This window comes from Mucilaginibacter sp. P4_C11 (assembly GCF_056402115.1).
The window spans coordinates 1-57223 of record NZ_JBFUIA010000040.1 but is presented as its reverse complement, the minus strand read 5'-3'; the positions used below and the strand labels follow the sequence as shown (position 1 = coordinate 57223).

Here is a 57223-nt window from a genome sequence, read left to right as displayed (position 1 = left end):
CCTCAAAGCAACCCTCCGTTTGGGTCTGCAAAGGTAGTAAACCTTTTTACTTTTCCAAAACTTATTTTTTCTTTTTTTTATCTCTCGATCTCTAAAGAATCTCCTCCGTTTTGTTCGCCTACCCCTCTCTCTTTTCTCCCTCCGTGGCGGGGTGCAAAAGTAGTAAACTTTTTCGCTTTCCGAAATTTTATCTGAAGTTTTTTTGAACCTTCGTTTTATTCCCTCTCTCCTATCCCTGCTTCAAAAAAACCCTTCAGTAACCTTTCTAAGAACAATCCCGCTTCCTTATTTGCGGGCTGCAAAGGTACACGCTTTTAACACTTATCCAAACTGTTTTTAACATTTACTTTACAATAAACGATAACTCGCTATCGATCAGAGAATAAAAATAAAGCGAGTACCTATTATTAGCGAATTATTGAGGGATATGCAGCGGCTAACTTAACTCAGGCGCACTCCATCTTATCCTTGGCCGTTAAAAAACAGTTTCCCTCCTGGCGATTTAACCTTTTACCTCGGTTTGAAGATAACAAAAAAGCCCCGGTGCGCTGTGCAACCGGGACGTTCATTATTATATATATAGATTTTTGAGGTAAATTCCGTTAAAAAACGTAGAAAATACTGGCCTGGATACTATTATTCTTGAAGTCGCCTAAAATAGCAGAAGGCGTTTCCTGTACTTTTTGTAATCCATAAACGTACCTGGCACCGATCCCCAAACCAATTTTAGACTGATAGCCAAGACCACCGGCCATGCCAAAATCAATCTTTTTAGCAAATTTCGCATCGGTTATACCGCCAAGGTCTTCTTTTACCTTAAAACTGGCCTGTGGGCCTGCCTCAACAAAGAAACCTGAGTTAGTACGGTATTTAAAAAGGATTGGGACAGAAGCATAGGAAAGTTTTATATCCTGTGTGCCAAGCGTGCCACCCTTAACTTTGGCGCCCTGCAGGGAGTATAAAAACTCCTCCTGCACCATAAAGTTATCTGTAAACTTATAGGCAACCGTAAGTCCGGCATGGAAGCCAGGTAATGGATCTGTAGGAAAATTGGCGCTTGTAAAATTACTATAGTTCCCTCCTGCAGTAATGCCGAATTCTAATTTTTTCATCAGCTTTTGACCGAAACTCTGACTCTCGGAAGTTGTTTGACTGAAACCTTTGATTGATATCGCAACCAAAACGACTAACATTGATAATAGCTTTTTCATAAATTGTTCTTTTGTTTTGACCTTTTTTAAGTGCCGCCTACTGGCTGGCTGCTTCATTTAGATCAAAGGTGAGCAATAAAGGGGCGGCATTACAGCAAAATCTGAACGAAGCGGGCAAAGTTGGGCCGGAAGCGGGATATAAAAGATTCAACTAAAAGCCTTGATATCTTTTTTAAGGTGAATTTGTACGTTACGTGGTAAGCCGCAACCGAGTACTTGATGCAATTACAGACTTCAATTTGAGTTAGTAGACTCTCATTCTTTATGATACAAGTTACCACAATATGTAAGTGACTAATCATTGTAGTATCCGGGCGGATGTTTCTACATGGTCAAAATTAGCCTTAGGTTAAATCATCGGTCTTTTTGATAGATGGCTATACCGAGCGGGTAGACTTCTCAATATCGTCCCACATTTCGGGAGGTATCATTTCAAGTGCGCTGAACTGGCCGGCGCCCTGCAGCCATTCGCCGCCATCTATGGTGATTACCTCACCATTGATATAACCCGAAAAATCGGATACCAGGAAAGCGGCCAGGTTGGCCAGTTCCTGGTGCTCGCCTACCCGCTTGAGGGGCACCCTATTTTTAAAATCGAATTTTTGCGCCATGTCCCCCGGAAGTAATCGTTCCCAGGCTCCCTTGGTTGGAAACGGGCCGGGTGCTATGGCGTTTGTTCTGATGCCGTGGCGACCCCACTCAACCGCTAACGATCTGGTCATAGCCAGCACGCCGCCCTTGGCACAGGCCGAGGGTACTACATAAGCCGACCCTGTAAAGGCATAGGTGGTAATAATATTCAGTATGTTACCTGGTATTTTTTCGCTGATCCAGTATTTGCCCAACGCCAATGAACAATTGGCCGAGCCTTTTAACACGATATCAATGATAGCCGAGAATGCGTTTGCCGACAGGCGCTCGGTTGGCGAAATAAAATTACCGGCCGCATTGTTCAACAATACATCTACCCGGCCAAAAGTTGCAATGGCTTGTTGCAGCATCTTTTCAACTTCGTCATACTTTCGTACATCGCAGGCTATTGGTAATACCTTACCGCCGGTTGCAGATTCCATTTCGGCAGCAGTTTGCTGCAGCACATCCAGTTTGCGGCTGGTGATAACCAGGTTGGCGCCCAGTTGCAAAAAATAAGTGCCCATGGCTTTACCCAAACCGGTGCCGCCACCTGTTATAATGATGGTTTTACCTTTTAAGGCATCGTCCTTTAGCATACCACCGGCAATTGCGGGATTGGGGCCTTTAGCATTATCGGGAGTTGAAGGATCTGTCATCATCAATTAGTTTGCAGTTGTACTTTTTGTTTTTAAATTCTGGATCATCATTTGCAGGCCTTGCCTGGTTGCCGGAGCCCACCACTGTTCCAGCATGTTATTTAAGGTTTCGGTCTGATCGGCTTTTAACTTACCTATCAGCTCTTTACGTAAATTCAGTTTACTCTCGCTCCAGGTAACAGGGTTAAGCTTCATATAGGCGGTTACCTTTGCTACAGCGGCCTTCATTAAACTATCCGGCTCAGCAATTTCATCAATCAGGCCCGCGACCAGTGCTTCGTCCACCTTTAGCAGTTTGCCCTCCAATAAATATTGATAGGCTTTGCGCCGACCGAGCCAGAATGAATACAAATTAAAAACACTATCGGGTACTATAATACCTACCGGGATTTCATTCAACCCGATAATGAATGCCCCGGCAGCCATTACCCGGTAATCGCAGCAAATGGCTAATATGCAGCCCCCGGCCGGGCTATGACCGCTTATTGCGGCAACTATCGGTTTTTTGAATGCTGCTAAAACGTTTTGTAGCGCCAAAAAATCTACCCAAAACTCGCGGCTTTGCCCCTCATCATAATCATAAGCCTCAATCAGGTCTATGCCCGACGAAAAGAATCCTTCCTTACCTGTTAAAATCACCCCGCCAACACTATCATCTTCTTCCAGTTTTTTTATACAACCGGCCAATTCATTAACCATTTGATGGTTTATGGGGTTTGAACGCCCCCTATCAAGCGTAACCACTACCAATCGGCCCTGTATTGTTGTTTGAAATGTACTCATCTGCTAAATCAATTTACAAGGGTTGGGTTATCGCTCACTTCGCTCAGATACATTTTATCTACCTGGGTTTTGTACTTTTCGGCTATCACCTTCCGTTTCATTTTCCCGGTTGGTGTAAGCTCGCCGCTATCTATCGACCATTCATCCGGAAGCAAGGTTATTTTCTTTACCTGTTCAACATGGTTAAACTCGGGATTGTATGTATTGATAATTGATTGATAAAGCTCAATCACCCTGGCATCTTTGATCAGATCCCTGTTGGATGTAAACGGGATTTCGTGTTGCTTGCACCAGGGTTTTAAATGCGTATAAGAAGGTACAATCAAGGCCGAAACAAATTTTCTTTCGGAGCCACACACCATCATCTGTTCAATAAAATAATTTTCCTTCATTTTATTTTCGATGGGTAGCGGCGCTACATACTTGCCTCCGGATGTTTTAAAGATCTCTTTTTTGCGATCTGTGATCTTCAGGAAGGAATCCTTATCCAGTTCGCCGATATCGCCGGTATGAAACCATCCGTCTTCTATCACTTCGGCCGTAAGTTCGGGGTTTTTATAATATCCGGCCATCACGTTGGGGCCTTTGCAAAGGATTTCGCCATCGGCAGCTATCTTAGCCTGCACACCGCTTAACAAGGGGCCTACAGTTCCAAATTTACGGCCGCTTTTTTCATACCGGTTAACAGCAATTACCGGCGAGGTTTCGGTAAGCCCGTACCCTTCTAAAATAACAATATTAGCAGCCGTAAAAATCCGCTCCAGTTTAATGGGGCAGGCCGAACTGCCAACCACTATGGCTTTTATATTGCCGCCGATAGCATTGCGCCATTTGCTGTATACCAGTTTATCGGCTATGGCAAGTTTAATTTTGTACCATAAGCTGGTGCCGTTAATTTCATACGCCTCGGCCAGTTTTACCGACCAAAAGAAGATAGTCCTTTTAATACCGGTAAGTTTCTGGCCCTCCACCATAATTTTTTCAAATACTTTTTCGAGCAAACGCGGAACGGCTGTAAAAAGAGAAGGCTTTACCTCTTTCATATTTGCGCCAATGGTATCCATATTCTCGGCGTAGTAAATAGAAAAATCATTGAAGAGATAAACATAAGTACACATCTTTTCGAAAATGTGGTTGAGGGGCAAAAAGCTCAAAACGCATTTTTCCTTCAACGGTATCCGGGCAAGCACCTCGCCGGAGGCTGTCGCATTACTCATGATATTTTTGTGAGTAAGCATTACTCCTTTGGGTCGGCCGGTAGTACCCGAAGTATAAATGATAGTTGCGATATCATTTTCGGTGATCTGGTCGCTTATTTGTTTTATTTGTTGCAGTTGGCCTTCCTTTAGTGGCTTAAGCAATGTACCCCAATGGGTACATTCATCTATCAGGTCGAAAGTAAAAATGGCTTTTAGCGATGGGATATTTAAATGTACCTCTTTAACCTTATCGCATAAATCTTTGCTACTTATGAATACGTATTTAACTTCGGCTTCATTTAAAATCTGCTCAATTTCTTTGGTACCTGTATTGGGGTATAACGGCACCAACACGGCACCGGTTTGCTGCACTGCCAGGTCGGTTATTACCCATTCGGGCCTGCCATTGCTGATCAATCCAATTTTATCGCGCCCTTCGGTAGTGCCATCACCGGCCGAAACGCCCAGATCCAATAAAGCGGCAGATAACTGGTAAATCATATCGTGCGCCTCTTTTGTGCTGTATGATTTCCAGGAACCATCCTGTTTTGCATTCAAAAAATTCGCCCTCGGCGCTTTGGCCTGGGTGTCTATGCAGTCAAATAATCTTGTCGCGCGTTCCATATTGCAACAATTATTTTAATAAAGGTTACCCTTTATAGTAATTCAAAAACACCCGCTGCGCCTTGCCCGGTGCCTACACACATGGTAACTATACCATATTTTTTTTCACGCCTCTTTAATTCATTAAAAAGCTGAACCGAAAGCTTGGCCCCTGTGCAGCCAAGCGGGTGGCCCAATGCTATAGCACCGCCATTTACATTTACGATGTCGGGATCAAGTTCCAGCCCATTAATAATAGCCAATGACTGTGATGCAAATGCCTCATTCAATTCAATCAAATCAATATCCTGCTGTTTCATCCCGGCCATTTTTAACACTTTGGGTATAGCTACCAATGGCCCTATTCCCATAATACGTGGCGGCACACCTGCAACAGCGTAATTAACCAGCCTTGCTATTGGCTTAAGATTGTTCGCTTTTAAAAACCTTTCGCTCACTACCATTACAAAGGCTGCACCATCGCTTGTTTGCGATGAGTTGCCGGCTGTTACCATCCCTTTGGCATCAAATACGGGTTTTAGTTTGGCCAATGCATCAATGGATGTATCGGCACGTGGCCCTTCATCCACATCTACCTTAAACTCCCTTTTCTTTTTCTTCCCACTTTCGTCAATATAGGTTTCTACTATATTTACCGGGGCTATTTCATCTTTAAATTTGCCCGCTTTGATGGCATTGATGGCTTTTTGGTGGGAGTTATAAGCAAACTGATCCTGCTCTTCGCGGCTAACATGATATTCTTTCGCCACGGCCTCGGCTGTAAGGCCCATACCCCAGTAATAATCGGGGTGCGCCAGGGCAACATCGGCATTTGGCACAATACGCCAGCCCCCCATCGGAATCAGGCTCATGCTTTCTACACCGCCGGCAATAATGCAATCGGCGATGCCGCTATGTATTTTTGCCGAGGCTATCGCGATAGTTTCCAGGCCGGATGAGCAGTAGCGATTTACTGTCATGCCCGGTACTTTATCGGTATCCAATGCCATTAACGAGATAAGCCTGGCCACGTTTAAGCCCTGCTCGGCCTCGGGGGTAGCGTTGCCCACAATCACATCGTCTATCTGCTCCTTATCAACATTAGGCACCGATGCCATTAACTGCCTGATAACATCTGCGGCAAGCGTATCCGGCCGGGTAAACCTAAATCCACCCCGGGTAGCTTTTCCAACAGCGCTGCGGCTGGCTGCCACTATGTATGCGTTCATTTTATCTAGATTTTATACTTATTAAAACTTAGTTCCTTAACACTTTTCCGCCTGTTAAAATAGATTGTATCCGCTCAAGCGTTTTCTTTTCGGCGCAAAGCGAAATAAAGGCTTCACGCTCCAGGCCAAGCAGATACTCTTCGCTTACTATCGAGGGTTGAGACAGATCACCTCCCGAAAGCACATAGGCCAGCTTCTGGGATATTTTTACGTCGTGCTCACTAATGTAGTTGCCGCTGTACATGGTATTGGCGCCCACATACCCAAGGCCAAGGGCCTGCTTGCCCAATACCCTGATATCACTACGCGGAATGGGCTGCACATATCCCTCGTTGGCCATTTGCAGGCATTGTTGCTTTGCTTCGGTAAGCAGCCTGTCGCGAGATACCACTATCACATCCCTACCCTTTTTAAGGTACCCGAATTCAAAAGCCTCATAGGCCGATGTGGATACTTTTGCCTGGCCAATGGTTAAAAACCTGTCGCGGAAATTATTCAGCTCAACATCGCCTTCCTGTAACTCATCTGAAAGCCGCAGGGCAAATTCTTTTGTTCCGCCGCCACCAGGGATCAAACCAACGCCAAACTCAACCAAACCCATATATAACTCGGCATGGGCTACTACTTTATCGGCATGCAGGCACATTTCGCAGCCACCGCCCAAAGCCATCTGGTGAGGCGCTATTACAACCGGGATAGCCGAGTAACGGATCCGCATCATCGTATTTTGGAAGGTTTTCACTACTATATTCAGCTCATCAAACTCCTGCTCAACAGCCATCATAAATATCATACCTACATTTGCCCCTGCGCTAAAATTGGCTCCCTCGTTTGATATTACCAGGCCTTTATAGCTGGTTTCGGCAAGGGTAATGGCTTTGTTAATGCCTTCAATTACCTCGCCGCCTATGGTATTCATCTTAGTATGAAACTCCAGGTTTAATATACCATCGCCAATATCGGTAATGGTGGTTCCGCTGTTTTTCCATACGGTATTTGTGGCGCGGATGGTATCCAGCAAAATAAGTCCCTCGGTTCCTGGAATTATTTTATAGTCCTTAGCCAGAATATCGTAATACAAGCGTTTTCCGTTCTCAATTTTGTAAAAGCTTTTTGCACCTGCCGCAAGCATATCATATACCCACTGGGCAGGTTTATTGCCGACTGCTTCCATGGCTTTTACGGTATCGTCAACACCCAGCGCGTCCCATTTTTCAAAAGGGCCCAGTTCCCAGCCAAAGCCGGCCTTTGTGGCTGCGTCTATTTTATAAAGCTCGTCGGCTATTTCGGGAATACGATTACTGGCGTAAGCAAATAACTCGTAAAACGTTGCCCGGTAAAAATCACCGGCTTTATCTTTTGCAGCGATTAATATTTTCAGGCGGGCCGGAAGACTGTCAACCGCCTTGGTAGTTTCCAGCGAGGCGAATTTCACTTTCTGAGAAGGCTTATATTCCAGCGTTTTTAAATCGAGCGCGTAAAACTGGTTTACGCCATCAACTTTTTCCTTTTTATAAAAACCCTGGCCTGTTTTACTGCCCAGCCAGTTGTTTTTTACCATGCCATCTACAAATGGTGGCACTTTAAATAATTCGCGTGCTTCATCATCCGGGGCGTTTTGATAAAGGCCATTGGCAACGTGTACCATGGTATCTAAGCCCACCACATCGTTAGTGCGGAACGTTGCCGATTTAGGGTGACCTATTACCGGCCCGGTTAGCTTATCAACCTCTTCCACCGTCATGCCGGTTTTCTCTACGTATTGCAGCACACTCATGATGCTGAACACCCCTATACGGTTGCCTATAAACGCAGGGGTATCTTTAGCCAAAACGGTGGTTTTGCCAAGGTACTTGCTGCCATAGTCCATCAAAAATTCAACAACACCTGCTGATGTTTCTTTTATGGGGATGATCTCCAATAATTTTAAATACCGGGGTGGGTTAAAAAAATGGCTGCCGCAAAAATGCTTTTTAAAATCACCGCTCCTGCCTTCGGCCATTAAATGTATGGGGATGCCAGATGTGTTTGAGGTAATGAGCGTGCCGGATTTCCTGTATTTTTCTACTGTTTCAAATACCTGGCGTTTAATATCAAGCCGTTCAACAACTACCTCGATAACCCAATCGCACTCGGCAATTTTGGGCATATCGTCGGTAAAATTCCCGGTAGTGATACGTTTGGCAAATGGTTTAAGGTAAATGGGCGATGGATTGGATTTTAAGGCAAAATCCAGCGCATCATTAACAATTTTATTCCGGGCCTTTTTATCGTCCGGCGGGGCATCTTTAGGTACAATATCAAGCAACAGCACCTGTACGCCGGTATTTGCGAAATGGCAGGCTATTCGGCTGCCCATCACTCCCGACCCCAGTACTGCAACTTTTTTTATAATTCGTTTAGCATCCATCAGTAAAGCTTGTTTATTAAATTTTTAATTTATTCGGCCCGCGACCAGGTAGTTGTACGCCCAAACAGCGAAATGCCTATGTAGCCGCGGATATCTAAGGTTTTACCTTTATAGGTTATTTTGCAGGAGTACGTTTTACCGTTCAGGGGATCATAAATAGTGCCGCCTGTATACTTGTCGTCGCCGTCTTTTTCAAAATCGGCCAATACAGGTAAACCCAACCGGGGCCTTGTACGCAATTTTTCGTCAACGTTCATTTCGTCAACTTTTGGTTTACCGTTTTTAAGGGGTTCTTTAAGCCACACCACCTTGCCATAAAACTTACCATTGCTCTCTTTAGTGATCTGGATTTTGGCGCTTTTTACATCATTATACCACATGCCCTCAATTCTGTCTGCCTGTGCTTTTACGCATACGCTTACCGATAACAGAGTTAGCAGGATTAGTGCAAAACGGATAGGTTGTTTTTTTGATACAGACATCGCTTCAGGTATTATTTTTTACAAAAAGACCATCTCTTTTTTTAAGGCATATCCATGCTTTTCAGATTTACAAAACAGCAATCCCGGCATCAGAAGCCGTCTCTTCAAAAGAAACAGGTAGAATTATAAAATGATTAAGATAATTTAGCCCCGCCAATTAACGGGATGGTTTATAATAACAAATATCAGCTTATGCGGCGCTTAACAAAGGTCTAAACGACGGAAACATTTGTCAATATTTCGGAAATTAAAGTTAGCCTCTTTTGTTTGATAATTGCGTTACTAAATAATATTAAGTCGGAAGTTCTAAGTCAGAAGTCCTAAGTCGGAAGTCTTAAGTGGGAAGTGTCATTTTTGACTTAGGACTTCCAACTCAAGACTATCCGCCTTTCAGGGTTGCTACTAAATTAATATAAAGCTGCATCGCAACATCGGCCGCCATACCTTGCAGTTTTAGCCAGGCGTCATATTTTGCTTTGGCCACAAAATCAAACATACCTGGGGTATTTTGGGTATTAATATCGCCTTCTGTTGCCTGTTTGTACAGGCTATATAAGCTTAACAGTGTTTCGTTATCCGGTTTCGATGACAGTTGCTTGCTTTCGGCAACCGCTTTTTCAAAGGCGTCTTTTAAATCAGTCATGGTTAAATTATTGGTTGCTGGCGGTATTGCGTTCTTCAATATAATCACTACTCCGGGGTGCATTCATAAACATCTGGCTTAGTTCTGCGGGTAATATGGCAAGCCTGCGTTTTTCCATATCTATCCAGGCACCTTCGGCATTTACTATAGCGGCTTTAACGCCATCGCCGCGGTATAACTCGTGCCTTATCGACCAGCGGGAACCATCGGGCCGCGAGCTTACAAGTTCGCAGCTTACCCGGATCAGGTCGTTAATCCCAATCTCGCGCAGGTAAATCAATTCCTCCCTGAACAGTACGGGCCCTATTTTATATTCGTAAAGTTTGGGGAGTTTTAAACCCAGGTTTTCCAGCATGGTTATACGCGCCTGCGCTGCAAAATCGGCATAAGCAGAGTGCCGCATGTGCTGGTTTGAATCTATTTGCGACCATAATACCTGGCCTTCATAAAAAAATTCCATAACCCTATTATTTTATTTGTGCTGTTGCTTAAACTTCCTGACGGCGGCCGTCAGCTTTGGTAAAATCTCCATTGCATCCCCCACAACACCGTAATTGGCTGCTTTAAAAAAAGGAGCTTCGGGATCTTTGTTAATTACGACAATGGTTTTTGAACCGTTAACACCCGCCAGGTGTTGTATAGCGCCTGAGATGCCTACCGCTATATATAAATTAGGGCGAACTGTACCGCCTGTTTGGCCAACATGCTCGTGATGTGGTCGCCAATGCGAATCGGCCACCGGACGTGAGCAGGCTGTGGCAGCCCCCAGTTCTTTTGCCAGCTCTTCCAGTATGCCCCAGTTTTCGGGGCCTTTCATGCCGCGACCGCCTGAGACAACCAGTTCGGCATCAGCAAGCGCCACCTCGCCGGTCACTTTATTTACTGCTTTCACTTTTACGCCAAAATCTTCTTCGCTAAAGCTTACATCCAATTGATCTACAACTGCTTTCCCTTCAATTTTAACCGCCTGGAAAGTATTCGGCATCAGCATAATTACCTTTACATCGCTTAAAATATTCACATAGGCGAATGCTTTGCCCGAGAATACGGCTTTTTTAATCACAAATCCTTTTTCGGTATCCGGGTACGACAATGCACCCGCCACCAAACCGGCCCCTAATTTCACGGCCACCCGGGGTGCAACCATCCTGCCACCGATATCATGAAGCGTTACAATTATTTTACTGCCTTCCTTTTGCGCTGCGGCTATCAATGCGCCGGCGTAAGCCCGTGCATGCAGTTCATCTAAACGGCTATCAGCAACATGCAATACTTTTTGAGCGCCATATTCGCCAAGGCCTTCCATTTCGGCAGCGGTAACGGTGCCTAAAACCAGGGCAGTTACCGTGGTACCCGTTTGTTTAGCTATGTGCGCGGCATAGTGTAGCGCCTCAAAATTTTTCTTTTTAATCGTTCCCCCGGTATGTTCTATCAATACAATTACAGACATTTTTTTAAGTTTTTTGGTTTGAAAAATGCCCGGTACAGGTAACCGGACAATAAAAATCAGCTATCAGATTACTTTGGCTTCGGTATGCAGCAATGCTACCAGTTCGTCCATATTATCGGGGCTTACCAGTTTAATCCCGACTTTGGCCGGCGGTAATTCATAAGCTAATATTTGGGTAAGCGGTGCTATTTTTGCAGGCACAACAACCTTTAACGGACGTGTACGCGCAGCCATTATACCACGCATATTGGGTATGCGCGCCTCGGCAACACCTTTTTGGCAGGATATTACCACGGGTAAGTTACAGGCATCGGTTTCCTCGCCGCCTTCTATTTCACGGGTTACCACTGCCGTATTACCTTCCACTTGTATACCCGTTGCAAAACCAATGTAATTGATATCCAGCAATCCGGCCAACATAGCGCCTGTAGTACCATTATTGTAATCGATAGATTCTTTGCCGCATAAAATAAGGTCGTAACCGCCCCCGGCAGCATACTCCGCTATATGACCGGCGGTTTCGTAAGGATCATTGCTATCGACATCAATGCGGACGGCTTCATCGCCACCCAATGCCAGGGCTTTCCTGATCACAGGCTCGACATTGGCAGAACCAACAGTTACAAGGTGAACCTCGGTAGCTATACCTGTTTCTTTTAGTTCAATTGCCCGGATGAGGGCATACCATTCATCGTAAGGGTTAATTACGTAAGTAACACCATCGCTGCTGATGGCGGTATCGTTATTTTTTAATACAATTTTAGTACTGGTATCCGGTACCTGGCTTATACAAACTAATACTTTCATTATTAGATTTTTATTTTTTAGCTTGATGTTGTTAAAATGGGGAGCGGGCTACCCGTGAAGTGTTAGGATTTACATGAACATTCGGTTGAACGCTGGTTACGACTCACCCCGGCTACGCTGCGCTGGCCGACCCTCTCTCCGGCTAAAGCCGCAAAGAGGGTGAAGCTCATTTTTTCTTTATTTACCCCCTCTATGCGCGAAGCGGAGAGAGGGGTGACAAGCGTAGCGATGTCGGGGTGAGTCGTCGCCGCAATGCGATAGACGTCGTTCCTCCCTCAGAATCCCAGCCTTACGAAGTTTTGAAAACTTCGTAAGGCTTTCGCCGGCTTAAAAACAATATTTATTTTCGGCTATCAGTTTTGCTGCAACATTCCTGCGTGCCTGGGTGGTATTAAAATCTTCTGTTTTGGTGAAGCGCTTAAGTCCCATCAGCATCATTCTTCTTTCATCGCCTTCGGCAAACGAGTTTAACGCCTCCCGGCCGGCTTTTGCAAGATGTTCTGCTGCATCGTTAATATATACGCGCATGATATCCAGCTGTTCTTTGCAAGCTTCTTCTCCTCTTAAACCAACCAGTTTTTCTACCCGCAGTTGCAACGATTCGCTCACGTAAAGCTCTATCAGCATATCGGCCAGGTTCATCAGCACTTCCTGCTCTTTACCCAATTGTGTCATCAGTTTTTGCACGGCCGCGCCTGCTACCATCAATATGGCCTTTTTAAAATTGGCTATGTATTTCTTTTCCTTAACAAACAGGCCGTCATCTTCAGCTGCACCAAAATCGGGGATGCTTACCAGTTCGCCTGCTACTTTTTGGGCAGGGCCCATCAGGTCAAGTTCGCCTTTCATGGCACGTTTAAGCATCATATCAACCGTTAGCAAGCGGTTAATTTCGTTAGTTCCCTCGAAAATCCGGTTGATCCTCGAATCGCGGTACGCCCTGTCCATTGGTGCCTCGGCGCTGTATCCCATCCCCCCGTAAATCTGTACGCCTTCGTCGGTTACATAATCCAAAACTTCTGATGCATGAACTTTAAGGATTGCCGCTTCTATAGCATATTGCTCTGTTCCTTTTAATTTAGCTTTGGTTTCATCAAGCCCCGATGCCATTAACATTTCAGTAGCTTCCTCCATATTCTGACAGGCCCTGTAAACAGCCGATTCTGAAGCATAGGTGCGGATGGCCTGTTGGGCCAGCTTGTATCTTATAGCCCCGTACTTTGAAATAGAGCGGCCAAATTGTTCGCGTTCATTGGCATAACGTACTGATGCGGTTATCACATCCTTGCTAGCCCCTACTGTACCGCCACCTAATTTGATACGGCCAAGGTTTAATATGTTAACCGCTATCTTAAATCCATTCTGGCGTTCGGAAAGCAGGTTCTCAACCGGTACTTTGCAATCGTTAAAAAATACCTGCCGGGTTGAGCTCCCTTTGATACCCATTTTGTGCTCTTCGGTATTCAGCGAAAGACCTTCAAAATCTTTTTCGACAATAAAGGCGCTCAGGTTTTCATCATCATCTATTTTGGCAAAAACGGTAAATACATCGGCGAAGCCCGCGTTGGTGATCCACATTTTTTGACCTGTGATGAGATAATGTTTACCATCAGCAGACAGCTTCGCCTTTGTTTTGCCCGAGTTGGCATCCGAGCCCGCAGATGGTTCGGTTAGGCAGTAAGCGCCTTTCCACTCGCCACTTGCCAGTTTAGGAACATATTTTTGTTTTTGCGCTTCGGTACCATAATATAATATAGGCATGGTGCCTATACCTGTATGTGCCGAAAACGCCACTGAAAAGGAATGCCCGGCCCCCAATTTCTCGGTAACCAGCATAGATGTTTTAAAATCTTTACCAAAGCCGCCGTATTCTTCGGGTACCGATATGCCTAATAAGCCAAGCGCGCCGGCCTCGTCCATTAAATGCCGCATTAACCCTTCCTCCTGCTCGTCAATACGTTGCAGGTTGGGGGTTACCTGCTGGGCAAGAAAATTGGTACATGTTTCGGCAATCATCAACTGCTCTTCATTCCATTCTTCAGGAATAAAAATGCTGTCTACAGCAGTTTCCCTGATCAGAAACTCGCCTCCTTTTATGGCTTTCATTGGTTCAGTGGCATTCATAAATAAGTATTTAATGGTTGTGTTTGGTCCCGTTTTAAAATTCAGCCGATTATACTAATCACTATGTTATATAAGTAATTATCAGCATGTAACAAGCGCCCCGGTTTAAAGGGCAGCAATTGGTTTTATAATCAGGAGTAAAATTAGCAGCGATGATAAACTAAAGAAAGGGCTGCAATGCGGAGATATTAGTCAAAAAGTCGGATTGGGGTGGGGTGAGTGGTTGATTGGGTTGGATTGGGTTGATTGTGAGTGTTGTGTTGCGCAGCAGTTTCATGTCTGAACCGGGATTAAACAGATTTATCAGATTTTCAGGATTTTCATTGAACTCAACTCAATAAACCCAATCCAACCCAATCAGCCAATCAACTTAATGCCCCGATACCGCCCTATAATCGGACGGCGACATGCCGGTATGTTTCTTAAAATATTTGCCAAAAGACGATTGATCTGGGAAATTTATGTCTTCGGCCACGCGGGCAACGCTAATGTCATGGTTTCTTAGTAATACCTTGGCCTCCAGTATTACTGCATCGTCTATCCATTCGCCGGCGGTTCTGCCGGTAACTTCTTTAACGGTTTCTGTTAAATGTTTAGGAGATACACAAAGTTCATCGGCGTAATACTGCACGTTGCGATGTTCTTTATAACGATGGAAAATCAGGTTCTGGAAAAGTACATTCAGTTCCTGTTTCCGGGTTTGCTTACCTTTTATGATGATGTGCTGCTTTTCGTAAATGGCCTGTATTTCATAAAGCAGGGTCATTAAAATACTCCGGGATATTTCTACATTATATGAGTGCCCCTCCCGTTCTAACTTTTTCTGGATCAACAGGTAAATTTCCAGTATCATCCTGGCATCTTCATCATCCGGGTAAATTACCGGGATAGACGCACTTTTAAAATAACTGAATGATTCCAAAAAATGGCTATTGACGCTATTTTCTGTTAAAAAGGCTTTACTGAACACAACAAAACGGCACAAAAAATCATCGCTGCTGTTATAAATTCGTAAAACATGAAAAGGGGTTGCCAAAAGCATGGCATCGGGCCGGGCATCGTATACCTGAAGGTTAACTTCAACCTTGGCCGTGCCGCGTGTGCAAATACCTATTATATAACCATCCGACCTGTATGGGTATTCGCTCAAACTTAACAGCTGTTTTTCGTCAACAACAAAAAAATCAGCGCCGGCCAGCTTGTCGGCATATAGATCGGCAAATTTTGATAAGCTTAATTGTCCAACCTTATTGCTCATGTATGTTTTAATTATAATTATTTAATTCTTCTATTTTTCAAAAAAGGCCCCAAAACGGCGAAAGTTTTACAGTATTTTTTGCCCCTTAACTTAAATATAGGCGTTATCCGACTTTTTGACTAATATCTCCGCATTATAGCCCTTTTTTTCTTTTCAATCCAAACTAATTTTATTCCCGATAGCCGCCAATTGTAATCTACATGCAATTGCCTATTGTAACCAATTATATTTTTATGAGAAAAGTTTTACTTCTGATGCTTTTTATAGCACCGTTAACGGCTTTTTCCCAGGGTTTCCAGGTGAACCTGGAAGGGCAAAAGCAAATAGGTATGGGCCATACCGGGGTGGGTACCCTTCAGGATGGCGCATCTGTATTTTTTAACCCCGGTGCAGTAGCCATGCTGCCAGAAAACTACATACAGGGCGGCATAAGCCCATTATTTTTCAAATCTGATTTTAATCCGGCCGGCACATCAACTCAAAACAGAACCTTGAATAAAGTTGCAACACCATTTGAGTTTTATGCTGTTTGGGGTCCTAAGTCGTCTTTTTGGAAATTAGGGCTTGGCGTTTATACACCCTTTGGCGGTTTAACCGATTGGGGCAATACCTGGCAGGGTAAATACGTGCTGGAAAGCCTTAATCTGAAAGCTATTTATTTTCAACCTACACTAAGCATTAAACTGGCCGATTTCCTGAGTATTGGCGGTGGTTTTGTTTATAACCACGGCAGTGTTGACCTTACGCGTGCTATTCCCCTGGCAAACAGCTCCGGTGAACCAGGCCAGGCCGAATTAAAAGGCAGCGGAAAAGGCTACGGATGGAATGCCGGTATATATATCAAAACAGAATCGGGTATTACCGTGGGGATAACTCACCGTTCGCAGGTGAATACCACCATTCCCAATGGTAATGCCATTTTTAAAGTACCTACATCAATACAAAGCAGTTTCCCGCAGCCAAATACGTTTACTGCAACCATTCCGTTACCGGCCACCAATTCTATCGGCTTTGGGTTTTATCCCAGTAATAAGTGGATCCTGGCGCTTGATGTTAACCTGGTTGCCTGGGATGCCTATAAAACATTATCATTTGATTATAAAACCAATACAGCGGCTTTGCAAGACACCCACTCGGCCAGGAATTATCAACAGGCTGTTAGTTTGCGTGGCGGCGCACAATACAAAGCTACAGATAAGCTTGCCCTGCGTTTCGGCGGAGGCTACGCCAGCACAGCTGTTGCAGATGGCTATGTAACGCCCGAAGCACCTGATGCCAACCGCGTTTATGGCACACTGGGCTTAGGTTATACATTAGCCAAACACCTGGATATAGATATCTCGTTTGAGTATGAACACCTGATGCAGCGTACCCAAACCAATATCGAATCGCAGCTATCGGGAACATTTAAAACTGATGTATATATCCCAGGTATCTCATTGGCTTATCACTGGTAATTCTTAAAAGAAATTAATACATGAAAACACTTAAACAGCATATTTATATTATTGCAGGCTTACTTTTATTAGGCGCCTGCAAGCCCGAGATCCATGCTCCAAAACCGGTTGCCGGCTCGGCCGATTTCTCGAGGTACATATCGGTAGGCAATTCACTTACAGCAGGCTATGCCGATGGTGGCTTATACCTGGCAGGGCAGCAGGTATCATACCCCAGCATCATTGGTAAACAAATGCAGGCAGTGGGCGGCGGCGCATTTACCCAACCCTTGTTCAGCACCGCCCAATCAAACGGATCGGGTTACTTATCGTTAACCAGTTTTAATGCGGATGGTACGCCAATAACTACCGCGGTTACCACAAACCTGGGCATTCGTGGGCAGGTAACTGTTCCGGGTTTTGGTAACGTTATTTTATATACCAAATACTCGGGCGATATTAATAACTACGGCGTACCGGGTATTAAACTGTTGCACATCACCTATGCACCTTACGGCAACCTTAACGGGTATTTTGAGCGCCTGCTGCCCGGAAATCCGCCAACAAACTCCACCACCTATCTTGATTTTGTTATGGCAAAACCGTTCACCTTCTTCTCAAACTGGCTGGGGAACAATGATGCTTTAAGTTATGCTACATCAGGCGGTGCCGGCGATGTATTGACAGATAAAAATACATTTGCCTATTTGTATAACGTATTGATAACTACCCTTACCTCCAAAGGGCAAAAAGGCGTAGTTGCGACGATACCCGATGTAACTTCTATACCTTATTTTAATACCATTACCGTTTCGGCAATACTGGCAGGAGTTCAAAAAGCAAACCCGGCTGCCAAGGCGCTTTATATCAAGGCACTGGTTTCGGGTAGTACTTATGCGCCACGAGCGGCAACAACCAATGACCTTATTGTGCTTACCTTCCCGACAAGCAAAATTGGCCAGCTGGTTACAACACCTTATGGTAACTTACCTTACGGCTTAACCCCTTATACGCCAATAGATAACCAGTATGTACTTGATGAAAAAGAGGCTATCCTTACCGAAGATTATGTTACATCATATAACAATACCATAAAAACGATAGCCGCAGCAAAAGGCCTGGCTATTTTTGATGCTTACACTTTTCTGCGAAATATAAAACAGAACGGAATGGTGGTTGACGGGGTAAGTGTTAATTCCAACTATATCAGCGGAGGCCTGTTCTCGCTGGATGGGGTGCACCTTACACCACGCGGTTATGCTATAGTGGCCGATGAATTTATCAAAGCCATTAACGATAAATACAATTCGTCTATACCGCGGGTAAACATATCAGATTATAATGGGGTTAAGTTCCCTTGATGCAGTTGGCGGTTTTCAGTTTGCAGGCTGGGGAACATCTGACAGTTGTTTTGATAATTCCCAATTGATTATTATATAAAACAGGATAAGCTACTCATCACCGGGTAGCTTATCCTGTTTTGGGGCGACATGTTTTACTTTTTTTGCGCCGGGATAAGTTCCTTTAGCTTTTCGTTGCCGTTGATGGTTTTTAAACCTTCTTCGTAGCCTATCATAAAAATTTCATCCACTGCATCGGTATCAAAAATACCGTAACCACCTAAATCGTGTGGCTCAATAACTATATCGCACAACATTTTGTGGGTGTTAAGCCCCGAGTTGATGGCTATCATGGCGGCCCTGTCAACCAGGTTACCAAATGATTTGATAGAGGTAACCACCGGTAAATGGTTACACGATGATCCAATGATCAGGTCGCAATTACCCACTAACGGCTCGACAGGGAAATTATTCAGGATACCGCCATCTATATACATCCGGTTGTTGATTGTGATAGGCTTAAAAATTCCGGGTAAGCAGCACGAGGCCAAAACCGCCATGTCCAGCTCGCCATCGGTAAAGTAAACCAGCTTTGCTTCGCCCAGGTCGACAGCGGAGACGGTGATGCGCGTTTGGAGATTTTCGAAGGAATTATGCGGAATATATTTTGATATTAAAAACCGGGCTTTTAATATCGAGATCAACCCATCGCCACCAAAAGACGGGCGCAAAAGTTTAAGCAGGCTGTTGTCTTTAATCAGCTGCAATATTTCTTTTGGCGCATATCCCCCGGCAAAAAAAGCCGCGGCTATTGCTCCTGCACTTGTGCCCGATATATGCGAGAATTTAATACCATAATCTGTTAGCGCCTGCATTACACCTAAATGCGACACGCCCCTTACACCGCCACCCGAAAGTGCCAGTCCTATTTTTTTAGCCTTACCTTGATCGATACCTGAATTCATTGTGTATTTTTTTGCGCGCCTTATTGCCTGGCCCCCAATATTTGGGCGCCAGGCAATAAGGCTTACTTTAGTTCAAATAAGGTTAAAAATTTTGTCATATCATATTTTTATATGTTTTAACGGGGCAAACGCATCTTAAGTGGGTTAACATAACTTAACACATTTCAGATAAAATACTTTCAAGTATTTGATAGTCAATATCTTATATTCAATCATGGTTAACACTAAATTTAGCCTTTCACGTGTGAGTACAACATCCCGGAAAAAAATTCAGGCTAAAAAATGAGATTGCCGGGAATTGTAGTTACAGCAGGTTGTGATTGGATGCCGCCCCATTGCCAAACCGGTAACTAATGGATATTTCATGCGTGGCGTTGTTAAAGCCGCCCAAATTGGCTGATGAGGTGCCAAACTGGTAGCTGTAGCCTACATGGAAAGCATTCATATTTATGGTAACAATGCAGGCCATTGCGTTATCGGTGTTGTAGTTGATGCCAATGCCCAATGCCTGTTTCATGTACAACGTGCCGGATACATTAACCACAAGCGGCACGCCTTTGGCGTAGGCAACCAATGTTGCCGGTTTAAATTTAATATCCTCGCTGATATTGGTGAGCAATGCTCCCGAAAAGTAATAGTGGCTCCTGAAATTGGAATTGTTTTGTATAGATGCAGTACCCAAACTGGTTATGGTAAGCTCGGGCGCCGAGATTCCCAGGTAATACCAGTCGGTATAATAGATTACGCCAAATCCAATGTTAGGTTTGGTTCCCCGCACATCATTCCTGAAGGTGGGGTCGTTGGAATCCAATGATGAATAATTGGCCGTATAGTTACGGATACCGCCATTGATAGATACCGCTAAATAACTGTAGGGGTCCAGTTGAATCCCTTTTGCAAAATAGGCATTTACTTCGGTCTGGTGTTCTATTGCCAGCCGGTTGTCAAACACAATTAATCCGGCTGCGCCGTCAATAGATTCGATAGGCAGGTTTCCGTTGATGAGGTAGGTTACCGGCGCTCCGTCTATCCCCACCCACTGTTTACGGGCCAGGGTATGGATCGATCCGGCTTTATCCAAAAGGGAATAGGCCGGGTTAAAGGGTGTTAGGTTATCAATGTACTGGGTATAACTAAAGGCTTGCTGCTGGGCACAAGCACTGTGGCCTGTTACTATAAGTAACAGGCACAGGCTTAATGTAACAAGCAGGGAAAACTTGTTGTTATCAATCTTATTCATATCCCGCATCATGCCGCGTTATCAGTATTTAATGATGATGAAACCGGTTTTATGTTTATTTTCTTCGCCTTTCTTATATTCCAGCGTGTAAAAATAGGTGCCGGGTTGCTGCATGGTACCGCTGATGCTGGAGTGGCCGTTAAATACATTGGAGCTGTTATCATAGCCTTTTGCTTCAAATATTTTAACACCACTGCGGTTCATGATCGTTAATTTATTATCGGGGTAGGCTGTTAATCCGTCTATGATCAGCACATCATTAATACCATCCCCATTTGGCGAAAGGCCCTGGTGTACTACAATTCCTTCGTTAATTATGTCGCGCTGCGGTGGAGCTAAGGCCAGCGGGGCGCTCTTGAATGACATGGAGCCTGCTGAAGGTTCTGTCCCGTAAATGAGCTGGCCTTTATAATAAACCGTAATGTGGTTATTCTCCTTCATCACATCTTTGGCCAGGTAGGAGTAATCATTCAGCTCATTAAAGTTCGACCAGTCTGCTTTGACGATACGGTACAGGATATTGCCCGATGAACTTAAAGGATAAAGGGTGCCCACTGAGGAATTTACCGCAAGCTCCAAATAAGTATCGGCCCCGGTAAGCGCAGTACCTAATGATACAAAATTACCGCTGATGTTCCCGCTACCTTTTTTAGCATAATCTATCCAGTAGTTTAGGCTCTGCGTGCCGTCTTTGGTAAACCAGTAACGGGCAGTAATGTCGCCAAAAGCTACCGGTACATTCCCGGTATTATTAATGGCCAGGTAGGTGCTGATGGCATTGCCGCTGGTACCGGTGTTTTGGTTCTGGTAAAACACGTTAAGGCTGGTAAGCGGGGTAACGGCTGCCGGTTCGGTTCCCCATATCAGCATCCCGTTGCGGTAAAGCGTAATGTGGTTGTTATTAGCATAGCTGCCGGTATTGCTTTGGTAAGAGTAATCATCCGCCTCATTCAATAATCCCCAGTCCTGGTTGGCAAACCGCGATTGGATTTGCCCGGTATTACCGCCGGCACCCAGGTTGCCTGTTAGGGCAAAACTATAGTCGATGTAGCCCAGGGCACCATTCCGTGGCTGATCCAACGGAACATATTTCATTTTTACATTGCTGTTCCCCAGCTGGGCATAGTCTATCCAGGTATTAATGCCGGCATAATTCTCGGCCGTAAACCAGTAACGCATGGTTAATTCGCTGTAGGCTACACCAACGGAATCGGCATTCACTACTTTCAGGTAAGGGCGGGCTATGTTATTGGTTAATTGCCCGGCATCGCCATCCTGGTATTGTACCTGCAGGTTAAGCGGGATAACCGTCAACGTCCGGCTAAGCTTAGTATCTTTATAAGTTGCATTGCCGGGCTGGCTGGCTGTAATAATAGTTGTGCCGGTGCCAGTAATATGAACCAATCCGTTTGTTACCGTTGCTACACCCGTATTATTGCTGCCAAGGCTTACCGGCAGGCCCGATGATGCGGTGGCGGTAACATTAAAATCAGCATCACCTGGTCTTTTAGCAGGCAGGGCATTGAACGTAATTGTTTGGGCCAGTTTGTTTACCGTAAGGCTTTGGCTTACCGGACTTGCCGCAAGATAGGTAGCATTCCCGGTTTGCGAAGCGGTGATGTTTACTGTACCTGCACCTTTGATGTGAATTTTTCCATTTACAATGGTGGCAACTGTGGTATCAGCACTTACATAAGATGGCACCAGGCCTGAGCTTGCTACTGCGCCTGCATAGAAATCAGTATCGATAACAGTTTTAGGACTTAAAGTACTAAAAGCTATTGTCTGAGCTTTTTTAACTATGGTTAAAGTTTGATTCATCGATGTGGCCGCTTTATAACTTGTATTGCCAGCCTGCGAAGCGGTAATAACAGCTGTTCCTGCAGCTTTAATGTGAATATTTCCATTAACAACTGATGCGATTGTAGTGTCGGAACTGGCGTATGTTAAAGCAAGACCGGAAGATGCGGTAGCTGGCGGTGCAAAATCGGCATCACCCATTACTTTTTGTACAATTGGATTAAAAGTTATGGTTTGATCGCCCAGCAGGTCGGCAGCAATCTCCGTGGCGCTTAATGCCCGGCTGTATATCTTAAACCCATCTATCGAGCCCTTGAACATAGGATCGGCAGAAAACTGCGATTTTCCTAAATAATTGGCGCTTGTAGCACCCAGGGCCGATGGCTTGATACTGATAGCTGTAGATGAGGCTACCGAAGCGCCATTGATATACATGGTGCAGGTACTGCCCGACCGTGTTATGGCCAGGTTTGTCCAGGTATTGAGCGGAAAAGTATAATTAAAATTAAAGTTCTGCTCGGCAGCCGATCCGTTTTTAATCGCATAACGCACAGTTGATTTTCCGCTTACCACGGCCGCCTGAACGCTTAAAAACATATATTGGGTAATACTCGATCCAAAATCGAATACGCGCATCCAGGTAGTAATAGCATCCATTCTTACCCACGTAGAAATGGTGAAATCATTTAGCGTACTCATAATACCCGACGGAAGGGTGGCATATGAATTAGCTGTACCATCCAACAGGAGCGATTGGCCGTACTTGCCGGTACCACGGCTGGCTGTAGTTGCCAGTGTGGCATGGTTTGCGCTCCAGGCGTCAATCCCCTTTGTTCCGGCAGTTTCGTCAAATTTATAATAGTCGTTTTGGCCGGTATTTGGTTTCGCTACTACCTCTAAGCTGTTTGGGCTTTCGGCAGTACTGTCAATTGATGTAACCACATAAAAATAGGTATTCCCGTTAGTTACACCGGCATCTGTGTATTGCGTGGTGCTAACATTTGCAATAGTGGTATAAGGCCCACCCGAAGCTGAGGCACGCTTAACTTTGTAGGTAAAGTTTGATATCGGCACCCATTCTATGATGTTTTTAGCATCGCCGGCGGCAACCAATAACCCGCTTACAACATTACTTTGAACGGTTAAAACCAGGGTTGCTGTGCCGGTGGTGTTCCCGTCTGACGCGGTTAGTGTTACTGTAAACACACCCGTTTGCGTAGGATTGCCGGAAATTACCCCGGTACTGGTATTAATACTAAGCCCTGTAGGAAGCCCGGTTGCCGAAAAACTATTGGGCGATTTAATAGCGCCAACTGTATAGTTAAATGGCTTCCCAACCACAACAGTATCGGTTAAAACGCTGGTAATGGTAACAGGTACGGTACGGTCGTCCAATAATACCACATCATTTCCTGTTCCGCCTTTATAGGTTATCCGGAAATTGTATGCACCAACGGTAATCAGCGCCAGCTCGGGCAAATTTTTAAACGTTCCGGCGATTGCACTGGTACCGGTGTTATCTATAATAGTATAGGATGTACCCGAGGGCAGTGTTCCGGCAGTACCTGTTACCGACAATTGAGGAGAATTGGCCAGGGTGACACTGGTAGCTGTTATCTTATCTCCCGCAGCACTTCCCAAATCAATTTCGGCATTGTAGGTAGCATCAGATTTTAATGTTAAGGCTCCGGTTATCAGCGAACCGATGGCCTGGTTTCCGGGCTCAAGTATCGCACCTGTTCCGCTTCCGGTTCCGATAGTAACTGATCCTGAACCTTTACCGGTTCCGCCGAATGAACCGGTTGTAACCGTAAGCGCGCTGTTAAATACGCCGGACGACGGATCGTTATTCAGCAAGAATTTTCCGCCATTGATGGTTGTGGCGCCGCCATATGAATTATTGCCGCTAAAAATAAGTACGCCCGAGCCTACTTTTTCAACGTTCATTGAGCCCGACATAACGCCTCCAAAATTTGTATTAAGGTTTAATGCACCAATGCTGATTGTTGGGCTCCCCCCTGCATCTGTACGGATAGCCCCTCTCCCACTAAGCGCACCAAAACGGATGGTTCCTGTAGAGAACAGTATACCCTGGCAGTCGTTTCCGTTGGCGTCCAGGTTCCAGTAGGCATTGGCACTGCCCGATTGGGGAACTTCAAAACGCACCCGGTTGTTACCGCTGCGTAATTTGGATACAAAAGTACCGGTGAAATTGCTGTTATCGCCAAAAAGGTGTAGGCCTGCGTAAACGTTTCCATCCTGTATAATGGTGCCGCTACCCAAAAGCTTACCATACAGGTTTATGGCGTTACTGGTTTGATAAAAATAACTGGTTTTACCCGCAGCTATTTCAAAATCGTTATAAAAGGTTGCATCGCCATTTGCAGAGAACAATGCCCCACCATTCATAATAATTTTACCCGTGCCCAGCGGACCAGATGTTGGCGCCGAAGGCGTTCCTGTGCCAATGCCCGATACCTCCATACCGTATACAGGGGGCCAGCTTTGCCCGTTACCGTTTAGCGTGGTATTACCGGTATAAGTATTGTTTCCTGATATATAAAGATATCCTATGCCATTTTTAAGCAAACTTCCGTTGCCTCTTATGCCGCCAGTGAGGGATATAGTACCGTTGGTTACGGTGTTTACATTGAGTAAAGTATCCAAAACAATGGGCATGCTCAGCGTATGCGAGGTTGTAGCATTGTTAACCAGGTCATTCCGTAAACGAAGCGTATCGCCGGATATGTTGTAGCTATTTGCGCCAGCGTTAAATTGCATCCGCGAAACCGCAAGCCCTTTAATGTCATTAGTCAAAATGGTATCGGCCGATGCATTGAACATAACGATGGCCGGGCTTGCCGGGATAGCATTTTCTATCCAGTTGGAAGCCAGCTTTAATGAATCGGTTTCGGTTGCCGGTTTCCAGGTATACAAACCAGACCCGGGAACCCCGAATGCCTCGATCGAATTCGTGCTTTCTTTGGTTTGCCCTACTGACGAAACCACGTAATAATAAGGACTTCCGTTGCTTACATTTACATCGGCGTAACTGGTACCCGGCACATTGGTTACGATTGTATAAGGGCCACCACTAACGGTGCTTCTTTTTACATTATAGGTTGCTGCTCCGGAAGCGGTGGTCCAGCTTAAATCAATTTCTTTGTTTTTATTGACCACAGTGGGTTGTGCAGGGGCCGCAGGCGGAACTGAAGCAAAGACCTCGTTGGAGTTACCACTTTCCAGATTCCCGGTAAGGGCCGTAATAACATAATAGTTATTTACTTCGGGCACAGGAGAAGCATCAGTAAAGCTGGTACCGCTAACCCCTGCCTGGATTGTTGTATATGCACCTCCGGCGCTTAGCGAACGTTTTACCGAATAACCGGAAGCGTTGGCCGAAGCTGCCCAGGTCAGTTTAATTTGCGAAGCGTTAACCACCGATGCCGCGGCCGAAGCAGGCGCTGCGGGCGCCTGGTTATTGATAACGTTGAGGATGAGGGTTGCCGTACCTGTGCCGCTGGCATTGGTAGCTGCTATGGCAACTTCGCTTTGCCCTAAAGCAGTAGGTGTGCCGGAAATAATACCGGTAGCCGCATCAAGGCTAAGCCCGGCCGGCAAGCCGCTGGCACTATAAGAAGATGGATTAGCACCGGCGGTAATATTATAACTAAAAGGTGTGCTGATAGTAGCTGTTGCTGTGGTAGCACTGCTGATATCCGGAGAGCCGGCCGGCGCAGTTTGACTATAAGCTACATTGCTGAACGTGGCAGTATTGAGGGCCGAAGCATTACCAGAGATGGTATAAAACCCGGCGTACAAATCGGTTGGGAAACCTGTTGCAGAATACCAGCAACTAAGATTTGTCCAGTTAATACCGTCCTGCGAGTGGTAGGCGAATATACGCGTACCTACGCGTTCGATTTTTAACCACCAGGGGGCTTTGGGCTGCCAATGATTGCCGATACCGCCTGTAGCGTTGAGAAAAATATCCCAAAATGCGGAACCAGCAGCCAGCGATTGACGTAACATGACGCCGCAGCCGCCGGTATTGAGCGACATGCTGTTAACTTTTACCACCAGGCCAGCATTGCCGCTGATCTTTTTAAAATTGAAGCTGAAGGCATTACTGGTAGAAGTTCCGGCAGAATTAACTGTCCAGACCCCGTTATTCAACGAAGCGCTGCCTGCCAGCCCGGTATTACCGATATCCAGGTTGGTTACGTTACTCACCGCCTGTACATTATCGGCAGGGTAAACAACCGGCGTTAAAGGTGTGGCATGCGAGGTATCGGAAGATTTTAAATACAAAAACGAAAAACCATCTTCGCCTGCCAACGCCCGTATTTGCTCGGTATATGGTGTTGGGATGCCTTTACGCAGCGCATACGCTCCTTTAATAATATTGTTAAACGGATGCCTGTGAACAAATCCGGGAGGAATTCCCCAATTGGTCCAATAACTAGCATAGGCCCCGTATGGGATAAAAGATAAAGTACCGGCGGTCGACTGACTATATTGGCCATATAACTCGCCGATTTTAAGCAAACGATTATCAAATTCTGCAAACAGGTCAACCCCTTGTTTCCAGGCTACTTCGGCGCTCCACCCAAGCGCCTGGATCTGCTCAAACCAGTGGTCATCACGACCAGAGTCGCCTACTTCGCCGTTAGGTAAGCTATTCCGCAACCCGCCGCCTGCATCCATACGGTATACCTCAACGGCTTGCTGCCATAAAACAGGATCTTTTAAATAGGCCGATATACCAATTGCTATTGCAGTTTGAAGAGCCCCTTTATTAGCATCTCTTGTAGGGTAAGGCGACCAGGAAGTTGGAAATAAAACATTACGGAAATAATTGTTTACGTGCGTGTCATTAGCGGCTGTCCACCCGGGATAGGTGCTTCTCAGGATATCGGCTCCTACAACAAAATAAGCTACCCGGTCGCCAATATCCAGCATATTTTCTCCGCCACCCCAGGTGGTGTTGGTAACCGCCCATGCATCCAGCATATTGGTGGCTTTACGGGCGTATGTGGAATCGCCTGTAAAAACATACATGAACGCCAGGTTATGAATAGCGATCATATCATCCAGCCAGGCCGGGTTGTTTAAATTGGGTGCACGGGTTACCGTAGCAAAAGGCCCCCTCATTCCATAGCTCAACTGCGAATGTGAATCGCCTTTGAGGGAGTTATATCCCGTAAGCCAGGGCTCGGTATTCATATTGGCTTTTAGCTGAGTGAGGTCGGCCTGGGTGAAGGGGACACCAGGGCTTGCAAAGGTTTGGGCAATTACTTGGCCCGTCATGGCCGACGACAAAAGCAAGATTACCACCATTACTAAAAAATAAGTAACTTTTTTTCTCATATAATTTAATATTACACCGGTTTACGGATAGGTTGTTTAGCTTTGGTTATATAGATGTTTGGATAATACCGATACTCAAAATTTAGCTATTGTCTATTATAACCTATAGTTAGCCTTTGCCAATACATAGGCAATTCACTAAAATGTTAGTACAATAACTTTCCGGGATCCTCCCGTTTTGTTTTAGAAAATACAGTTTTCGTTTAACTCCCGATTAACACCGATCGTCTAAAGGCATGAACTGTAAGGTTTATTTGCTTATTGATTTAAAATCAAATGTCGGCCCTAAAATGGAGAGACAAGGGTGAACCAGCGACCAATTATAGGGGACAAAGCAACATTCGTATTGCTTTGCACCCTATTTTTCAGCGTGGTGTGAGGGAGTACTGAATTTCTGCTAAAAGCGATATTACCGGCAGATTCCGAATTTTAGCATATTTCGGTGAGGCAGGCCACAGCCTGAATTATACGATTCTTTGAGGGGATTAAAGGGAGAAGGCACCGGCAAGCTGCCTTCTCCCAAAAAAAACGATCTGTGTTAAGATGGCTTTGTGTTTAGTGTTAGGCGTTATTTGAATCAGTTGACAGATTGGTACCCTGCTGATTTTTCTTTTCCTTTTTTGTCAAATTTTGCACCATCGTTTCGGCCACTTCTATAAAAACCATTAGCTTTTCTTCGCTTATGCCGGTTTTGGCCATTTCGTTTACCTCTCTTACTTTCATTTCCACATATGGAACAGATTTTAAAGCATGCGGGGATAACGAAATCAGGTGCTGACGTTTATCGGCGGGATTGGTTTTTACGATGACGATCTCGCTTTCTTCCATCGAAAAAATGATATGAGCCACTCTGGATTTATCGATGTGCAACAGTTCGGCTAATTGATTTTGGGTGATCGGCGCTGGTTGTTTGGCCAGTATAAGCAGTACCTCAAAATGATGGTTTAACCGAATGGAAGACAGCTCCCTGGCGAGGTTCCTGGTATAAAAATAATTGATCAATCGTAAATTTTGCGATAGCAGTTCTGTGTTTTTCATTTGCTACTGTGCTATTTTGTTTTACCCGATGCTTTGTATTCATTGTGCTGGGCATGTGCTTCGGCAATATCATATTCCAGCTCCGGGTCGATATTTTGTGCCTCTACTTTCCGCGCCTTCTCCATTAACTCTTCGTGATGTTCCTGCAAATAGGCCAGCTGTTTTTTTCCGTACGAGAAACGGGTGAACAAAACAAAAAGCACCGGCACAATAAATATGGATATGGTTGATGAAGCTATCATGCCCCCTAAAACAGTTACTCCTATGGTATTCCGGGATTCGGCACCGGCACCGGTGGCCAATACCAGCGGCAATACACCCAAGATGAAAGCCAGCGAGGTCATGATGATGGGCCTTAGCCTCAGGCGAACAGCTTCGAGGGTGGATTTCACCAGCTCTTCGCCCCTATCAACCCTTATTTTGGCAAATTCAACAATCAGGATGGCATTTTTGGCGGATAGACCGATTAACGTGATCAAACCTATCTGCGCGTAAACGTTATTGGTGATGGTTGGCACCACGGTAAGCGCCAGGATAGCCCCAAAAGCGCTTATCGGCACAGCCAGCATCACCGAAAAGGGTACCGACCAACTTTCATACAAAGCCGCCAGGAACAGGAATACAAACATAATGGAGAACATAAAAATGTAAACCGTAGTCGACCCTGCTTTTAATTCTTCGTAACTCAATCCCGAAAATTCGTAAGTGTATCCGCGAGGTAACGATTTGGCAGCTAAAGCCTTTAATGCCTCAATTGCCTGCCCGCTGCTGTACCCCGGTGGTATAGAACCATCAACTTCGGCCGAGCGGAAGATATTGAAATGGGTAATGAGCGGTGCAGCTACTATAGGTTTGTAGCTGATCACCGCACTTAGTGGCAGCATTTGACCCGCTGAGTTGCGCACATAGTATTTGTTCATATTGGATATCAGCGCCCGGTAAGCCGTATCGGCCTGTACTACCACGTGGTAGGTTCTATTGTACAACGTGAAGTTGTTCACAAACAAACTGCCCATATAAGCCTGCATGGTAGAGAAGACATCAGAGATATTGATGCCCAGCTTCTCGCATTTTTCCCTGTCCACATTAAGCTGATAGCTTGGTGTATGTGCCGAAAAATAGCTGTAGGCGCCTGCTGTAGCGGGATTGGCTTTTGCTGCTGCCACAAACTTTTTAACCACTTTTTCAAACATGTAAATATCATCTGTAGAGTTACCCTGCTCAATTTGCATGCTGAACCCGGCCGCCTGGCCAATACCCCTGATTGGTGGCGGTTGGGCAACCACCACGTTAGCATTTTTGATTCCTGCTTTGGCGATTTTTTGTTTGATAACATTCATCAATCCCGGCACTCTTGTAGCCGGAGTGGTACGATCATCCCAGGGCGTGAGCATGCAAAACATGGAGCCGTTATTGGAGTTGGCACCACCATTCAGGATATTGAAACCCGATATAGCGGTATAATGCAGGATTCCCGGTGTTGATGCCACAATTTTCATGAGCTTGTTCATCACATTAACCGATTGAATGGTTGACGAAGCTTCGGGCAGCTGATAAGTTACATACAAACGGCCACCGTCTTCTGCCGGCACAAAGCCCGAAGGCTTCAGCATGAACAGCATGTAAGTACCCACGCAAATACAAACCAGCAGCACAATGATGTATCGTGCGCCTTTAATACTTTTGTGTACACCGTTGGTGTATTTAAAGGTTAGTTTTTCAAACATCCGATTGAAACCCCTGAAAAACCGATCGAGCCAGTTCGATTTATCTGTTACCGGTTTGGTAGGCTTCAACAATAAGGTACAAAGCGCGGGGGTTAAAGATAAAGCAATAAATGCCGATAGAATAACTGAAATGGCGATGGTGATAGCAAACTGCTGGTATAAACGCCCGACTATCCCCGGTATAAAACCAACCGGCACAAATACCGACGCCAGGATGAGCGCGATGGCGATAACCGGTGCCGAGATCTCTTTCATGGCATGATAAGTAGCCTCCTTGGGCGACATGTGCTGCTCGTCAATATAATGCTGCACAGCCTCTACCACAATAATGGCATCATCTACCACTATACCTATCGCCAGTACAAAACCGAACATGGTTAAGGTGTTAACGGTGAAGCCTAAGAGTATAAAAAAGATGAATGTAGCCAATATGGATACCGGGATGGCCAATATAGGAATCAGCGTTGAACGCCAGTTTTGAAGGAAAAGAAACACCACAATGGCCACTAAAATAAGTGCCTTAATTAAAGTGCCAATTACTTCCTGCATCGATACCTTGATAATGGTTACCGATTCAAAAGGTACCACGTAATCAACATCCTTGGGGAACGATTTTTTCAATTTGGCCAAAGCCGCATATACGTTTTCGGCAGTTTGCAGGGCGTTGCTTCCCGGCGATTGATAGATCTGGATGGTAGAAGCGCGGTTGCCATCAACAAACGCATTGCTGGAAAAGGTAAATTTACCCAGTTCAACCCTGGCCACATCTTTCAAATGCACTAACTGACTGGTGCCGGGGATGCTTTTCACGACAATATTTTCATAATCCTTCACCTTGCTGATCATCCCGTTAACCAAAATACCGGTTTCATAGGTTTGGGAAGCGTCCTGCGGTGGGGCACCAACCGAGCCGGCGGCAACGTACACGTTTTGCGCGTTTAGCGCGGCGGTTACATCGGCCGGGGTTAAGCTATAGGATGCCATTTTATCGGGGTTCATCCAGATCCGCATACTAAAATTATCGGTACGGGCGCTTACATCACCAACACCCGGCACACGTAATATGGCATCCTGGATGAAGGTACTGGTGTAGTTATCCAAAAAGGTAATATTATGGCTATGCTTTGGCGAGTAAATAGCGACCAGCATCAACTGATCGGGGTTACTGGCGCGTACGGTTAGCCCCAGTTTACTTACTACGGAAGGCAGCAAGGGGGCCGCTATCCCTACACGGTTTTGAACGTTTAGCGCAGCAATATGTACGTTGGTGCCTATTTTAAAGGTTACCCTGATACCCATGCTGCCGCTGTTGGTACTGGTGCTGGTCATATACTCCATTCCGGGCGTACCGTTTACCTGTTCTTCAATCGGTGTGGCTATATTTTGCTCCACGGTTTGCGCATCGGCACCCGTGTATGACCCGTTAACCGATACACTTGGCGGCGAGATATTGGGGTACTGATCAACCGCGAGGTTAACCAGGCAAATTACCCCGGCAATCATCAATACCAGCGATATTACGATGGCGGTTACGGGCCGCTTTATAAATGTATTTGAAATCATCCTTAATTAGCTTTATGTAATGCACGGGATTTTTCAATCTCATATTCCAGTTCGGGATCAATGTTTTGCGCCTCCACTTTTTTGGCTTTTTCCGCCAGGTCGGCTTTATGCGCTTTTAGGTACTCCAGTTTTTCTTTACCGTAGGAGAAGCGGGTGATGATTACAAACAATACCGGTACAATGAAAATAGCCAGTGTAGATGCTGCTATCATCCCGCCCAAAACGGTAAAACCTATGGTTCTGCGGGCTACAGCACCTGCACCAGTGGCTAATACCAGCGGCAGTACACCCAAAACAAAGGCAAGAGAGGTCATGATGATAGGCCGTAAACGCAGGCTTACCGCTTCCAGGGTTGATTTGATGAGCTCCTCACCCATATCTACCCTTACCTTGGCAAACTCTACTATCAGGATGGCATTTTTGGCCGCAAGCCCGATGAGCGTAATTAACCCGATTTGCGCATACACGTTATTGGTTAAACTTGGCACCAGTACCAATGCCAGGATAGCTCCCATGGCACCTATCGGCACAGCTAATAATACAGAGAACGGTACCGACCAGCTTTCATACAAGGCCGCCAGGAACAGGAACACAAAGGTGATGGAGAATAGGAAAATGTAAATGGTTGTCGAGCCGGCCTTGATCTCCTCGTAACTCAGTCCCGAAAACTCATAATCGTACCCCTCTGGCAAAACTCTTTTTGCCAGCTCCCGCATGGCGGCTATGGCTTCGCCGCTGCTATGGCCTTCGGCTGCTGCGCCATCAACTTCGGCCGTGCGGAAGATATTAAAGTGGGAAATTAGCGGCGGCGCGTCGACAGGTTTATAGTTCATCAAGGTACCTAAAGGCACCATATCACCGGCCTGGTTACGCACATAGTATTTATCCATATTGGCAACTACTTTACGGAAAGCCGTATCGGCCTGTACCACTACGTGGAAAGTACGGTTATAGGTAGTAAAATCGTTAATGTATAAACTGCCCATATAAGCCTGGATAGTAGTGAATACATCGGCTACGTTCACGCCCAGTTTTTCGCATTTTTCCCTGTCGACAGTTAAACTGTAGTTAGGGGTATGCGAGGTATAAAACGTGAAGGCTTTGGAGATCACCGGGTTTTTATTCGCCTCGGTCACAAATTTGTCTACTACTCTTTGAAAGTCCTGCAGGTTATCTGTTGTGCTTCGCTGTTCTATTTGTAAGCTGAAACCAGCGGTTGTGCCAATACCTGGCAGTGGTGAGGGCTGGATAACTTCTACGTTAGCGTCCCGGATCCCTGCATCGGCAATTCGTTTTTGCAATTCGCCTATAATGCCCGGTACCTGCTCGGTTGTTTTGCTGCGCTCGTCCCATGGCGCAAGCTGGCAATAAATGGTGCCGTTATTGGAGTTACTGGCATTGGTTACCACGTTTAAGCCAGATAACGCCGCATAGTGCGCCACGCCCGGTGTTGAGCCGATAACCTTCATCAGTTTCGACATCACTTCTACAGATCTTGCGGTAGATGACGCGGGCGGCAACTGGAACGTAACATACAAATTGCCGTCATCCTCTGATGGAATAAAGCCTGATGGCTTATGCTGGAATAGGAAGAAAGTTGCCACGCAAATGCACAGCAGCAGGATCACAATAAAGCGGGATGCCTTGATGCTTTTTTTAACACCTTCGGTGTACCTGTCCGTTACCCTTTGAAACCAACTGTTAAATTTGAAAAACAGTTTGTTGATGCCTTTTGCGTCGGCGTCAATATGCGATGGTTTTAACAACAGCGTACACAAAGCCGGCGTTAATGATAGGGCGATAAATGCCGATATGATCACCGATATGGCTATGGTAATAGCAAATTGCTGGTACAAACGCCCAACTATACCGGGAATAAAGCCTACCGGTACAAACACCGCCGCCAATATGAGCGCGATGGCGATTACCGGTGCCGAAATATCCTTCATGGCCTGGTAAGTAGCCTCTTTGGCCGACATGCCTTCGTGATCGATATAATGCTGAACGGCCTCAACCACAATAATGGCATCATCAACCACAATACCTATGGCCAGTACAAAACCAAACATGGTTAGGGTATTAATGGTAAAGCCAAGTGGTATAAAAAAGCAAAACGTACCAAAAATAGATACCGGGATAGCCAGAACCGGGATCAGCGTTGACCGCCAGTTTTGCAGGAACAGGAATACCACCACGGCCACGAGACCCAGTGTTTTCAGTAAAGTTCCTACCACATCTTCCATAGAAACTTTTACTACCGTAACCGATTCAAACGGCACCCGGTATTGCACATCAGATGGGAAGTTGGTTTTCAATTTGGCCAAAGCCGCGTACACACCGTTGGCCGTTTCCAAAGCGTTGCTGCCGGGCGCCTGGTAAATTTGCAGGTAAGACGCCTTATGCCCATCAACAAAAGAATTACTGGAGAAGGTGAATTTACCCAACTCAACCCGGGCCACATCTTTCAAATAAACCAGCTGCCCGGTAGCAGGGATGGTTTTTACAATCACCTTTTCAAATTCCGATACTTTACTCAAGCGTCCGTTTACCAGGATGCCTAACTCGTAAGTTTGGCTGGAAGCCTGCGGCGGCACACCTGCTGTACCCGCCGCTACCTGCACGTTTTGGGCGTTAAGGGCGGCAATTACATCAGATGGGGTTAAGCTGTAGGCGGCCATTTTATCCGGGTTCATCCAGATACGCATGCTAAAATCATCCGTAAAGCGATTAATGCTACCTACGCCGGGAACACGCAACAGTGCATCCTGGATAAATATATTGGTGTAATTATCTAAAAAAGTGATGTTGTGCGTGCCTTTGGGTGCGTAAATTGCCACCATCATGAGCATGCTTGGGTTTACCGCGCGTACAGTTAACCCAAGCCGGCTTACCACGGCAGGCAACAGCGGGGTAGCAATACTCACCCTGTTTTGAACATCAAGCGCGGCAACATCTATATCCGTACCCATTTTAAAGGTTACGTTCATGCTCATTTGCCCGTTATTGGTATTGTTGCTTTGCATGTATTCCATGCCCGGCGTTCCGTTCACCTGCTCCTCAATGGGCGTGGCAACGGTTTGTTCAACCGTTTGCGCGTCGGCACCGGTAAACTGGCCGTTAACCTGTACAATAGGCGGGGTAATATCCGGATACTGATCTATCGGCAACATGAGGATACTCACGGTACCGGTAATAATCAGCACAATAGATATCACGATGGCCGTTACAGGTCTTTTTATAAAAGTATTAGCGATCATAGGATGTCTTCGTCTAAAATTTTTTGTTTGTGTTTTAACGTTACCACTAACGGGCTTTACCACCTGCCGATGGGCCTACCTTGTTGGCAGTGGTTATTTTTGAACCATCGTGCAGTAACTGCACGCCATCAACAATAACCTGTTCACCTTCATCGATGCCGCTTTTGATGATCATGTTGGGGCCAATGGTTTCGCCAACCTGTACCTTTTTCTGAAATGCCACCAGTTTTTTGATCTTGTTTTTGGCCGAATCGGCACCAGCTTTAGGGTTGTTCATCATGGTATCTTTGGCGGTATACACAAAGTATTCGCCCATTTGCTCAACAACGGCTTTGCCCGGTACTACAATTTGCGGCCCCGACTCCTGGTTGTGCACACGTACCACGCAACTCATGCCTACTCTTAACATTCCTTTGGGATTAGGGAATACCAGCCGGATGGTGATGGCACCTGTTTGCGAATTCACCGCCCTATCTATCACCGCTATTTTGCCGTTCACCGGGTAAAGCGAGTTATCTGCCAATAGAATGGTGAAAAGCGAATCGGTTGGTTCGTGCTTGCTTTGTTGCAGGCGCTCAAATTTTTGCAGCTGTTTTTCGTTGATCACAAAATCAACAGCCATTGGGTCGTTGGTTGAGATGGTATTTAGCCCGGTAGTACCCGCGGTTACCACGTTACCCAACTTCACCTGGCTTAGGCCAATAGTGCCATCAAAAGGCGCATATACATCGGCGTAGCTTAAATTGGTTTTAGCCGTCCTTACCGCCTGGTCTGCCGATTTTACCTGGCTTTTGGCGTTATCAAGGGTGATTACGGCATGGTCATACAGCTGCCTGGCAACGGCGTTATATTTATTGAGGTACTCATAGCGGTCGGCATCCTGCTGGGCCTGCAGCAATGTGCCTTCGGTAACTTTACGGTTGGCAACGGCGGCATCGTAGCTATCCTGGTAAATCCGCCTGTCAATTTCGTACAGCTTTTGACCTTTTTTTACCTCGGTTCCTTCGGTAAAAAATATGCCGGTTATGGCGCCCTGTACTTGCGGCAATAAGGTTACCTGGCTTAGCGCAGCGGTGGTTGACGGGTACTTATCATAATACAAAACCCGTCTTGCCTTCACCTTGTACAGGTTTACGGGCACTTCGGTATTTTCGGGCGGCTGCTTTTTTTGACAGGCTGCAAAAAGTACTATACTTATAACAATGGCATTTAAAAATACGCGCTTCATCGGACTGGTTTTTTTAGTATTAATAAGTGATATCTCCCATCGCTTTTTCCAGGTCAATTTTGCTTGATAGCAGCTGAAAAAGCGAGTTAGTGTAATTGATTTCGGCTGTGATCAGGTTTGATTCGGCAGTGATCACGTTAAGGTAGGCTACAATGCCCTGTTTGTATTGCAGGTTTACCACAAAGTAAACACGCCGGGCCATAGCCACATTTTTGCGCTGCACATTAAAGCTAAACAGGTTGCTTTTATAACCGGCCAGCCCAGTGGTGTATTCCTTATACAGCTGCGATCTCAGGCCGACCACATCCCAGTGGATCAGCTGCTCCTGTAACTGCGATTTATGCACATTATGCATCCTTGCAAACCCCGTAAATATGGGAATACTAAGCGATACGCCAACAATTGAGCTTGGGTATGATTTTGACAACAGATTTGAAAAATTGTTGTTGGCATATTGCAGGCTGTAATTGAAAAAACCGGATACGGTTGGCAAATAAGCGTACTTGTAGTAATTGGTAAGCTGTACCTGCAAATCTTTTTGGGTTTCCACCTGCCTATATTCAATCCGCTTTTCATATTGTAATTGCCGGGTGGTATCAATTTGAATATCGGCCATCATCTGGGCCGTATCAATACTTACATTAAAATCCTGTTGTGGCTCGTAACCCATCAGTTGCTTTAATGCAGCGTATTGCGGTATAATATTTTCATTGGCCTGCTTTAACTGCGCCACCGAATTGTTGAGGGTGATAGTGGCTTGCAGGTAGTCGGTTTCGTCCACAATGCCACCTTTATATTGATGATAGGTATCGCGCAGATTTTTACGAAGCCTGGCGGTATCTTCCTTTAATACATTAATCTGCTGCAAAGTAAGCAACACGTTATAAAAGGATTTGCTCACTGCCGATACCAGGTATATTTTGGTACTATCGGTAACCTGCTGTGCCTGCTTTACCAACAAGGGGGCGCTTTTAGCCGCATACAACAGGCTGGGGCTTAAAATGGCCTGCGATACTGCCAGCTCCGGAATAAAAGTATTGTTGTAACTGCTGCGTACAGTACCGGTAGAGCCGGTGCCGGTTGTGGTGCCGGTGCTTGTAGAGATATTAGCGTTTGATTGCTGAATATAATGCACCACGTTACCATTGGCGTTCACCTGCGGTAACCAGGCTGCTAAGTTGATGGAATTGGTTGTACGGGCAATAGCGGTACTGATTAATGATTTGTTTAAAGCCGGCTGATGTATCAATGCGTAATCGATACATTGTTTAAGGGTTAAATACTCCCCGCCGTTTTTACCGGCATCGGTAGCGTTAGGCATTATCGGGAAACCGACCGTACTGGTATCGGGCACATTTTCGGGTACAGGAAATTGCTTCTTCTTATTACTTTGCGCGGCTGCGGTTAATGATAGTAAGAGTAGGCCTGCAAATAAAAACGGCCTTAAACCATAAATATTTATTGGTATGCGCGTCATGGCAAAACAGGTTGATGTTATAGTGAATGACGTTTTAACCGCCCTTCTGATTAAAATTTAGAAAAAAGGAAAACAGGGTTTGAAAGCGTCAAAACTGCAATGCCTACAAAAGGCATGAGATTGACACAACATTTACCGATTCCGGGTGCGGATTAACACCTGATCAGTAAATTCAAAAGATAGATAAACTCAAATTCGGAGCGTGCGGAGGCTGAGGTAAGAAGGGGACGAATGGGAATATACAGCATCCAAAGTGCCGTTTGGTTTGTTAGCAACAGTGAAAGCCGCAGCAGCAATAAGCAGGAATGCAAAAAACAGGATCACTGTCCTGGTGGGCGCAGCTAAATCCTTTCGGCTTTCAATGGAGTGAAAACTTCTTTGAAACTGAACCCGCGGTAAGTTGGCATTACCATTTTTATGGAGAAAATCTATAGAAGGTGGCGAATGCAGACCGCCTGCATCATTTTGCCGCGGCAGATAAGCGATATGAAAAAAACCAATAGCCTGGTATATCACCAAAAGCGATAATACTATGTATTGTTGTATGGTTTGTTTATACCTTTTCACCGCGCTATTTAACTAAGGCAAAAATAGTTCATCGCGCTAAAATGTTTTGTAATGATTTGGATACATGACTTTTGAAGGCAATATCCGCAGCTTTCCAAGCTGGCTCAAACTAAAATGGCAACCAAGTGCCACCAGCAGTTACCCAATTGATTTTATCGCTTTATAATTATTCAACAGCGGCGGCATACCCCATACTTCATTGATAATGTGATATATAGCTTTGACCAGCCTGTTGGTTATGTCACTTTGGGGTATTGTTTTTAAGCTTCAGGGTGCCTATCCGCCATTACACCAAAAAAAATAAAAAAAACATTTGGTTGTATCAAAAAAGCCTCTTACTTTTATTAAAGAATAGAACAGAACAGAATAACCAATTATTCAATAACCAAACCAATTATTATGAAAAAAAAAGTACCACCTAAAAAACTGGGCACGTATGTATTATGCCTTATTTTGCTACTTTGTTTCCAGCAGGGTTTTGCCCAGCAAAAAAAAAGTGTATCTGGCCATGTAACCGACGAACACGGCCAGCCCCTTCCCGGAGTAAGTATTTTGCTTGACGGAACTGCTGAAGGCACAAGTACCGATGTGAACGGATTTTACAAGATCAGCGTTCCCGAAATCAATGCAAAGCTCTCGTTCTCCTTTATCGGTTATTTGAAAAAAACAGTCGCAGTTACCAAAGACTGGAATGGAGATCTAGCCATGGCACCAGACAAAACCTCGGGAAACCTTGGCGAAGTAGTGGTGATTGGCTATGGTACCAGGAAAAAAGCAAACCTCACGGGAGCTGTAAGTACCATTAAAGGGACAGAACTGGAGAAATCGCCGGTTGCTAACGTATCCAATACGCTTGCAGGCGCTGTACCGGGGCTGATTGTTAACACCCGGAGCGGCGAACCAGGCGCTGATGATGCCAGTATCCTGGTGAGGGGAAAAGGCACCCTGGGTAATACCAGTCCGCTGGTTGTGATCGATGGTATCCCCGATCGTGGTTTTAATCGCTTAGATCCTGCGGATATCGAATCCTTCACCGTTTTAAAAGACGCTGCCGGGGCTATTTACGGTGCAAGGGCGGCAAACGGTGTTATATTGATTACCACTAAAAGAGGTACAGCAGGAAAAACCACTTTATCATTTACGTCCAATTTTTCTATGACGCAGCCTACCCGGGTCCCCAAAATGTTAAACTCCTGGGAGTTTGCGCAATCGGCCAATGAATATGATGACCTGGTTGGCCAGCAGCATGAATACACTGCTGATGATATTCAAAAGTACAAAGATGGCACCGACCCGCTTGGCCACCCCAACACCAATTGGTGGAAAGCAGTAATGAGAAACTGGGCAACTCAAACCAATAACGTGTTAACGTTAAGAGGCGGTTCGGATAAGGTAAAGTATTACATCTCGGGCCAGCACCTGTTTCAGAACAGTATATATAATAGCGGTACCGATTATTACAAAAATGACAATGGCCGCGCCAATATCGACATCTCGGCTACCGATAATTTCAAGATCGGCGTGGACGTGATGTACCGCGCTGAATACAAAAACGGCGAAGCGCCGGGATACGACGCCAATGCTATATTCAGCCAGTTGTGGAATGCCTATCCTTACCTGATTCCAGTATATCCAAATGGTAAAGTCGGCGTAGGTATTGGTGGCGGCCCTGCCACCAGTATGGTATATATATTGAATGGCGACCTGGGCTATACCCACAACAATTATAACTTTTTGCAAACGAAAACATCGTTCAGCTGGGCATTGCCAAAGGTAACGCCAGGCCTGCATCTTGACGGCTATTTTGCATACGATGTAAACTCAAACCAATATAAAGGTTTTAACGCGCTGCCCCCTCCTGCTTATAGTTATAATAAAACAACAGGCAATTATGATGAGTTTACCTCTACCGTTCCTCCAAATTTATCCATTACCAATAGCCAAACTGTAAGCAGGCTGGCTAACATTAAACTAGGCTACGAGCACAAATTTAAAAAGCATGGTATAGAAGCATTTGTAGCCTACGAGCAGCAACAACAAACGTATACCGAGCTGGATGCTTACCGTACCGGCTTTTTAAGTAATAACGTAACCGAATTATTTGCCGGCAGCACCGTAGGCCAAACCAACAATTCTATAACTACACAATTTGCCCGTCAAAACTTCATTAGCCGGTTATCTTACAACTATGATGACAGATACCTGCTGGATTACAATATGCGTTATGACGGATCTCCTAACTTTCCGGCAGGCAAACGCTTTGGTTTCTTCCCATCCTTATCAGCCGCCTGGCGGATATCGCAGGAAAGCTTCTTCCACTCGTCTGTAATTGATGACCTGAAACTGAGAGGATCATGGGGCAAAACCGGTAATGATGCGGTTAACGCCTTCCAGTACATCCAAACCTATGGGCTTCAGGCAGGCCAGATATCACAATATCTGGGGGCAGGTTATTATTTTGGCCCCAACGCTACCCAGGTGCCTGGTTTCTCGTTAGGCCCAACACCAAACACTAATATCACCTGGGAAGTGGCTACAACCACCAACCTTGGGATTGATGCGCAGTTATTTCATGCGCTTTCCATCAGCGTAGATGTTTTTCGCTCGTCAAGGAATAATATACTGGTTGCACCAAGCGCGGCCGTACCCGATTATACAGGGCTTACCTTACCCGATGTAAACCTTGGTAAAGTAAATAACAAGGGTATGGAGCTTGACCTTGGCTACAATAAAAAACTAAACGAAGATTTCTCTTTCAATGTTAATGGTAATATGACCTATGCGGTTAATAAGGTGATATACGGTGCCGAGCCGGCAAATGTACCTGCTTACCAGCGCGTAACAGGCTATCCCATTGATTCATGGTTGCTATACCAGGCCGATGGTATTTTTCAGAATACCACTGAGCTAAATGCTTCACCTCACCCAACAGGTACCGGTGTTGGCGATATCAGGTATAAAGATATAAACGGAGACGGAGTGATAAACGACCTTGACAAGGTAAGAACTACACTTTCAAACACACCGCAGATCCTTTACGGCCTCACCCTTGGCGGGCGGTATAAAAACTTCGATCTAACTATATTTTTCCAGGGACAGGCCAAATCAAAAGCCATTTTATTACCAAGCGGATTGAATATAGCCGAAGAGTTTTTCACAGGCCGCTGGCAAAAAGAAGGGGATGATACCTACCCCCGCACATTTAATGGCCCAACAAGCCGCACTTTTGGCTCAAACGCTTATCCATCAACTTTCTGGCTTCGCAATGATGCTTTCCTGCGCCTTAAAAACGTAGAGCTTGGCTATAGCTTTTCTAAAGACCTGTTAGCCCGGATAAAAGTAAAGGCGGCAAGGGTATTCGTAAGCGGAAATAACCTGTTCTCCATTGACAGCTTTGGCCCTTCGTTCGACCCTGAAAGTGCTACCGGTACCGTTAATAACGGCAGGATCTATCCGCAGCAACGGGTCATCAATCTTGGGGTAAATGTTACATTTTAAATGATTTACGCAATGAAAAAAACAGTCAATATATTCAGTTTAGTACTGCTGCTGTGTACAGGTATCTCCTGTAAAAAAGTACTCGACTTGCAGCCAACCAGCTCCTTTTCAACCAATACGGTTTGGACGGACCCCGCCCTTATCCAGGTATTTGTTAACCAGATATATAAAGAATCGGTATTTGCATTTAAAGATGGCGGCTTTGGATGGGGCTCTCAAACAGATGAGTTATACAGTAACTTTAACTGGTGCCATGAAAATACCTACGTGCTGGGGCAGGCTACTCCAGATAACCAGGGCAGCTCTTTCCCTTTAAATTACAGTTCTACCCYTAATTATTGGACAACTTTGTACAGCACCATCCAAAAAACCAACCAGTTTTTTCAAAATGTGGTACAGGCAGATACCGTGGGCCATGGTGCACAGCTCAACAATATGAAAGGTGAAGTTCACTTTTTAAGAGCATTATGTTATTTTGAATTATTGAAGCGCTTCGGCGGGGTACCATTGATCACCAAAGTGTATACGGCTAATGATAATACCTTCAATGAATCAAGGGCCACCTGGGACCAGACCAGAGATTTTATCCTGACTGATATTGCCGCAGCAGCTGCCATACTTCCTAAAAGCTATAGCAATACCGATAACTATGGCAAGGCCACCCTGGGTGCTGCGCTCGCGCTTAAATCGCGCCTGTTGCTGTATGCGGCAAGCCCTACTTATAACACCGGAAATGAGGCAGGCAGGTGGCAGGCAGCTTCCGATGCGGCAAAGGCTGTTATCGATCTGGGTCAATACTCGTTGCATGGCAATTCCTCAACCTACAACACCATTTTTACCGATTTTTTTAACAGCGAAGTAATATTTTCAAGGGTATTCAACGCAACTGTTCAGGAGGATAGGTACAATACGCTCTATCGCGACCTTAGCCCGAACGGATACAATGGCTACAGCGCTTACAATGTACTGGAGCAAATGGTGGAAGACTTTGATATGGCCGACGGAACGCCGTTTAACTGGGCTACCAACGGTGCGAACCCTTACCAAAACAGGGATCCGCGATTTTATGCAGACATCCTGTTTAACGGATCGCCTTTTCAGGGCCGGGGCGCGCAGTTTTATGAAGGCGGACTCGATTCAAAAGAAAGCTCTTTATCTCCATGGAATGCTTCAAAAACAGGGTATACCATGCGAAAAATGGTTGATGAAAGTTATAATTTTAATATTCAGCCCTATAGCGCCTGTCAGTGGGTATCATTCCGCCTGGCCGAAATTTATTTAAATTATGCAGAGGCTCAAGCCGCCCTTGGCAATAGCGGGCAGGCATTACTTTACCTGAATAAGATAAGGAACAGGGCCGGGATGCCGGCAATTACAGCAACCGGAGCCGCTTTAACAGACGCCATTCGCCATGAAAGACGAATAGAACTATGTTTTGAAGGGCACCGCTACTTTGACCTGCGCCGATGGGGCATGGCCGAAATTGGTTCAAAAGATGGTTTGGGTATTACCATCACACCAACCTCCTCTGCAAATACTTCCTTTACTTACAAGGTAGTTACCATGCAAAAAAGGACATGGGTGCCCAGTTTTTATTACTATCCTATTCCCCGCAAGGAGATACAGATTAATCCTAACCTAAAACAAAACCCCAATTACAACTAAAACATACTACGCTTAAAAAAAAGGCAGCAAAGCAGCTGCCTTTTTTTGCTTACTTTGCCTAAAACTACACGTACTCAATGGATAGAATTTTCGAAGAAATAAGGAAGCTGGCCGAAATCCCATCTTACTCAAAGCACGACCGCTTTGTACAGGGGATTATTAATTCTATAGATGAAAAAATAATTGGCCAGGACGAGATGCTGCCATCTGTAAACCGGCTTATTAAAGAGCTTGGTTTTTCAAGGGAAACCATTGTGAAAGGCTATAAGGATTTAATTAGCCGTGGGATTGTAGAAGCGAAGAACCGTTTGGGTTATTTTGTAGGCAACGGCAATACAGGCCAAACTTTAAACGTAGCCTTGCTGATGTATAACCTGGATACTTTTGAAGAGCAGTTTTACCGGAATTTCAGGCACGAACTGGGCGAAAATGTCCAGCTAACTCCTTATTTCCATCACGGCAATATCGAAATATTTGAAACTATCCTGCTGCAAATAAAAGGCAAATATGGCATGTACGTAGTTGCTCCTATTCCGCATCCCAAAACAAAAGAATTATTGGAGACCATCCCCCGCAATAAATTCCTGATGTTTGATCGCTTTGAACAATTGGACAGCGACTTTAACCACATTACCCAGGAGTTTGGGGATGCATCTTACGCTGTTTTTTCAAAGCTGGCACCCAAAATAAAACAGTTTGATGAATTTATATTTTATCATTCGGCAAATTCATTAGATCCTAAAGAGATTGTAGATTCATTTAAAAAGTTTCTGAAAGAATTTAGCATAAAAGGCCGGATAGAGGAAGAATACCTTCCAGGTTCTGTTGAAAAGGGAAAGGTATATTTTACATTGGACAACTTTGCCTTATGGCAGATTATGCGCGATTGCAAAACCCAAAAACTTAAACCGGGTAAAGACCTCGGCGTGTTATCACATAATGATGAACCCGCTAAAGAGATCATCGGTATCACCACCTTTTCTGCTGATTTCTCGAACATGGGAAAAATGGCCGGCCATGCTGTTTTATCAAAAGAAAAAATACAGCTTACCGTTCCTATGAACCTGTTTGAGAGGCATACGCTTTAGGCTTTGTTATGAACGCCAGCATGATCATCGGCTTTCTTTTTTTTACCGGGATAGTGGCTTTTGCTTTCTGGTACAAATCTGGCAAACCCAAGGTCAGTACATTAAATGGTCTATTCTTTGCCAACAGGAGCCTGGGGTTTTTACTTGTTGGCGGCGGCCTGCTGTTTACCAATATCAATACAGCCTCTATCATTGGCGAAAACGAGCTAACCTATACCAATAACATGACGGTTATGGCCTGGGGAGTAAGTTCGGTATTGGCCATGCAGCTGGTATCGGAATTTATAATGCCACTGTACATTAAAATGGGTATAGCAACCACGCCCGATTTTTTGACCGCAAGGTATGGGGGTGGCGTTGGCAAATTGGTTTCGGTTATATTTTTGGTCAGCTACGTATTCAACCTACTCCCATCAGTATTATATGCCGGGGCCGTGGCCTTTAACGGTTTATTTCACTTTTCAGACGTTTGGAAAATAGAATATTCAACGGTCATCCTGATCCTGGTTTGGATAATGGGAACAATCGGCTGCCTTTTTTCGATGCTGGGCGGGTTAAGGGCAATTACCAAACTGGATATCCTGCTTGGGATTGGCTTTTTTACCTGCGGAATCCTGCTGCCATTCTTCGGGTTAAAATATATAGGGCATGGCAATATCCAGGCAGGTTTACACCAGGTGCTTACTGTGCATAAGGAGCACTTGAATAGTATCGGCTCATCATCAGACGCTATCCCTTTTGGCACCTTATTCACCGGTATGTTGCTGGTTAATCTTTACTACTGGGGTACCGAGCAATATATCATTCAGCAGGTACTTGCCTCAAAAGATCTTAAAACTTCGCAAAAAGGCTTGGCCATAGCCTCATTAGGAAAACTGATCTCGCCCCTGCTTTTAAATATACCTGGTATTATAGCAGTGCATGTTTTTTCAAAAATGCATAATACCGCCGAAGTTTTTCCGCGACTGGACAGCCTGGTATCCCCTCCTTTTATAGCTGGCTTTATTGCCGCGGTGATATTTGTTGCCGCCCTTACTACTTTTAATGCAGGCCTTAACAGTTCCAGCACCTTGTTCATGCTTAATATTTATAAGCCCTGGCTACAAAAGTATTCAAAACAGGCGCCCGAAAAAAAGCTATTAAGAACAGCCAAGCAATTTGAAATTGTTGTTTGCCTAGCTGCCATGTTTATTGCCCCGCTCATCATGTTTGTAAAAAGCGGCTTTTATACTTATGTGCAAATAGTTAACGGCTTTTTTAATGTGCCCATATTTACCATTATGTTTATGGGCTTTGTTACAACCAAGGTCCCGGCAATTGCGGCTAAAACAGGACTGGTTTTTTTTATTGTATGCTATGCCATTTCGCAGTTAGTTTTTGATACGCATATCCATTTTCTTCACATCATGGCTATTTTATTTGTGGTTACCTGTGGTATTATGCTGGCTATTGGCAAATTATACCCCATGCCCGTTCCGTATACACTGAAGCTTAATAATGCAGTGGATATAAAACCCTGGAAAAACCGGCACTATTATACCGTGATATTGCTTGTACTCATGATAGCGTTATTTGTTCTTTTTTCACCGCTTATTCTTGCAAAATAATTTTGGCACTATAAAAATATTTAATAATTTTATAGAATAGAACAGAATAGTATTTTTCCAAACAGGCGAAGTTTTATTCGATGATCAAATGGCGATCATACCAGTTCAAATTTAGTTTACCAATTCATTTAACCTGATAATTATAACTTACACAACATGGTTTTGCTTAAATACAAAGCAGCTTTAATCTTATTCCTTTTTACGGGCTATAAAATTATCGCCCAGGAAAAGGAGGTCACTTTTACTTCTTCTGATAAAGAACTTGTACAATCATTCAACTGGGCCAAGGAAACAGCACTGCATTATAAAGGCGCTGATACCGACCCCGTTGGCCCCTGGTATGAATCCGCTCTTCCGCCCAGATCGGCATTTTGTATGCGCGATGTATCGCACCAGTGCATCGGCGCCGAGATATTAGGATTGAGCCGCCAAAACACCAATATGTTTAACCTGTTTGCGGCTAATATATCCCAGTCAAAAGACTGGTGCACCTATTGGGAAATTAACAAATGGGCAAAGCCGGCACCAGATGATTACCGGAACGACAAGGAATTTTGGTATAACCTGCCTGCCAATTTCGATATTTTGAATGCAAGCTGGCGGATGTACCTTTGGACCGGCGACAGCCATTATATTAACGCCCCCGCTTTTGTTAATTTTCAGCAAAAAACGGTAAAAGAATATATAGACGCCTGGGTGCTTTATCCCGATTCTATGCTCAAAAGGCCCGCCCATCCTAATGCGCCGGCCCCTTACAACGAAAACGATGCTTTTCACAGGTGCCGCGGATTACCTTCTTACTCCGAAGGAGTGCCGAATTTAAAAACAGGTGCCGACCTGGTTGCAGCCCTGTACCGGGGAATGCTTACCTATTCGGAAATTTTGGCAACAAGAGGAAAGCTTAAAGAAGCGGCACTTTATGCGCAAAAGGCACAACAATACAGGAAACACCTGGAGGCCGACTGGTGGAACGAAAAAGACAACCAGTATTATACCTATTACAGCAACAACAGCCAATTTGGTATGCAGGAAGGAGAAACCTTTCTGCTTTGGTTTGATGCTTTAAAAGACACAGTAAGAGCAAACAAAACCATTAAACGCGTAGCCGCTTCGCGGTGGAACGTTGAAAACATGTCCTACTACCCTTACCTCCTTTATAAATTTGGTGAGTGGGAAAAGGCAAGGGAATACATTGTATTCCTATCTAACCCATCAACAGCAAGGCGTGAATATCCCGAAGTATCCTATGGTATAATTGAAGGAGTTGTGCAGGGCTTAATGGGTATTGCTCCCGATGCGCGAACCAAAACGCTGGGCACCATTTACAAAACTAACGGTGCAGGCAACGCCTCCGTTGATCACTTATCTCTTTTAAACACCAGTATCAGCTTGGCACATATAAACAAGCAACAATCAACTATTACTAATACAGGGAAACAACCATTTAAATGGAAAGCGATGTTTTATGGCTCATTTAAACGCGCTAATATCAATGGAAATGTTGTTGCCTCAAAAAAAGGAACTGATAACCAAAACAGGATGATATCTTTTGTAGAAACAACCGTAACACCAGGTAAAAAAGTAAACATTAAAGTGTATTAATCTTATCGTTATTTCCATCGTCCGTCTTTATGAAATTTTTAAAGAAATTGTTTTTTTCAATTTTAGCTATCCTGTTTGCTCATTTAACAATCTATGCACAACAACAAAATTTACCGGTACAAAATGACAGGTGGAGCATCCAAAAAAACGGCGCCATATCCTGGAAAATAGATAGCAGGCTTCCGCATGCAGACCATATCGAAATGTCGGGCGAAAAGGTTTCGCTGTGGATTGGCTATCGTGTTGATACGCCTGGTTTAGCTAACATTACCCGTACGGTGGTTTTCCCTACCTTCAGGATGCTGCCCGATGATACCCGAAGCCATATAGCACACACCTTTCAGGATAATGAACTGCCCCGTATCTATATCGATAATAAACTGCTGACAATTAATAATGTCACCCAGGGAGTAGCGGCCGATGATATACCCCTGAAGGTAAAAAGCATTAGCCAGCGCGGTATTATGCGCATATCCGCCCAAGCCGGAGGTAGATTGGTAGATATTGAGCGCAGCCTGTTTCCATCGGTAGATAAACCATTAGCCATAGAAAGATTTAAGCTGACCAACGTTAGCAATAAGCCGGTAACCGTTTCGATGGAAAAGTTAAAACGGGAGATAACAACAGACCCACTTACCAGCAAATCATCGCCACATACAGTCATCATTAAATCGGTTAATGACGGTAACCATGTATTGCAGCCGGGTAAATCTTTCACCTTTTCGATTTGCTTTCTTGCCACCGACCATCCTGATGCCTTAGCTTCGGTGAATCCAGATTTGGAAGAAAAAGCCAGGGAAAAACGGATAGCAGAAATAATAAGTCCCCTGCAGTTGCAAACGCCCGATAGCATACTAAATACCGAATTTGCCTTTGCCAAAATACGCGCTACAGAAAGCATTTTTAAAACCAAAAGCGGCTATATGCACGGACCGGGTGGCCTATCCTACTATGCCGCTATCTGGGCCAATGACCAGGCAGAATACGTTAGCCCCTATTTTGCTTTTTCGGGCGATAGGATAGGAAACCTATCGGCCATGAATTGTTACCGGTTATTTGCCCGGTATATGAATCCGCAGTATAAACCGATACCAAGCTCCATAGTTGCCGAAGGCGATACCACCTGGAATGGTGCAGGTGACCGCGGCGACCAGGCCATGATTGCCTATGGCGCTTCAAGATACGCGCTTACTTATGGAAACATTGATTCGGCCCAAAAACTGTGGCCATTAATAACCTGGTGCCTGGAATACAGCCGCCGGCACATTAACCAGCAAGGCGTGGTAACATCCGATGCAGATGAACTGGAAGGGCGGTTTCCTGCCGGCAAAGCCAATTTATCTACCAACTGTTTATATTATGATGCATTGATCTCCGCTGCTTTTCTTAGTGAACAACTTCATTTACCAAACAAAATAGCTGCCGATTACAAGCAGCAGGCCGCCCGGTTAAAAACAAATATTGAGCAATATTTCGGGGCCTCTATTAACAATTACAAAACCTATAGGTACTACGAAACTAATAATACATTACGCGCCTGGATCTGTATGCCCCTGGCCATGGGAATTTTTGACCGGAGCAAAGGCACCATCGATGCACTATTTTCCCCCCAGCTGTGGACAGCCGATGGTTTAGCTACCGAACAGGGAAAAGATACTTTCTGGGATCGCTCTACCTTATATGCCTTACGGGGAGTTTTGCAGGCTGGTGAAACAGGTAAAGCACTTACATTTTTACATTATTATTCGCGCAGAAGGCTTTTAGGCGAGCACGTTCCCTACCCTGTTGAAGCCTACCCCGAAGGCAATCAAAGGCACTTATCGGCCGAAAGCGGCCTATACTGCCGGATTTTTATTGAAGGGCTATTCGGGATCAGGCCCACCGGGCTAAATAAATTCAACTGTACCCCCAGGTTGCCCAAAAACTGGAAAACCATGTCGCTAAATAATATTCATGCCTTTGGGACCGAATTTGATTTAAAAGTTGCAAAAAAAAGAGATGGAAAAATAGAAATAACTATACATAAGGGAGAGAGCAGACATACCTATGTTATTCAAAACGGAGAAACTGCGCATATCCAAATATAGTTGATTGATGTGGAGATGCTGAGACTTCATTAACCACCTATTCAGAAAAGTAAAAGATAAAGCCAAGCGATTAAACGCTTGGCTTTATCAAAAATCAACAATTAAAGCGCCGTAAACTTAAAGCTGTGAATAATTACTTCAACAGGCTGGTTATCGGATGGGGCATATCCGTTAAAAAGCCATAAATTAATATGTACCGGCATACTAAGTGTACTGATAGACGTGCCTGGCGTATTGAAAGTATCCGTCTGAAATTGATTCGCATCTCCATCCTGGAAACCATATAAGCTTTGCAGTTTTACACTGCTGCTGGTTCTCTTGAATCTATGGGTTGTATAAGTACCATTAGGTGTGGTAAATGAATGAGTAGTAGATCCGGGGCTTCCGGTAACACCCGTTGCCGGCCAAATTGTATAATTTAAATTATCCCAGGCGGCATTTCCCCAGCGGGCTATCTTGATATCCATTTCGTCGTGGCCATCATTACCCGAATAGTTGTACATCCCGAAAACGATATTTTTATCAAATGAGCCTAATGTTCCTTCAACCTGCCACTGGTAAGTTCCGTAACCAAGGCTTGCTGTGGTATAAACCTCTGCGCATTCCCAATGATTATTTGATGCATTTTTCGCAATCTTTAAATGCAGCCAGCCATTGGCATCAACCCAGGCATTTGATCCGTTCCAGTAATTGGGGCCGGGGCTTACCTGGCCACTCGGAGCGCTCACAACCCAGGTATAACCGGCAAACGATAAAGTGCTGTTTACTGTTTTTTGTTTTGTAACAGCGGTAGCTTTACTTGCCGATTGTACGTTTGAGCTTTCTTTTTTACAAGCTGTTATCATTACAGCTGCAAGGAGTACCAAAAACATTTTTTTCATGGTGTTTGTAAATTAAGTTGTTAAAAAATTATATAGGTTGTTTGTATTGCATGTTGTTATATAATTATATTCTTAACCTGTTTTCAATAATCTTTTAGTTACTACTCTTTAGCATTGAATTGCCTTGCGCATTAGAAACCGATGCTACTATTATGTTAATCTTGTAATGACGGATAGTCCTTAGTCGAAAGTTTTAAGTTCTTAAATTGGGCTTTTGACTTAAGACTTAGTACTATTAACTTAACACTACTTTAAGGCCTGATGAAGAACAGTCAACAGGGAACTGGAGCCCGTCGCATCATAATCGGCAGCCCATAGGTATGCCCCTTTAAAGCCGTTTGCATTGATATAATTAGCCTTTTGAGTAACCAACGGAACGCCGTTATAATATACCCCTTTGGCAATATCAGCCTTTTCTTTACCGGCGTTTGCAGGGTCGGCGGCTATGATAGCTTTGTAGGTCATGTAATCATATGAGCCCCAGCTTTCGTTGTTACCAGCCGCATTAAGCGAGTTGTAACGCAGACCAAATGCCGGTATCCCAACAACAAGTTTACTGGCAGGTAAATGAAAGGCTGTCCATATCTGTGCGCCCGATACCATAAAATCATAGCTTGATGATTGCCCCACGGGTGCATCCGGGCCTATATGAATATTATCTTCAAAAGCGTGAATATTCACCCAGTCGGCCTTTGAAAGATCGGGGTACTCCCAATGCTGGTAGTTTACTGGTGCGGTAACAGTAACTAAAGCGCCCGCGGGCAAGGCCGCTTTTAATGCCGTTAAAAATGGCCCTATAGCATGAATGTTGTCTGGCGCGTTCCCAGAGTTGATATCCGTCATATAAATATCTACACCATCCAGTTTTTTACGGGCAACGTAAGCTTTTACCGAATCGATAAGCAGTTTCATAGATGTTGGGTTACGGATGGCTGTGCCAAAATCATTGCTTTCGTAAATGGCCCATCCGTCAATACCTGAAAGGTGGCCGCTGATACCCATAATAACCGGTATGCCTGCAATGTGGGCACGAGCAACAATTTCATTTACATGCTGGTTTACGTTTCCTTTGGATACATCAAGGGTTCCATCTGCAGCAACTTTACCTACCTGGTACTCCAGGTGTGTGATATTACTCCAAACCACATCGGCGGCGGTACCATCTTCTGTAAGGTTGGCCAACACAACTTTTGTATAAGGTTTAAAGGTATAGGTTGATGGATTCACCAACACTTTGGTTTGGCGCGATGTTGAATCGCCGTTGTAAGTAGCTACCAGTTTAATGGTATACTCGCCACCCGCTGTTGGGGTAAACTTAAATGCCGGATCGGCCGACATTTCTTTGCCATTTACCTGCCAGCTTATTTTAACCTTACCTGCCGGTGTAAACAACACGCCCGAAAAACTGGCGCTTGTACCTTCGTTAATGATCTGGTTTGATCCAAACACCTTCAGGTTATCAAATATTCGTGGATAATATGGATTAGCGTCCTCTTGTTTTTTAACTTCATCTTTTTTACACCCGGTAAATGCCATAAGCATTGCCAGCATAAATACCGGTATAGGGGTATACTTAATCTTTTTCATGTTTAATATTTTAAAATAGTAATTGATCATTTTGAGTGTGATTTTATCACTGTATTAATGGTGCCCAGCAAGGAGTTTGCCCCTGTTGCATCCTGTCGCAATTGCCATATCATGATGCCCCCGGCCTTTGCAATCGACAGCTCCGTTTTGGCCTTTATGGTTGTGATGCCGTTGTAATAAATTATGCCTCCGCCGTTAACTGTTACCTGGTCAAGATTCACGGCATCAGGATACGTGGCAACAATCTGGCTGAACGATATATCGGCCGGTGCGTTTGTGCCAAAGCCATAACCATAAAAAGGCACCCCTAAACTGAGTTTTTCTTTGGCGATGCCACGCGTACCACTCCAATAAGCCATGTCGTCAACCGCCATGCTATACGGCGAGTGCTGGCCCGGATTTGACGGCTTCCACGGCCCGGTTTTATCGTATGACATTACGTTGATAAAATCCAGCTTAGCCAAAGCGTTGTCAGGATACCTGCTGGCATAAACCGTAGCAACGGCAGCGGTTGTAAGCTTGCCTTTGGCCTTTAACGCGGCAGCAAGCGCGGTAACAAATGATTCGTAATTATTATCAATAAGCTCCTGCTCAATATCCACATCTATACCATCCAGCAAATTATCATCAACAAGCTTTATGAGCCCGGCAATAAATTTAGATTGCATGGCCGGGGCTATCAATTTGCTGAAATACGCAGGCGGAGTGCCGCCTGCAATAGATGCCAGTACCTGAACCTTATTATTATGGGCCATTATGGCTACCTGTTTCAAATCGGCATCGGCGGTAAAATCCCCATCGGCATCGGGATTAATGAAAGCCACATTGAGATGGGTTATTTTGCCCATATCAATAGCCTTTGCCTCGTTAAGCAGGTTATCTCCGTACCTAAGGTAACCTACCACCCTAAAATTTGCAGCTACTGTTGTAGTAGTATCAGATTTCACCTCGGCCTTTACATTGCTTTTTTTACAGCCGATGGCATTCAGCAACACAAAAACAACAACGGTTAGCAAGGCTTTATTTTTTAATATCTTCATTTGTTATCTTCTGTCAGGTTTATTGTTTATCCCACCAAATACGTGCTGTCCAGGTATCTTTACCGCCAAGCGCGGTAATCGCAGCTGCAATGTTTGCCGAGTTTTGTTCGCGTTCGGTTAAAGGATATTCAAACCTTCGTGGTATAGTAGTTACGTCCGATTCGGCTGTTACACCTGGCACCAAAACAGGGTAACCTGTGCGCCGCCACGTGGCATATGCCTCGGGTCCGTTCATTAATTGCGCGGCCCATATTTGGGTATCTATTTGCTGCAGTTCTTTACCCGGTGCAAGCTGGTTGTCCTGTTTAAATTTCAGGATCTCGGCTGTACTCAATGTGGGTCCGGTTGGGTATAAGCCCAGTTGCAGGCAGGCAGCCTCTAAACCGTTCTCAAAATGTTGTTTGGCTGTGCCACCTAATGCCAGGCCCCACCGCGTATTAGCTTCGGCCAGCAAAAATTCAACTTCGGCATAGGTCATGTGCAAATAAGGAGCATCGCTGCGCACCATAAAATCGGCCAGTTGTACCTTTTGCCCTCCGTTTGGAACAGACAATGTACCACGTCCGGGATAATCGATATTGATAGGCCCTAAAAAGTCGTCATAATTGTATTTACCAGGGCCAACGCCTATCAGCCCAACTTGTGCTTTTACCTGTGCTGTAACATCAAGCCTGTCGGTTAATTTATCGGGATTAACCCAGTATGCGCGTGCGATATAGTTTAGGCGCGGATCATTGGTGGCCTTCATTTCATCAAGCAACGTTGTACAAACCCTTGGGCGGCCGTCGTCCTGGTATTGGTTAATGCCTACTGATACACCGTTACCCCTTATCTCTGAATAACCATTGGTAATATTTATATAATCCAGTTTACAGATGTCATCGTTACTTGTCATTAGCCCGGCGTTGAAGGCATCTGTAGCCTCGGCTTTAGCTGCTGCATTGTCAATTTTCACCAAACGCATAGCTAACCGCAAGCGTAGCGAATTGGCGAATTTTTTCCACTTGGTTAAGTTGCCATGATATAAAAGCTCGTTGCTAACATCATCGATGCTGCCCGAACCAAGCTGGGCAACAGCTGCCTTCAGCTCCTTAAAAAAATCGGCATAAATATCCTTTTGGGTGTCAAATTTGGGGCGTACTGTACCATTAATATAGGCTTTACCTGCCTGTGTATAAGGAATATCGCCATATAAATCGGTGAGCCTTGCAAAAACATAAACCTTCATAATGCGGCAAATGGCATTCAGGTTGGGTTTAGTTGTGCTGCGTTGCACGGCGTCAACAATATTTAAAACATCATTGGGGTAGCCCAGTTCCCAAAGTTCAGACATGTACTGCCTGTCTTCAATATAAGCGCTGCCATAGCGGGTATAATAAGCGCCGCCTATTTGTTGCGCCATAGGCATTGTAAGGATGATACTTGTACGCTCATTAATAGTTACATCGCCGCCAAATCTCAACTCTACATAGTTAAGCTGATTAATAGGATCAAGGTTGGCAGATTTTGTTGGGTCGGTATTTACATCTCCAAATTTTTTGCACGAGAATAGCAATAACGGCATCAGGAGTGCAGCCAACGTATATTTGTTTAAAGTTCTTTTCATGTTGTTCGTTCTTAAATTATACATACCTGTTAAAACCTGAAGTTGACGTTAAATCCCCAGCTTCTTCTTGAAGGTAATGAACCATACTCCAGGCCCTGGCCATTGCCGTTGTTGTAATTTGAATCGGGATCAACGTTCGGAACATTTTTATGGATAATAAATGGGTTGCGGCTTACTACAGCAACCGTAAGATCTTTAATGCCCAGTTTTGCAATTGCGGATGAAGGGAATCTGTAGCTTAGCGTTATTTCGCGCATTTTTATGTAGCTGGCATCGTAAATAAACGGTGTAGCAACACCATTGCCATCGCTATAAAATTGCGACCAGTAGTTTGAAGGATCAACCGCTGTGGTGTTCTTCGTATAAACAGGGTTTCCGTTAGCATCTGTACCGGTTTGCAAAACACCTTGTGGTATGTAGCCCTGCACTTTACCTGCTGCGCGCCATTGTTCAATGGTCATACCGGCGGTTTGGCGTTGCTCTTCAGATTTTATCCATTCGGCCCGGCCCGGTAGTGTAGAAACGTGGCTGCCCCGTATAATAGCAAACATATTGGTCATCGAAAACAAGTCGGCGCCATGCTTAATATCAATAACCGCGCTTAAGCCAAAGTTTTTGTAACGAAAGGTGTTGGCCAATCCGCCCGTCCAGTTCCAGGTGCCTTTACCAAGCACACTGCGCTCTTCGGCTTGTTTTGGCGCCAGCGTTTGCAGATCGAGCACGATGTTGCCTTGCGAATCGCGCTGATAATCAAAGCCCAAAATAGAGCCGTATGGCGAACCCGGTTTTGCCACTACTGATACGCCCAACCAGCGCGCGTCAGACAACGACAGATATGGAATACCATCGGCAAGGGATAACACTGTATTGGTATTTTTGGCGAAGTTGACATTAATCTCCCACCCAAAATCTTTGGTGGCTACCGGCGATCCATTCAATGCTATCTCGACGCCCTTATTGCCTATTACACCAGCGTTAACCAGTTGCTGCGCAAACCCTGATGATAACGGCGCCGGCACCAGGTTAATCTGATCGCGTGATTTGGAGGTATAGTAAGAAACGTCAAGATTTAACCGCTCGCCAAAAAACTTTAGCTGTGTACCAATCTCAAAAGATTTAGTACGTGTAGGTTTCAGGTTTTTGTTGGGCAATACAGTGCTGGCTATCCCCCCTACCGAGGTACCATTAAAGGTTTGCGGATAAAGGTTGTAATTTAAGTTTAACAGGTACGGGTCAGTATCGTTACCAACCTCTGCACCCGATATTCTTAATTTACCAAAAGAAAGTATTGAAGGGTTTATCTTAAAAAAATCGCTAAAGATAAAGCTTGCGGCAACCGAAGGATATACGTAGCTGTTGTTATCTTGTGGCAGGGTTGACGATGCATCTTTACGTACGCTGGCATCAACATACAGGTATGATTTATAACCAATGCTTAACAAAGCATAAGCTCCGTTGTTGCGTTTACGGTAATGGTTTTCAACAACCGATTTATCTGAAAAGCTGTTGGGGCTTACCACATCGGGTACGTTAAGATTGATAAAAGTTGAGGTTGTACCGGGGTTATCTATCCTTGAAAAACTGCCGCCAAGCCTTAAGGCCAGGTTAAGCGATGGACTTACCTGCTTTTGGGCTGTTAACAAGGCATCGCCTTCGGTTGTGCCCATTTTTTGAGCAAACTGATCCAGCTCGCCGGCCAATGCGCCGGGTGTGGTACGCGGGCTGAATTTGTTATAAGTAAGATAAGTAAAATCGGTAGATATGCGGCCTTGCAGGTTTAGCCAGCTGGTAATGATATAGTTACCTTGTAAAGTACCAATAAACCTGTTTTTACGGGTTTCGTTCCGCATTTCGTTAATCACCCAGGGCTGACGCATAAGAAACGTTAAAAACGGGAGGTGTTGCCAACAAAATGTTGATAAAGAGGTGATAAGTTTAAGGGTTGCGGTTGTCAAAAAGGCTTTCAAGTTTTTTTCTTTGTAAAAAAGAATATGCCCACATCCCTTCACGATCATTTCAGATGGATACCCGATCCACGCACGGGCAATAATAAGATAATAAGAAGC

Annotated in this window: 35 protein-coding genes; 8 read left to right on the top strand and 27 right to left on the bottom strand. The window is 44.9% G+C overall.

Going from position 1 to position 57223, the window contains the following annotated elements; translation table 11 throughout:
* Positions 1-602: 602 nt before the first annotated feature.
* The 13 genes from AC1DU2_RS26875 to AC1DU2_RS26815 form a co-directional block, all read right to left on the bottom strand.
* The gene (locus AC1DU2_RS26875; protein ID WP_477364028.1) at positions 603-1211 is read right to left on the bottom strand and encodes a porin family protein; all 609 of its coding nucleotides are present in this window, start codon (positions 1209-1211) and stop codon (positions 603-605) included.
* A 377-nt stretch (positions 1212-1588) separates the two neighbouring features.
* Positions 1589-2500, bottom strand: coding sequence for an SDR family oxidoreductase (locus tag AC1DU2_RS26870; RefSeq protein ID WP_477388270.1), 912 nt, complete (start codon positions 2498-2500; stop codon positions 1589-1591).
* A gap of 6 nt (positions 2501-2506) precedes the next feature.
* Positions 2507-3283, bottom strand: a complete 777-nt coding sequence (locus AC1DU2_RS26865; protein WP_477388268.1) for an enoyl-CoA hydratase/isomerase family protein — start codon at positions 3281-3283, stop codon at positions 2507-2509.
* A gap of 8 nt (positions 3284-3291) precedes the next feature.
* On the bottom strand, positions 3292-5106 hold the full coding sequence (locus AC1DU2_RS26860) for an AMP-dependent synthetase/ligase (RefSeq protein WP_477388266.1): 1815 nt from the start codon (positions 5104-5106) through the stop codon (positions 3292-3294).
* A gap of 32 nt (positions 5107-5138) precedes the next feature.
* Positions 5139-6314, bottom strand: coding sequence for an acetyl-CoA C-acyltransferase (locus AC1DU2_RS26855; RefSeq protein WP_477388264.1), 1176 nt, complete (start codon positions 6312-6314; stop codon positions 5139-5141).
* 28 nt (positions 6315-6342) lie between these two features.
* Positions 6343-8724: a 3-hydroxyacyl-CoA dehydrogenase NAD-binding domain-containing protein gene (locus AC1DU2_RS26850; protein ID WP_477388262.1), complete on the bottom strand. Its 2382-nt coding sequence runs from the start codon at positions 8722-8724 to the stop codon at positions 6343-6345.
* A gap of 29 nt (positions 8725-8753) precedes the next feature.
* Positions 8754-9206 (bottom strand): DUF2147 domain-containing protein, encoded by a 453-nt coding sequence (locus tag AC1DU2_RS26845; RefSeq protein WP_477364013.1) that lies wholly within the window; start codon positions 9204-9206, stop codon positions 8754-8756.
* A 379-nt stretch (positions 9207-9585) separates the two neighbouring features.
* Positions 9586-9849 (bottom strand): acyl-CoA-binding protein, encoded by a 264-nt coding sequence (locus AC1DU2_RS26840; RefSeq protein WP_477364010.1) that lies wholly within the window; start codon positions 9847-9849, stop codon positions 9586-9588.
* A 7-nt stretch (positions 9850-9856) separates the two neighbouring features.
* Positions 9857-10309 carry an acyl-CoA thioesterase gene (locus AC1DU2_RS26835; RefSeq protein WP_477364007.1) on the bottom strand — a complete coding sequence of 151 codons (453 nt, stop codon included), beginning with the start codon at positions 10307-10309 and terminating at the stop codon, positions 9857-9859.
* A gap of 12 nt (positions 10310-10321) precedes the next feature.
* Positions 10322-11299 carry an electron transfer flavoprotein subunit alpha/FixB family protein gene (locus tag AC1DU2_RS26830; protein ID WP_477388260.1) on the bottom strand — a complete coding sequence of 326 codons (978 nt, stop codon included), beginning with the start codon at positions 11297-11299 and terminating at the stop codon, positions 10322-10324.
* A gap of 63 nt (positions 11300-11362) precedes the next feature.
* Positions 11363-12106, bottom strand: a complete 744-nt coding sequence (locus tag AC1DU2_RS26825; RefSeq protein ID WP_477388258.1) for an electron transfer flavoprotein subunit beta/FixA family protein — start codon at positions 12104-12106, stop codon at positions 11363-11365.
* Between the two features lie 327 nt (positions 12107-12433).
* Complete coding sequence (locus AC1DU2_RS26820; RefSeq protein WP_477388256.1) at positions 12434-14230, bottom strand: acyl-CoA dehydrogenase family protein; 1797 nt, start codon at positions 14228-14230, stop codon at positions 12434-12436.
* A 370-nt stretch (positions 14231-14600) separates the two neighbouring features.
* A complete protein-coding gene (locus AC1DU2_RS26815) occupies positions 14601-15488 on the bottom strand; it encodes a helix-turn-helix domain-containing protein (RefSeq protein ID WP_477388254.1) in 888 nt (295 codons plus the stop codon).
* A gap of 233 nt (positions 15489-15721) precedes the next feature.
* On the opposite strand from AC1DU2_RS26815, the gene AC1DU2_RS26810 reads away from it, so the two are divergent.
* Positions 15722-16945: an OmpP1/FadL family transporter gene (locus AC1DU2_RS26810; protein WP_477363992.1), complete on the top strand. Its 1224-nt coding sequence runs from the start codon at positions 15722-15724 to the stop codon at positions 16943-16945.
* 20 nt (positions 16946-16965) lie between these two features.
* Positions 16966-18285, top strand: a complete 1320-nt coding sequence (locus AC1DU2_RS26805) for an SGNH/GDSL hydrolase family protein (protein WP_477388252.1) — start codon at positions 16966-16968, stop codon at positions 18283-18285.
* 134 nt (positions 18286-18419) lie between these two features.
* On the opposite strand, the gene AC1DU2_RS26800 is transcribed toward AC1DU2_RS26805, so the two are convergent.
* The 9 genes from AC1DU2_RS26800 to AC1DU2_RS26760 all read right to left on the bottom strand — a co-directional run bounded on the left by AC1DU2_RS26800 (position 18420) and on the right by AC1DU2_RS26760 (position 38496).
* Positions 18420-19229: a patatin-like phospholipase family protein gene (locus AC1DU2_RS26800; RefSeq protein ID WP_477363985.1), complete on the bottom strand. Its 810-nt coding sequence runs from the start codon at positions 19227-19229 to the stop codon at positions 18420-18422.
* 304 nt (positions 19230-19533) lie between these two features.
* A complete protein-coding gene (locus AC1DU2_RS26795) occupies positions 19534-20469 on the bottom strand; it encodes a PorP/SprF family type IX secretion system membrane protein (protein WP_477388250.1) in 936 nt (311 codons plus the stop codon).
* A 21-nt stretch (positions 20470-20490) separates the two neighbouring features.
* Positions 20491-27639: a cellulose binding domain-containing protein gene (locus AC1DU2_RS26790; RefSeq protein ID WP_477388248.1), complete on the bottom strand. Its 7149-nt coding sequence runs from the start codon at positions 27637-27639 to the stop codon at positions 20491-20493.
* A 561-nt stretch (positions 27640-28200) separates the two neighbouring features.
* Positions 28201-28677, bottom strand: coding sequence for a MarR family winged helix-turn-helix transcriptional regulator (locus AC1DU2_RS26785; protein ID WP_477388246.1), 477 nt, complete (start codon positions 28675-28677; stop codon positions 28201-28203).
* 11 nt (positions 28678-28688) lie between these two features.
* Entirely contained in the window at positions 28689-31967 is a 3279-nt protein-coding gene (locus AC1DU2_RS26780) for an efflux RND transporter permease subunit (RefSeq protein ID WP_477388244.1), read from the bottom strand.
* 2 nt (positions 31968-31969) lie between these two features.
* Positions 31970-35224, bottom strand: coding sequence for an efflux RND transporter permease subunit (locus AC1DU2_RS26775; RefSeq protein WP_477388242.1), 3255 nt, complete (start codon positions 35222-35224; stop codon positions 31970-31972).
* 46 nt (positions 35225-35270) lie between these two features.
* Positions 35271-36452: an efflux RND transporter periplasmic adaptor subunit gene (locus tag AC1DU2_RS26770; RefSeq protein ID WP_477388240.1), complete on the bottom strand. Its 1182-nt coding sequence runs from the start codon at positions 36450-36452 to the stop codon at positions 35271-35273.
* Positions 36453-36471: 19 nt separating this feature from the next.
* Complete coding sequence (locus tag AC1DU2_RS26765) at positions 36472-37929, bottom strand: TolC family protein (protein ID WP_477363961.1); 1458 nt, start codon at positions 37927-37929, stop codon at positions 36472-36474.
* Positions 37930-38118: 189 nt separating this feature from the next.
* Positions 38119-38496, bottom strand: a complete 378-nt coding sequence (locus AC1DU2_RS26760; protein WP_477388238.1) for a hypothetical protein — start codon at positions 38494-38496, stop codon at positions 38119-38121.
* A 399-nt stretch (positions 38497-38895) separates the two neighbouring features.
* On the opposite strand from AC1DU2_RS26760, the gene AC1DU2_RS26755 reads away from it, so the two are divergent.
* The 6 genes from AC1DU2_RS26755 to AC1DU2_RS26730 all read left to right on the top strand — a co-directional run bounded on the left by AC1DU2_RS26755 (position 38896) and on the right by AC1DU2_RS26730 (position 50043).
* On the top strand, positions 38896-41994 hold the full coding sequence (locus AC1DU2_RS26755) for a SusC/RagA family TonB-linked outer membrane protein (protein WP_477388236.1): 3099 nt from the start codon (positions 38896-38898) through the stop codon (positions 41992-41994).
* Between the two features lie 12 nt (positions 41995-42006).
* The gene (locus AC1DU2_RS26750; protein ID WP_477388234.1) at positions 42007-43659 is read left to right on the top strand and encodes a RagB/SusD family nutrient uptake outer membrane protein; all 1653 of its coding nucleotides are present in this window, start codon (positions 42007-42009) and stop codon (positions 43657-43659) included.
* A gap of 77 nt (positions 43660-43736) precedes the next feature.
* The gene (locus AC1DU2_RS26745) at positions 43737-44747 is read left to right on the top strand and encodes a winged helix-turn-helix domain-containing protein (protein ID WP_477388232.1); all 1011 of its coding nucleotides are present in this window, start codon (positions 43737-43739) and stop codon (positions 44745-44747) included.
* An 8-nt stretch (positions 44748-44755) separates the two neighbouring features.
* Positions 44756-46354, top strand: a complete 1599-nt coding sequence (locus tag AC1DU2_RS26740) for a solute:sodium symporter family transporter (RefSeq protein WP_477388230.1) — start codon at positions 44756-44758, stop codon at positions 46352-46354.
* A 156-nt stretch (positions 46355-46510) separates the two neighbouring features.
* A complete protein-coding gene (locus tag AC1DU2_RS26735; RefSeq protein ID WP_477388228.1) occupies positions 46511-47956 on the top strand; it encodes a hypothetical protein in 1446 nt (481 codons plus the stop codon).
* A 29-nt stretch (positions 47957-47985) separates the two neighbouring features.
* The gene (locus AC1DU2_RS26730; protein WP_477388226.1) at positions 47986-50043 is read left to right on the top strand and encodes a hypothetical protein; all 2058 of its coding nucleotides are present in this window, start codon (positions 47986-47988) and stop codon (positions 50041-50043) included.
* A gap of 101 nt (positions 50044-50144) precedes the next feature.
* Here the strand turns inward: AC1DU2_RS26730 and AC1DU2_RS26725 are convergent, their stop codons facing one another.
* The 5 genes from AC1DU2_RS26725 to AC1DU2_RS26705 form a co-directional block, all read right to left on the bottom strand.
* A complete protein-coding gene (locus tag AC1DU2_RS26725; protein ID WP_477388224.1) occupies positions 50145-50924 on the bottom strand; it encodes a LamG domain-containing protein in 780 nt (259 codons plus the stop codon).
* Between the two features lie 246 nt (positions 50925-51170).
* Positions 51171-52511 (bottom strand): glycoside hydrolase family 18 protein, encoded by a 1341-nt coding sequence (locus AC1DU2_RS26720; protein ID WP_477388222.1) that lies wholly within the window; start codon positions 52509-52511, stop codon positions 51171-51173.
* A gap of 26 nt (positions 52512-52537) precedes the next feature.
* Positions 52538-53551, bottom strand: coding sequence for a glycosyl hydrolase family 18 protein (locus tag AC1DU2_RS26715; RefSeq protein WP_477388220.1), 1014 nt, complete (start codon positions 53549-53551; stop codon positions 52538-52540).
* 19 nt (positions 53552-53570) lie between these two features.
* The gene (locus AC1DU2_RS26710; RefSeq protein WP_477388218.1) at positions 53571-55157 is read right to left on the bottom strand and encodes a SusD/RagB family nutrient-binding outer membrane lipoprotein; all 1587 of its coding nucleotides are present in this window, start codon (positions 55155-55157) and stop codon (positions 53571-53573) included.
* Between the two features lie 29 nt (positions 55158-55186).
* Complete coding sequence (locus tag AC1DU2_RS26705; RefSeq protein WP_477388216.1) at positions 55187-57034, bottom strand: TonB-dependent receptor domain-containing protein; 1848 nt, start codon at positions 57032-57034, stop codon at positions 55187-55189.
* Between the last annotated feature and the right edge of the window lie 189 nt (positions 57035-57223).

Coding starts and splice junctions, on each gene's coding strand:
- AC1DU2_RS26875 (WP_477364028.1), bottom strand. CDS start 1,211: ATGAAAAAGCTATTATCAATGTTAGTCGTTTTGGTTGCGATATCAATC.
- AC1DU2_RS26870 (WP_477388270.1), bottom strand. CDS start 2,500: ATGACAGATCCTTCAACTCCCGATAATGCTAAAGGCCCCAATCCCGCA.
- AC1DU2_RS26865 (WP_477388268.1), bottom strand. CDS start 3,283: ATGAGTACATTTCAAACAACAATACAGGGCCGATTGGTAGTGGTTACG.
- AC1DU2_RS26860 (WP_477388266.1), bottom strand. CDS start 5,106: ATGGAACGCGCGACAAGATTATTTGACTGCATAGACACCCAGGCCAAA.
- AC1DU2_RS26855 (WP_477388264.1), bottom strand. CDS start 6,314: ATGAACGCATACATAGTGGCAGCCAGCCGCAGCGCTGTTGGAAAAGCT.
- AC1DU2_RS26850 (WP_477388262.1), bottom strand. CDS start 8,724: ATGGATGCTAAACGAATTATAAAAAAAGTTGCAGTACTGGGGTCGGGA.
- AC1DU2_RS26845 (WP_477364013.1), bottom strand. CDS start 9,206: ATGTCTGTATCAAAAAAACAACCTATCCGTTTTGCACTAATCCTGCTA.
- AC1DU2_RS26840 (WP_477364010.1), bottom strand. CDS start 9,849: ATGACTGATTTAAAAGACGCCTTTGAAAAAGCGGTTGCCGAAAGCAAG.
- AC1DU2_RS26835 (WP_477364007.1), bottom strand. CDS start 10,309: ATGGAATTTTTTTATGAAGGCCAGGTATTATGGTCGCAAATAGATTCA.
- AC1DU2_RS26830 (WP_477388260.1), bottom strand. CDS start 11,299: ATGTCTGTAATTGTATTGATAGAACATACCGGGGGAACGATTAAAAAG.
- AC1DU2_RS26825 (WP_477388258.1), bottom strand. CDS start 12,106: ATGAAAGTATTAGTTTGTATAAGCCAGGTACCGGATACCAGTACTAAA.
- AC1DU2_RS26820 (WP_477388256.1), bottom strand. CDS start 14,230: ATGAATGCCACTGAACCAATGAAAGCCATAAAAGGAGGCGAGTTTCTG.
- AC1DU2_RS26815 (WP_477388254.1), bottom strand. CDS start 15,488: ATGAGCAATAAGGTTGGACAATTAAGCTTATCAAAATTTGCCGATCTA.
- AC1DU2_RS26810 (WP_477363992.1), top strand. CDS start 15,722: ATGAGAAAAGTTTTACTTCTGATGCTTTTTATAGCACCGTTAACGGCT.
- AC1DU2_RS26805 (WP_477388252.1), top strand. CDS start 16,966: ATGAAAACACTTAAACAGCATATTTATATTATTGCAGGCTTACTTTTA.
- AC1DU2_RS26800 (WP_477363985.1), bottom strand. CDS start 19,229: ATGAATTCAGGTATCGATCAAGGTAAGGCTAAAAAAATAGGACTGGCA.
- AC1DU2_RS26795 (WP_477388250.1), bottom strand. CDS start 20,469: ATGAATAAGATTGATAACAACAAGTTTTCCCTGCTTGTTACATTAAGC.
- AC1DU2_RS26790 (WP_477388248.1), bottom strand. CDS start 27,639: ATGAGAAAAAAAGTTACTTATTTTTTAGTAATGGTGGTAATCTTGCTT.
- AC1DU2_RS26785 (WP_477388246.1), bottom strand. CDS start 28,677: ATGAAAAACACAGAACTGCTATCGCAAAATTTACGATTGATCAATTAT.
- AC1DU2_RS26780 (WP_477388244.1), bottom strand. CDS start 31,967: ATGATTTCAAATACATTTATAAAGCGGCCCGTAACCGCCATCGTAATA.
- AC1DU2_RS26775 (WP_477388242.1), bottom strand. CDS start 35,224: ATGATCGCTAATACTTTTATAAAAAGACCTGTAACGGCCATCGTGATA.
- AC1DU2_RS26770 (WP_477388240.1), bottom strand. CDS start 36,452: ATGAAGCGCGTATTTTTAAATGCCATTGTTATAAGTATAGTACTTTTT.
- AC1DU2_RS26765 (WP_477363961.1), bottom strand. CDS start 37,929: ATGACGCGCATACCAATAAATATTTATGGTTTAAGGCCGTTTTTATTT.
- AC1DU2_RS26755 (WP_477388236.1), top strand. CDS start 38,896: ATGAAAAAAAAAGTACCACCTAAAAAACTGGGCACGTATGTATTATGC.
- AC1DU2_RS26745 (WP_477388232.1), top strand. CDS start 43,737: ATGGATAGAATTTTCGAAGAAATAAGGAAGCTGGCCGAAATCCCATCT.
- AC1DU2_RS26740 (WP_477388230.1), top strand. CDS start 44,756: ATGAACGCCAGCATGATCATCGGCTTTCTTTTTTTTACCGGGATAGTG.
- AC1DU2_RS26735 (WP_477388228.1), top strand. CDS start 46,511: ATGGTTTTGCTTAAATACAAAGCAGCTTTAATCTTATTCCTTTTTACG.
- AC1DU2_RS26730 (WP_477388226.1), top strand. CDS start 47,986: ATGAAATTTTTAAAGAAATTGTTTTTTTCAATTTTAGCTATCCTGTTT.
- AC1DU2_RS26725 (WP_477388224.1), bottom strand. CDS start 50,924: ATGAAAAAAATGTTTTTGGTACTCCTTGCAGCTGTAATGATAACAGCT.
- AC1DU2_RS26720 (WP_477388222.1), bottom strand. CDS start 52,511: ATGAAAAAGATTAAGTATACCCCTATACCGGTATTTATGCTGGCAATG.
- AC1DU2_RS26715 (WP_477388220.1), bottom strand. CDS start 53,551: ATGAAGATATTAAAAAATAAAGCCTTGCTAACCGTTGTTGTTTTTGTG.
- AC1DU2_RS26710 (WP_477388218.1), bottom strand. CDS start 55,157: ATGAAAAGAACTTTAAACAAATATACGTTGGCTGCACTCCTGATGCCG.
- AC1DU2_RS26705 (WP_477388216.1), bottom strand. CDS start 57,034: ATGCGTCAGCCCTGGGTGATTAACGAAATGCGGAACGAAACCCGTAAA.